Here is a 56071-nt window from a genome sequence, read left to right on the forward strand (position 1 = left end):
CGTCAGGCTCATAACCTGAAGGTCGCAGGTTCAAATCCTGCTCCCGCAACCAATATAAAGACCCATCCCATCCTTCCCCCAATTCCCGCAAACCGCGGCAGGGCCCAGCCCGGATCCGCTGATCGCCCCGAAGCCCATGCTTACGGGGCCGCTGGCGCGTCTGCATCAAGCCCAATACGATGACTAGCGGGCGGGTTGCCCAGCACATGATCGATAAGAGCCGTTGCCAGATCGGCGGCGCGCCAGGTGTGGACATCAAACCCTTGGTGAGCCTGCTATTGCTGCCGAGACGGCAAGGCGATTTCATCGCGACCTGCTCGAACTTCCAGTCAGCATCGCAGGCGTGTCCAAGTTGGGGCAGCTCCGGCAGCCGGGCAATCGAACGACCGTGCCAGCCAGACCCTCGATCAGGACGCCGCGAAACGCGATTTGATCGTCCCAATTCTGCCCATTTCCCGATCGTTACATGTCAAATCGCGTCAAATTGACGTTGATTACGTCAACGATCGAGGTAACCAGTGTCTCGAAAACGGACATATTGTAAAATCCGGCCAAATTCATGGTACCCATTCGGGATTCCCGGCTGCTGGTTGAGCCCCTGCCCACCCTACAGATTAACTATCGCAGAGCGCGGGAAAGCTGGGCTTTGCTGAGTCCCAAGCCATTGCAACTCCATGCGAACGCGTCTGAATAGCCTCAGTTTGGGGATATCCTATAATCTATTTGCACTATTTTACACTCCGTTAATCGCTCCTAAGGTCCCGTTAACAAAATTCGAGTCGCAAGAATTTTATGCCGTTCGAGAGGCAAAAGCTTCCGGGGGCGAGCTGCAGGAGATGAGTTGTGCACTCGTACAAGCGTGCGGTCAGGGCCTTGACGGCGGCCTGGCTGGGAGTGGTCGGTATTGCCATGCCACTCGGAAGTGAGGCCGTTGCACAGGACATCGTCTACCAGCCTGTCAATCCCAGTTTCGGCGGAAACCCGTTCAATTCCAATCACCTGCTGGGCATCGCCAATGCCCAGAACGATTTCACCAATCCGGCGTCGAGCTCGAGCAGCTCGCAGGCGGACATCTTCGCCCGCCAGCTCCAGTCGCGTTTGCTGTCCGCTCTTTCCTCGCAAATTGTTACCGCGATTTTCGGTGACAACCCCCAGGAAAGCGGCACGATCAGTTTTGGCGGTCAGACTGTCAGATTCATCCGCTCGCTGACCGAGGTGACGATCACGATCATCAATGACGATACCGGCGAAGAGACCGTGATCGTCGTTCCGACCTTTGTGGATGTCGACTGAGCCATGCGTCTTCCGATCCTTCCAGGCCTGGCAGCCCTTTCGATTGCCCTGATGGCAAGCGGCTGCACCACCGTTGGTGGCAGCGGCAAGGCGTTTCTGCCCGAAACGACCAGCTATGCCTATCTGCCCAACGCGACCCAGACCCAGCTGCTGCTGCGCGGCATTCCCAAGCCGTCGCGCCAGGTTGCGGTGGCGGTCTACAGCTTCACCGACCAGACCGGCCAGTTCAAGCCCAGCGCGACCGGCCAGACGCTGTCGCGCGCAGTCAGCCAGGGCGGAGCCTCGGTGCTGGTCAAGGCGCTGCAGGACGTGGGCGATCGCAGCTGGTTCACCATCGTCGAGCGCGAGAACCTGAAGAACCTGCTCAACGAGCGCCAGATCATTCGCGAGATGCGCGAACGCTATCTGGGCGAGCGCGTGGTCAATCCCGATGCGCTGCCCGCACTGCTGTTTGCCGGCGTGCTGCTCGAAGGCGGGATCATCGGTTATGATACCAATACGCTGACCGGCGGCGCAGGCGCAGCCTTTCTGGGCATCGGCGGCCGCACCGAATATCGCCAGGACACGGTCACGGTCTATCTGCGCGCGGTATCGGTGCGCACCGGCGAAGTGCTGACCACGGTCACCGCATCGAAGACCATCGCCTCGCAGGCGTTTGGCGCGAGCGCGTTCAAGTTCGTTGCCTTCCGCGAACTGCTCGAGGCCGAGGCCGGGTTCACCACCAACGAGCCCGACCAGCTGGCGCTGCAGCAGGCGATCGAAAAGGCGGTCTATGCGCTGGTCATGGAAGGCGTCGAGCTGCGCCTCTGGGATTTCGCCGACCGCGATGCCGGCATGGCCAAGCTGCTGCAATACCAGCAGGAACGCGATGGAAAATTCACGCCGGGGCAGGTTCAGCGCGCAGAAGAACGCGCGCGCCAGCTTGCCCCGATGAAGGTGAAGGACAGGAAAACGAACGGGAAGAAAAGCGAGGTAAGCTCGGAGACTAATTGACCAGCTATGTCCTGCATCACAGCTAGCGGCGTGGATGCAGGCGCAAGACAGGATCGGGAAAGTCCCGAATGGGGCCCCCACCGATCCAGGATCGCGGACGAGAGCCGAAGCCAGTCAGGCGGCATTCGGAACTGACATAAGGGCCTGACAAAACTCGCGCACCGGAGCTGCAACTCCGATGCGCGAGCATGACAACAATGAGTGCGTGTGAAACAATCATGCTGACCCCGGCGGCAATGCTGCTTCCGGAGCAGCATGGTTATGACCCTTGAACAGAGGATTATCAACCATGAAGACCTCCATTTACACTTCGGTCTCGGCGCTCGCGCTGATGATCGGCATGCCGGCGGTGGCGCAGACCAACACGTCGACGGTCGATCAGACGGGCGCGGCTGCCGCAGCGACGGTCAACCAGACCGGATCGAACAACAATTCGGACATCGACCAGAACGGCAACGGCCTGACCTTCACCTCGGGTCCGAACTCGGGTCGTAGCGTCGTCGCCGATGTCGAACAGACCGGCAGCAACGGGTTCAGCAAGATCACCCAGCAGGGTGGCCGTGCCAGCGCCACGCTCGATCAGGGCGGCACGGGCATGCGCTCGACCATCACCCAGGGCAATGCTGCAGGCGATCTGGGCAACACCGCAACCGTGATCCAGAACGGCACCGGCGGCGGCGTCGGCACCGGATCGACCATCACCCAGACGGGCGGCACCGGCCAGGCCTATGTCAACCAGGGTGCGGCGACCAATGCTGCGATCAGCACCATCACGCAGACCGGCAACAACCAGCGTGCCAGCGTGTTCCAGACCAGCGGTGCGGCCGATTCGAGCGTCACCCAGTCGGGCGGCGCGGCCAATGTGTTCGTTTCGCAGGACGGCAGCAGCGAATCCGACATCCTTCAAACCGGTGGCAACAGCGAAGCGTCGGTGCGTCAGATCGGTGACGGCAACAAGTCGCTGGTCGAACAGACCGGCCTCAACGGCGATGTGGGCGATCCGGACAACAACCTGACCAACCAGGACACCAATATCGGTGTCTCGCAGGACGGTGACGGCAACAGCTCGACGGTGCGCCAGACCGGCAACGACCAGGTCGCCGACGTGATCCAGACCGGCGATTTCAACACCGCATCGATCACGCAGGACGGCAATTTCGCCGATGCCAGCGTGACCCAGACCGGCAACAACAACACTGGCACGATCATCCGTCAGGATGGCGACGGTTCGGGCGACAACAGCCCGCCAACCTCGCCGGTCGTTCCTGCGATCAACGCTACCGCCGACATCACCCAAACCGGTGATTTCAACGAGGCGTCGATCAGCCAGGCAGCGGTTCCCGTCGTCGCAACGATCAACCAGACCGGTGACTTCAACGAATCGACCATCACCCAGTCGTCGACTTCGGCCAATGCATCGGCTACCAGCACGCAGAACAGCGACAACAACTTCTCGACCATCAACCAGAACGCTGGCGCCCGCGCCAACGTCACCCAGGGTGGCGGTGTCAATACCCTTGGTCCGCGCAACTGGGACGGCGACACGCTGCCCCCGTCGTCGGCTGGTACGTCGTACAGCAACAACGTTTCGCTGGTGAATCAGAATGTCGGTGCCAATGGCGCTCAGGCTGACCTCATCCAGGACGGCACGCTGAACCGTTCGGCAATCACGCAGAGTGCGGCTGCCACCGCCAATGTCACGCAGAGCGGTGTCTACAACACCTCGGTGGTGACCCAGACCGGCGCGTCGAGCGCAACGGTCGACCAGGGCAGCGTCGCTCCGGGCAGCTTCGGCCGCAACGCTTCGCGCGTTACGCAGTCGGGCGCAGCGTCGACGGCGACGGTGACGCAGCGGTCGCAGGACCTCACCAGCACCTTCGCGCCGAGCAACACCTCGACTGTGCTGCAGGAAGCCAGCAACGCTTCTGCCATCGTGTCGCAGACGGGTGATGAAAACACCTCGTCGGTGTCGCAGACGGCCGTTAGCGGTGGTGCTGCAACCGTCACGCAGGAAGGTGTGTTCAACAGCTCGATCGTGAACCAGCTGGCGGGTGCAACTGCCACGGTCGATCAGGATGGTGAAAACAACGATTCGGACGTGCAGCAGCTGGCTACTTCGGCTGGTGCCAAGGCCGATGTGTCGCAGACCGGCGACAACAACGCTTCGGTCGTGACCCAGTCCGCTGGTGCCGAGGCGATCGTGAACCAGAATGGCGACGGCAACGTCTCGACCATCACGCAGAGCGCAGTTGCCTTTGCCGATGTGGGCCAGAACGGCGCTGACAATGACAGCACGATCACCCAGTCTGGCACCAATGCACGCGCCACCGTCACCCAGACCGCCATCGAATCGGGCAATGGTCCGCGCGTCCGTGATGCCGACGGCTTCGACAACCCGGCTGGCGATGTCATCCGCAGCAACTTCTCGAACGTCAACCAGACCGGTGCTGACACGACTGCCAACATCACCCAGACGGGCGATCTCAACCGTTCGGGCCTGGTGCAGTCGGGCAACGGAGCTTCGGCTACGCTGATCCAGAGCGGCATTTTCAACAACTCGCAGATCGACCAGAGCGGTGATGCGACGGCGAATGTCACTCAGGGCGGAACCTATGGCGACAACCGCTCGAACCTGACCCAGACGGCTGACGGTGCCACCGCAACGGTCAACCAGCTCGGCAACACCACGACGACCGGTCCCGACTATCCGACCAATACCTCGCTGATCACGCAGAACAGCGCGGCTTCGGCAGAAGTCACCCAGACCGGAAGCCAGAACACGTCGACGGTTAACCAGAATGTGGGTGCCGACGGTGCTGTGGCGGTCGTCATTCAGACCACCACGCCTGCCGCGATCGGTGCGTTCGACGACGACAACAGCTCGCTGATCACGCAGTCGGCCGACACCAGCGCGTTCGTCCAGCAGATCGGCCAGAGCAACAGCTCGACCGTGCTGCAGAGCGCGAGCAACGCTGTGCCGGGTAACGGTCTCAGCTATGCGGTGGAAGTCCGTCAGCTGGGTCAGGACGGCCTGTCCTATGTCGAGCAGAGCGGTGCCAACAACGAAGCGACCGTCACGCAGTCGGCCGGTTCGGTTGCTGCGGACTCGTCGGTCATCCAGTCGGGTGCCGAAAACTTCGCTGACGTGACGCAGGGCGGCACGGGCAACGTCTCGGACATCCTGCAGAGCGGCAACAACAACGTGGCCGATGTCACGCAGTCGTCGAGCTCGAACGTGTCCGACATCATCCAGAGCGGCAACGGCAACACCGCCACTGTCGTTCAGGGCGGCGGCGTTCTTTAAGCGCAAAAGGCTTGCTGGCGCTCCGCACGGAGCGCCAGCACCACTCCAGATTTACGGATAAACGATCATGAAAAAGCTTCTTCTCGCTGGCGCATCGTCGCTGGCACTCTTCGCCGCACCGGCGCTCGCACAGAGCAACACCTCGAACGTGACGCAGTCCGGCAGCAATGGCGGCGCCACCGTCAGCCAGACCGGCAATCTCGGCAAGTCCACCATCACCCAGGGCGGCAACTCCAACGATGCCTCTCTGACCCAGACGGGCACCGAGAACGAGTCCGAAATCACGCAGGACAACGGCACCGGCAGCTCGGATGATGACAACACTGCCAATGTCACCCAGTCGGGCGTCGACAATTTCTCGAAGGTCAACCAGGTCAACGACTTCGGCACCGCAACTGTCGAGCAGGGCGGTACCGGCAATGATTCGGATGTGCTGCAGAGCGGCGATCTGGACATCGCCGATGTCGAGCAGACGGGCACGGACAACGAATCCGACGTGATCCAGTCTGGCAACCTCAACAGCGCTGCTGTCCTTCAGACCGGCGATCGCAACGTATCGACGGTAACCCAGAGCAGCGGCCTTAACCAGGCGCTGGTCGATCAGGGCGGTGACGAAAACGAGTCGAAGCTGGTCCAGACCGGCGTCGGCGCGAACATCGCCAATGTCGATCAGTCGGGCGATGACAACCTGTCGGACATCATCCAGGGTGGCGCAGGCAACGGCGTCGGCAGCAATGCCGCAGCCGGCGTGGTCCAGCTGAGCGCTGGCAACGATGCCATCATCCGCCAGGCTGGCGGTCTGCATGAAGCTTTCGTGCAGCAGGAAGAAGGCAATGACAACTATGCCTCGATCGATCAGGGCGCCAATCTGAGCTCCGATCACACCGCATCGGTGCGTCAGGCCGGATTCGAGAACAGCGCGACGATCACCCAGCGCGGCTTCAACGAGAATGCCGATGTGCGCCAGACCGGTGACGAAAACACCGCAACGGTCGATCAGGGCGGTGGTGCAGGCCGCGATCACAACACGCTGGTCATCCAGTCGGGCAATGACAACACTGCCGATATCGCCCAGCGTGGTGAGAACCAGACGGCCAATGTCACCCAAGGCGGCGACGGCAACGATGCCGATGTCGATCAGGGACGCGACCGTCTTTCGGGCCTCGCCGGACTGTTCGATGGCAATTTTGGTGAAGACCAGACGGCCACGATCGACCAGAGCGGCAACGACAATACCGCCAGCACCCTCCAGCGCGGTGAGAACCAGCGTGCGACGATCGAGCAGGTCGGTAGCGACAATACCGGCTCGGTCGGTTATGCCTTTGGTGCCCAGATCATCCAGGGCGGCGATACCGGACGCGACAACGAAGCGACCATTCGCCAGGTCTCGGATGAGAACAGCGCACGGATCAACCAGCAGGGCATCAGCCTGGCGGCCCGGGTCGTTCAGGGTGGCGACGGCAACAATGTCAGCCTTGTCGATCAGACCGGCAATGGCGGTGCGGTGGCGCTGAACGCCAACGTTCTGCAGGAAGGTTCGGACAACACCTCGTCTATCCTCCAGGGCGGTACGGGCCAGACGGCCAACGTCACTCAGCTGGGTGAAGGCAACGAATCGTTCATCACGCAGACGGGCACCGGCCATATCGCCAACGTGACCCAGAACTCGGATCTCAACGACTCGTTCATCAACCAGAGCGGCACCGGTCACATCGCCAACGTGACCCAGGGCGCTGTGGGTGCACCGAACTGACACCCGATGACCTGAGGGGCGGCTCCGCATCGCGCGGGGCTGCCCCAAGGGCAGTACAGGAGAGTTTCCATGCGCACACATTCTGCCAGGCTGGCCATCGCCGCAATGATGGTACTGGGGGCACAGACGGTGCAGGCGCAAACCGCTCCGAGCGATCCTTGCGCAGGGGGCTCTGCGGGAGCCTGCACGGCGGGCACGCTTTCGGAACCGATCGAGCTGATGCGGCCCGTGCCGCTGCGCACCAGCGCCTTCATCGCGCAGATCGGCGACAACAACACCGCCACCATCAGCCAGAATGGCAGCCAGCAGTTCGCGCGCATCGGGCAGGATGGTGACAACGGCACGGCCCGCGTGACCCAGGAGGGTGCGGGCACCGCCTATCTCGAAATCGACCAGGCGGGTCTGCTCAACAGCTTCATTTCCAAGCAGAATGCAAGCGATGGCGGCGGCAATATCGCGGTCGCTGCCCAGCAGGGCGAGAGCAACGCGATCCTGCTTGATCAATCTGCAACTGCAGGTAGTGTGAACACCGCGATGCTTGCCCAACAGGGTTCGGGCAACCAGATGCAACTGGGACAGAACGGGTCGGACAACCGCGCCGAACTGGTCCAGCTGGGTGACAACAACGCCATGACCGCGACGCAGAACGGAACCGCCAACCAGCTTCGCTGGGTGCAGAATGGCAGCGGCCTGTCTGATCTCCAGATCGTGCAGAGCGGCAACCAGACCATGTCGATCACCCAGTCGAACGGGGGCAGCTGAGATGCCCCGGCCGCCCCTGCTGCGTTCGCTGCCAACGCTTCGTCTGCCCAGCGGCGAAGAGATGGTGCGCTATGCGGTGCTGGGGCTCCTCGTTCTGGCAGCGGTCGCATCGACCCAGTTGCTCCCCCATGCATCGGCGCAGGAGGCCGGCGCCGTGGATGCGCAGAGCGACGAGAGCGATGCTGCCGATCGCAGCGCGGCCGTCGTGACCGATCAGGCCTCGTCCCCCGACCGGTCGCTGGCAGTGCCCTCGATCGGCACCAGCCAGACGGACAGCGCCGCTCTGCCGACCGAATTCCAGCTGTCCTCGCCCTCGGGCAACGCGGTGCCGCAGCGCCAGCTGAGCGCTGCCGGCCAGGATGGCGGCCAGCTCGGCACCCAGCGCCTGGAAGGCGCGGATGCGTGCGATGAGGCCAAGCCCGGCGCCGGCCCCGATATCTGCGCACGTCCGATCGAAACCCGGGCCGGCGAATTTGCCGGGCGCCGCCAGCCGCAGCTTTCCGCCGAACAGAGGCTGCTCGCGCAGCAGGCCGCGACCGGTGCCGTGGCCGACGCGCCCGACGCCGCCGCGCGCAGGCTGGGCAGCGGCCGCAGCGCCGATTTCAGCAATGACGATCTCGCCATTGCAGCAGCGGTGACGTCCGGTCAGGCAGGACAGGCGCCGCCCACCGAAGAAGAGACCAGTGACATTCCGGCCGATGCCACCAATGCGATCGATGCAATTCTGGGAGCGATCGTCAATGCCCCACCACCGCGGTGATGCCCGATGGCTCACCCCCATTCTTCTGGCCGCGGCCATCTCCGCCGCGCCGCCTGCAGCTGCAGCGTATGATGCCATGACTGCAGGCGTCGCACAGGACCAGCCGATCACGCTGGTCGTCAGCAAGGATGGCGCGCTGGTCGATGCCAGGGTGATGGCCGCAGCCCCATGCCGCTGCGCCGGCCGGTTCCGCATCGAATCGCGCTCGGGCAGCTCCAACAATTCGGTGAACACCAGCAGCTTCGGCACGATCGAAGAGCCTGGCCGCGTGCTTAGCCATGTACGCTTCGGCGGGTCGGACGACTGGAGCATCCGCTTGACGGTCTCGATCGACGGGCGCGACGATTACGTCATCACGCGGTCTTCCGGCACTGGCACATGACCGGCTCATGATCCTTCTTTCCAACCGGTTCGACAGGCTGGATGAGTTGATTGCTGATGCTGCGTTGGGCCATTGCACATGGTCCGATGCGCTCACGCGCATGCTGCCGCTGGCCGGGGCTGACGCCATGTTGATAGGCGTGATCTTCGGCGACAATCGCATGATCCGGCCTTTGGGCACCGCCAATATCGACCAGGCCGTCGTCGATGCCTATGCAGAGCATTTCTACCGGATCGGGCCGCGCGCGCGCCATGGGATGCCGCCGGCGGATCATGGCATCATCCTGCATGACGAATTGCGGCGTCCCGATGATATCGACGAGCAGGACGAATTCTGGGCGTGGTACGATTCGCACAACCCGCCGAGCGATGCCTCCATGCTGATCATGCCCTGTATCGGCGATGCCCGGATCGGCCTCGTGATCCTGCGACGCGGCGCTCAGGCTTCGCAGGCGGATATCGCCGAATTCTACCAGCGCTTTTACGACAAGTTCAGCGCGATCAACCTCTCGCTCCGCCGCAAGGTCGAACCGGAGCAGGCGGCAACGGCCATGGTGGCGCAGCTTCAGCAGATCGACACGTTTTCGCTGATCGTCGATGAGGACATGCAGGTGGCCGCCGACGAGCTTTCGCCGATGATCCGCTATACCTTGCCGCTGACCGGCCTGGCGCGGCTGGACGAGGACGGGAGGCTTGGCACTATACTGCCCGACTTCCAGTCGGCGCTGACGGCGATGATCCAGAACCCCGGTCCTGGCCAGGTCATGGACCTGACGCTCAAGACCGGCCTTGCCGACACCATGGTGCGCGTGGTGTCGCTGCCGCAATCGACGGCGCTCCGCAGCGTCAAGGTCGACGTGACCTATATGAAGCACGCGCAGGACCCGGTGAAGGTGTTCATGGGCGCACTGGGCCTGACCAAGCGCCAGGCGGAACTGCTCGACGTCCTGCGCCGGGTCGATGCGCTCGACGAGGCTGCCGCGCTGATGGCGATCAGCCGCAACACGGCGCGGGTCTTTCTTGCGCAGATCTTCGAACGCACCGGCGTCCGGCGCAAGGCCGATCTGCTTCGGCTGGCGGGCAGCTTCGCCTTAGCCGGGCTCAGCGCTCGCCGGCGAGTGCGATCACGTCGATCTCGACCATCAGCTCGGGCAGCGCCAGTGCGCGCACCTCGACGATCGTGTCGGCGGGCCAGGGCGGGGTGAAATAGCGCCGCCGCGCCTCGACGATCGCGGGGAAATTTGCCATGTCGGTGAGATAGATCGTCACCTTGACGATGCGGCTGCGGTCGCTGCCGCCTGCGGCGAGCACGCGGTCGATATTCGCGAAGGTCGCTTCCAGCTGCGCGTCGAAATCGCCCGCGCCGACGATCGCGCCGTTTGCGTCGATCGCCGCCTGGCCCGACAGGAAGAGCAGTCCGCCCGCTCTCCAGCCCGGCGAGATCGCATAGGGTGCCAGCGGATCGGGATCGAGCGTGATGACTTCGGCAGGGACGGGCATGACATATGGCCTTTCGTGACGTACCATCGGGCGTGGATTTGCGCATCGACTGTAACCTTGTGGGCCTGGATTGCGAATGACCGACATGATCGCCGCTCTCGACCCTGCCGAGCCGATGCCGGAGCCTCTGGCCGCGCCCGAAATTGCGCCCCCGGTCAGCGAGCCCGATCACAGCCATGCACTGACCACGCGGATCTGGCACTGGGTCAATCTCGTTTCGCTGATCACATTGTTCATGAGCGGTCTCATGATCTTCAACGCGCACCCCCGGCTCTACTGGGGCGAATATGGCAATCGCGACGAGCCCGCCTGGCTCGAGATCGGGCAGCAGGGCAGCCGTGGCTATCTCGGCATCGGTAGCACCCGGATCGATACGACCGGCGTGCTCGGCGTCTATCGCGATGGCGAAGGGCAGATGCGCAGCCGCGCCTTTCCCGGATGGTTGACGATCCCCAGCGACTACAGCCTCGCCGATGGGCGCCACTGGCATTTCTTCTTCGCCTGGTTCTTCGCCTTCGGCCTGCTGTTCTTCATGATTTTCAGCCTGTTCAACGGGCATATCCGATCGATGATCGCGATGCGCGCGGCCGAATGGCACCCGCGCGCGCTGTGGCGCACAATTCGAGACCATGCGAGGTTCGATTTCCACACCGCGCCCGGCGAGGCGTACAACCCGCTGCAAAAATTGAGCTATATCGCGGTGATCTTCGTGATGCTGCCGCTGATGATCGTCACCGGGCTTGCCATGTCGCCGGGCACCGATGCCGCGCTGCATTTCCCCAGCATGATGTTCGGCGGACGCCAGACCGCGCGCTCGATCCATTTCATCATCGCCTGGTCGCTGATCGGCTTCATGGTGCTGCACGTCGCCCTGGTGATCGTGCACAAGCCGCTCACGCTGCTGCGCGGCATGACGATCGGACACCGGCGATGAGCGAGACGAAGAGCCCCCTGATCGTCACGCGCCGCGCGCTGGTCGGCTCGCTCGCGGTTGCCTCGGGCGGTCTGCTCAGCGGCTGCGATGCGCTCAACGCCAACCAGGGCTGGCGCGATACACTGCTGCTGGCGGAAAAGGGCAATATGGCGTTGCAGCGCGCGATCCAGGGGCGCGAGCGGATGGCGCGCGAATATTCGCCGCGCGATATCGGGCGCTCGGTCCCCGCCAACGGAACGCGTGCGCCGACCGATGCCGATTATCTCAAACAGGCCGCGACCGGCTTTTCCGACTGGACGCTCGCCATCGACGGGCTGGTCGAAAGGCCGATGCGGTTCGCGTTGGGTCAGATTCGGTCGATGCCAAAGCAGACGCAGATCACCCGGCACGACTGTGTCGAGGGCTGGAGCGCGATCGGCAAATGGACGGGGGTCAACCTCGCGCACCTGCTCGACAAGGTGCAGGTCAAGGACAGCGCGCGCTATCTGGTGTTTCACTGCGCCGATACGCTGCGCGCCGGGCCCTATTACGAGAGCATCGACATGGAAGATGCGCGCCATCCGCAGACGATGATGGCCTGGGCGCTCAACGACGAATTGCTGCCGATCGGCAATGGTGCGCCGCTGCGCCTGCGGGTCGAACGGCATCTCGGTTACAAGCACGCCAAATATGTCCGGCGTATAGAGGCAGTCGCCGACTATCGCCTCGCTTATGGTGGGGGCGGCGGTTACTGGGAGGATGCGGCTGGATATGAATGGTATGCTGGCATCTGACTTTGGCTGCACTATCTAGGTCATCATGAGCCTTATCGACCGTTTCCTGAACCGGATCATCCGCCACGGCACGCTCGAGCTGACCGACCATCAGGGTCGTACCCGCAGTTTCGGAACGGCAGCGCCCGGCTTTCCCGATGTCGCGATCCGGCTCGCCGACAAGGACGTGGCGAGCTTCATCGCGCTCCACCCGCGCCTGGGGGCGGGCGAGGCCTATATGGACGGGCGGCTGATCATCGAGCGCGGCGACATCATGGAGCTGATCCAGCTCGTTCGCGCCAACGCGCCCTGGGACAGGGGCGGCGATCTCAAGCCGCGTGGTCCCCTTCGCAGACTGGTAAAGGCGATTGGCGGACGCATCGACCAGATCAATCCGGCGGGCCGCTCGCAGCGCAATGTGGCGCATCATTACGATCTCGACGACCGGCTCTACGATCTCTTTCTCGATGCCGACAAGCAATATAGCTGCGCCTATTTCACCGATCCCGCCAATTCGCTCGAGCAGGCGCAGGACGACAAGAAGGCGCATATCGCCGCGAAGCTTGCCCTGAGACCGGGACTGAAAGTGCTCGATATCGGCTGCGGCTGGGGCGGCATGGCGCTGTATCTGAACCGCATTGCCGATGTCGACGTGCTCGGCATCACCCTGTCGCAGGAGCAGCTCAAGGTCGCGCGCCGCCGCGCCGAGGAGGCGGGCGTTGCCGAACGGGTGAAGTTCGAGCTGATCGACTATCGCGCGCTCACCGGCAGGTTCGACCGGATCGTTTCGGTCGGCATGTTCGAGCATGTCGGCGTGCCGCAATACGAGACCTTCTTCCGCCAGTGCCGCAAGCTGCTTGCGCATGACGGAGTGATGCTGCTGCACACCATCGGACGGATGGGCGGGCCAGGCTCTACCGATGCGTTCACCACCAAATATATCTTCCCCGGCGGCTATATCCCGGCGCTGAGCGAGATCGTGCGCGCGAGCGAACCGTCGCGGCTGATCGCCACCGATGTCGAGACGCTGCGGCTGCATTATGCGCACACGCTACGCCAATGGTATCAGCGCACGGTCGAGAAACAGGCGGAGATCGAGGCGATTTACGATGCGCGCTTCTTCCGCATGTGGACCTTCTATCTCGCCGGGGCCACCGCTGCGTTCGAACATGGCGGCATGTGCAACTATCAGGTGCAGTTCGCGCGCAGCCGCCACGCGCTGCCGATTACCCGCGACTATATGGCCGAAGCCGAAGCGCAATACCGCTCGGGCTGAAGCTCAGGCCGACTGCGTTCAGGCGGAAAACCAGGCGACGCCGTCGCGCACGATGCAGGTCGCGCGCCCGGCATATTCCAGATAGCGCAGATGCGCCATCGCTTCGCCGGTGGCAATGCCATAGACGCTGTCGTCGACCTTGCGCGCGAACAGGATGCCGAACGTGTCGACCGCGCGCATCTCGCGCTCCTTGAGCGCCGCCTCGAGTGCATCGAGGCGGTCGTGATGGCCCTCGGCCAGCGCATCAAGCCGCGCATGCACCCCGGTGAAGGGAAAACCGTGCGCGGGCAGGATCAGCTCGTCACCGGTCAGCGCGGCACGGAACTTCGCGATGCTGTCGAGCCATTCGCGCAAGGGGTCGGCGGTCGGCTCGCTCGCCATGATCGAGACATTGCTGGTGATGCGCGGCAAGATCTGGTCGCCCGCGATAACCACCTGGCCCAGTTTGTCGACAAGGCACGCATGTTCGGGCGTGTGCCCGCCGCCGGTCATCACCGTCCAGCACCGCTCGCCGATCTGCACCTCGCCGCCGTCTTCCATGCGGACATGGCCGATCGGCAGCGGGGCTACCATGCGCGCGAAATTGCCCCAGCCACGCGCGCGCATCTCGTCGAGGCGCTTGTCGTCCCACCCCGCCAGGCGCATCTGGTCGATGGCTTCCTCGGGAGGCTGTTCGCGCACATCGGCGGTCAGCATCCGCGCCATCAGCCATTCGGTGCGGTTCATCCACAGGCGAACGCCGAAGCGGCGGCACAGCCAGCCGGCCGCGCCTACGTGATCAGGATGGAAATGGGTGACCAGCACGCGGGTGATCCGCCTGCCCTGCAGCCCTTCGGCAAACAGCTTTTTCCACGCATCGGTCGAGGCGGGCATATACAGGCCGGTATCGACGATCGCGACGCCTTCGCCCTCGTCGTCGGTGTCGTCGAGCAGCCAGATATTGATATGGTCAAGCGATCCGGGGACCGGCAGCCGGGTCCAGCCGAGCCCCGGCGCAATGGCGAAATATTCGCCATAGCCGGGCGCATGATCGCCCAGCGGATAGGTCAGCCCGCGAAATTCCTTGGGCTCGAGCCCGTGATCGGCGAGCGAGGCATCATAAGCGGGCGGCCCCGAGCGCGTTGCCGCTTCTTCGGGGACCGCAGCCTCGGTCATCAGTCTTCGCTGCTCTCGCTTTCGGGCGCGTCACCGCCGAGCAGCGACGATTCGATCGCGGCCTCGCGCGCGGCTTCCTCGGCGGCGCGGTGCTGGGCATCGCGTTCGGCGCGCAGTTCCTCGATCAGCGCCTCGCGGTCGCCGCCCAGACGCGTGTCGGTCGGCGCCTGGTCGGTGATCCCGGCCTTCTTCGCGGCCTTGCTGACGATGGCGTCGAGCTCGCGCTGCGAGCACAGGCCGAGCGTCACCGGATCCTTGGGCTGGATGTTCGAGATGTTCCAGTGGCTGCGATCGCGGATCGCGGCGATGGTGTTGCGGGTGGTGCCGATCAGCTTGCCGATCTGCGCATCCGAGATTTCGGGATGGTTGCGCAGGATCCAGGCGATGCCGTCGGGCTTGTCCTGGCGCTTCGACACCGGGGTGTAGCGCGGGCCCTTGGTGCGGCGCACCTGCGCGGGCCCAGCGATGATCTTCAGCCGATAGTCGGGATCGGCCTGGCCCTTCTCGATCTCGGCCATGGTCAGCTCGCCCGCGCGCACCGGATCGCGGCCCGTGTACTTGCTGCTGGCAAGGTCATCGGCCATCGCCTGGACTTCCAGGATGTGCAGGCCGCAGAAATCGGCAATCTGTTCGAAGCTGAGCCCGGTATTGTCGACCATCCAGGATGCGGTCGCGTGCGGCATCAGCGGTTGGGGGTTGGCAGACATGCGCGTTTCTCCAAAAAATATGGCCACCCCTCGCGGGGTGGCCGAATGCTGCGCACGGCTATAGGCGAACGCGGTGCTTTGGGCAAGGAAAAGGGTCCGGGGGCAAGGAAAGGGGCTGGCGCGGCCCGAAATGTGGTGAACGTCCCCTCGACCGGTGGCTTCAGGGCTTCAGCCCATAGCGCGCATATTGCCGCTCCAGCGATGGCGAGAGCTGCCGCGCGACCGCCAGATCGGCCGCCGCATCGGCTTCGCGGCCCAGCTTGCGATAGACGATCGATCGCAGGTACCGGCTTTCGGCGAGGCTGGGTGCCTGCAGCAGCGCGGCGTCGAGATCGGCCAGCGCCTCTTCGAGCCGCCCCATGCGCAGCCAGACCAGCGCGCGGCTGTCGAGAATGCCTGCGGTGCTGTCGCTGAGCTCCAGCGCGCCGGTACAGTCCTTCAGCGCCGATTCGGTCTGGACCATCCGCGTGCCCTTGATCCAGCAGCGCATGTTGAGCAGCGACGGATCGCCGGGCTTGGTGGCCATCACCTGGTCGAGTTCGGTCAGCGCTTGCGTGGCGTCGCCATACATCCCCAGCAGATCGGCGCGGATCACTCGCAAGTCGGTCAGCGTCTTGCCGCCCAGCGCAATGCGTTCATCGACCAGCGCCAGCGCAGCGTCCAGATCGCCGAGCTCCGCCTTCAGCCCCGCGACCTGTCCAATATAGCCGATATCAGCTGGATCAAGCAAACGCGCCGCCTCGGCATCCGCCAGTGCGCCTTTCAGATCGCCCAGCTGCGCGCGCACCGACGCCCGGTCGCTATAGGCTTCGGCTGAAGGCAGCAGCGCGATCTGCCGATCGAGCACGCCTGCCGCCCCCTTGAAATCGCCGATGCCACGATACAGAGACAGGCTGCTGACCAGCGCGGTCGTGTCTTCCTCGTCGGCCTTCTGCACCTCCTTGTCATAGATCGCGCGGATTGCCCTGATCTGCGAATCCGACGGCGCACCGGCCAGCGACCAGCGCCGCCGCGCATCGGCCGGAGCGACCAGCCTGGGCGATCGCGCCAGCAGCGTCGCCATGCGATCGCGTTCGCGCGCCACATCGCTCGCCGCGATCTCGCCGCCCAGCGATGTCAGGTCTTCCTCGATCATCACCTCGCCGTTCGCCATCGTCAGCGACCGGCGGATCGCGGTGCCGCCGACCGTCATGTCGACCGACGGGTCACCTTCGATCGTGTAGCCGCGTCCGCCATCGGCCAGCCGGATCGTCATCTTGTAACGGCTGCGCAGCGGTCCGGCGGTCGCGACCGGGATCGCGGCCCAGGCTGGTCTTGCCCGGTCCGGCTTGAAATCGAGCAGATCCGGCACGCGCGAAAGCCAGCGCTCCATGCGCCGCTCCTGCATCTTCCAGCCGGTGTTGAACGCGCCCCGGCCGCGAATGGTGACAGTGCCCGCATCCGGATCGGGCACGGCCTCGAGTTGTTCGAACTGCGCCTCGCCGACAAATTCCTGGAGGACCGACTGCACGCCGTCGCGCAGCTCGGGTTCGGGCATCTGTGCGGTCATCAGCGTCAGCAGGCTGGCCAGCTCGCCGCGCACGACCATCTTGAGATCGATGACCGAAGGCAGGTCGATGCTGGTGCTTTCATCCGCCGTCATCTCCAGGTCGATCATCGGGCGTCCGGGCGCGCGCAGGTCCACTTGCATCAGATCGGCACCGTCTGCGCGCAATGGCAGCACATGGCCCAGACGCGGCGTGTCGCGCATGTCGGCCAGCCTGGTGCCCATCGCGGTGCCATCCAGCCACAGCGATTCCGATCCGATCGTCGCCCTGACCAGCACATGGTCGAACGCCGCCGCGCTTGGAATACGCTCGGGCACCAGTTCGCCCAGCCGCACGCCGGCCAGCACCGGCTCTGCCTCTATCCCCATCGCATGCAGCATGGCGAGCAGCAGCAGCGTCTTCGCCTTGCAGTCGCCATAGCGCGCGTCCCAGGTCTTTTGCGGTGACTGGGGCATGTAATTGCCGCCATCCATTCCCACGGCGAGATAGCGGATCTTGTCCTGCACCATCTGCAGCGCCCTGGCGGCGCGCTCCATGGGATCGCTGGTCGCCTGCATGATCGCGGCGATCTCGGCGGCGATAGGGCTGTCCGGCGCGACGGTGCCTTGCGTGGCATAGAGCGGCGCCATCACCTTCGACACGTCGGCCCAACTGGCAAAGGTGGAGGCCTCGATCATCGGCAGCAGGCGATATCGGCCCGGCGCATCGTCGGGCATCTCGGCCAGCTTGGCGAGCGGTGCCGCGACCTCGAGGCGCATGAAATCGCCATCGCGCACCGGCTTCACGTCGAGCCTGCCCGCCAGCGACTTCCACTGCACCGGCTGATCCTTGCGCCAGGCCAGGCTGTAACCCGCCGAGGGGATGCGTGCGGGGGCGGCGGGCAGCCATTGCACGATCTGCGACCGTCCGCCCAGCGCGGCATCCTTGCGGGTGACCGAGGCGCGCAGGCGCAACCTGTCGCCGACGCGCAGCCCCTCGACCGCGAGGGTGGCAGACAGGATGCCGGAAAGCTCGCTCTTTTCGAGCTGCTCCTCGCGGCGCAGCACGGTGAATTTCTGCCCAGCCGCCAGCACGTCGATCGTCTGCCCGTCACGCAGGATCGAAAGCTGGTGGATGATGAGATCGCCCTTGTCCGGGCTCCAGGGCAAGGTGATGATGTTGCTCTGCGTCAGGCTTTCGGGCGAATCCAGCCGCCGGATCGTGTCGCTATACTGCCAGACGGTGGGGCCATCGATGCGGTGCTGGAAATCGAGCAGCATCACCCCGCCGGCCCCGCTGGGCTGCTTGTCATCGGGCAGGGCAGCCGGTTTCACCCATTCGGGGGCGGGAGCATAAAGGGGCTGATCGCCCGCAAAGGCCGGAGAGGCCAGAATCAGTCCAATGCAGCCTGCAACCCATAGCCCCCGCTTCACGCCTCGCTCCCCTGCCAGAATAGGCGGCGAGCTTGCAGACAGCCCGAGGACAAGGCAACTTGATTAAACTTCAATCTGAGGAGAGCGGGGTCGTGCGGCGAAACTCTGCCGCCTTTCGGGTGAGGCCGCTCGCATCGTAGATGGCGGCGGCGGTAGAATACAGATCGGGGGTGCGCCAGCGGGAGGCAAGGACGGTGTCGATCAGGGCGCGTGCCTCATCGATCCGGCTGTTCGCGAGCAGGGCAGCGGCGAGCTTGATCTTCGCTTCGCCATAGGGGCGTGCCTGATGATTGGCCTCCGCAAGCCTGAGCGCGCAGGACCAGTCCCGCTTCGCCATGCAATGGTCGATTGCATGACCATAGGTCGCTTCCGGGAACAGCTTCAGCCGCTCGGCCCAGATGGTCGACGAGCGGGCGTAGAGCCGCTGCGCTTGGGCCTTGTCGCCGCGCGCCTCGACGATCGCGGCCAGCGCATCGATGAACTCGGGATGGCCGGTGCGCCGGACGATATCGCGATACAGCTTTTCCGCCTGACCGGTCTTGCCCTGCAGCGCAAGCACCTCGGCGATATGCTCTTCGATCAGCCAGCGGCCGGGGAACAGCCGGTCGGCCTCGCGGAAATGCACCATGGCCTCATTGAGCCGACCCTGGTCGAGATCGAGAATGCCGCGCTGGAGCTGCATGTACGATCGGGTCTGCGGTGTGGGTGAGCGATAGGCCTTTTCCGCCTCGGTCAGATAGGCGTCGGCCAGATCGACCTTGCCGGTGCGCGCGGCAAAGATCGCGCGGCGGAAGTTGGCCGAACCCGGCACCAGCCGGTCGGCCGCGTCATACAGCGCCCAGGCCCTGTCATAATCACCGCGATAGAAGGCGATGTCGCCGCGCATCGCTTCGATCTCGGCGCGGTCGCCCGCATCGGGCGGAACCGCATAGGCATCGGTGGCCGCCAGCTGCGCTTCGGCGGCGGCCAGGCGATGCATGCTGAAATCGAGCGCGGCGCGCATCATGTGCGGTCCGCTGCCTTTCACCGCGACCGCAAAGGCCTTGTCGAGCGCAGCCTGGGCAGCGGCATAGTCGCGATAATCGCCCGAAAGCTGGGCGCGCGCCATCAGCTCGCTGGCATGGATTTCATGCATCAGCCACTGGTCCGCGCCCGCCTCGGCCGCCTTGCGGGCATTGGCGATCGCTGTCCGGCTGCGCCGCATCGCCTCGGCATAGCTCAGCGGCGGGCCGCTGCCCGAATAGGGCGAAGCTTGCCACGCGATCGGCTCTGGCAGGGGCTTGGCGTCATTCCAGGCGTCGATCGTCCAGACGCCTGCCAGGACCAGCAGCGCCATGATCCACCATTTCCAGGGTGCCAGCCGTGCTGCCAGGCCGACCTCGCCCACCGCACCTGCCTCAGCCATTGGGTCGCGCGCAGATGCTCAGGCCCAGCCGACCGAAATCGTCGGCCAGCGCATTGGTCAGGATGGTCAGCGTGCTGCTGAGTTCAGGCACCCATTTGCCGGTCGCGTCGATCGCGGGGGTGTCGTCGTTATACTCGTTCTTGAACGGGTTGCCGGAGACGAGCGCGGTCGCCACCGCTGGCATGCCGGCACGATCGACCCGCCGATAGGCCGAGGGCAGATCGCTGCGGAAGGTGAAGTTCGTCCCCGCACCGCCCGATGTCGGCGGGCTGCCGAGCGGCGCGGCCAGAAACGGGAAGCTGGTGGGCAGCGGCTGGTCGAGCGTGTTGGGGTTGACCGGCAGCGCGGCAAAGGTGGTCGCGGGGTGCCGGGCGAGATCGAGGAAAATGACCGCGAGGGTCACATCGACCACCGGATCCTCGAACCGGCGGCCGTTGGGGAAGCCTGCCGGCTGGTTGAGATCGAGCCGGAGCAGATCGGGGACCACCAGATTCGCCACGGTCCGGCCGGGAACGACGGTCTGGTTGAGGCAGGGGCCGACATCGAAGCTGGTCGGCGGCGGCGGGGTCGGCGCGGGCGCGGGGGCGACCGCGACCGGCGGGATCACGATCGTATTGGTCTGCGGCTCGTTGCTGCCGCAGCCCGCAAGCAACGCAGATATGGCAAGGGCAGAAGCGAGCGCGCGCGGTGTGCGGTTCCGGGTCATGGTTTCAGCTCCTGATCCGGGCCGAGGTCGACCAGATATCGAGCGGCTGGCCCTGATCGAGCAGCCTGCGCGGGATCGAGATGACGACGAAGGTGGTGTTGAGATTGGCGAAGCGATTGCGCGCGTTGTTGAACGACAAGTTCCCCGTCGCGCGCGAATCGCGCAGCCCCTGCGGATCGAAGTTGAACGGATCGTCGAACAGCCCGGCGCGCACGGTTATGCCGTTGGGGGTGGTCAGGTTGCGTTCGACCGGACCGCGAACCAGGCTGGCCCCGGGCAGATTGCGGACCTCGATCCCCGGATTGGCCCCGTCGCGCCCGAAGCGGATCTCGATCGGAAACTCCACATCGGTGCGCGATCCGGCATTGGATATGTTGATCATGTACAGGACATCGGGATCGTAGAAGCCCGGCAGGTTGGTCGCCGACGGGCCACCGAAGCCGATCGACAGATAGACATTGTTGGCGTCGTGAAAGGCGTAGAGATCGGCAATGTCGGCGGCGACGTCGAATCCCACCGTGTTGGTGTCCGATCCCGTTCGAGCAGGCGGATCGAAATGGTCTGCGGCATCGAGCGCCTGGTGGCCTGTGAACATCACGCCGCCCAACGCAAGCGCGCACGGCAGTATCACCCGGAAGAACGTGGCTGTTTGCATATCACCCCTGCATGCTGAACTGACTGTCTGGGGCGACCCGGATGTTGCATACTATACTATTTGAGGAAATGCGAGCGATCGTCAGGCCGCCATGGCGAGACGCGCGGTGATCGGTACCAGGGCGTTCAGGAACTGGCGGGTGCTGGCATCCCAGGTGAAGCTGCGCCCCGCGGCCAGGCAATCGGCGCGGTTCAGGCTGAGCGCGGCGGCGATCGCGGTGTCGAGATCGGCGTGCATCGCGCCCGCGCCCGGCGACAGCACGTCGAGCGGGCCGGAAACGGGGAAGGCTGCCACCGGGGTACCGCAGGCGAGCGCCTCGATCATCACCAGCCCGAAGGTGTCGGTGCGGCTGGGGAAGACGAACACGTCCGCGCCCGCATAATAGCCCGCCAGCGCCGCGCCCGATTGCGCGCCGACGAAATGCGCGTCTGGATACGCCCGTGCCAGCGCCTCGCGCGCGGGGCCATCGCCCACCACCACCTTCGATCCCGGATGGCGGCTCGACAGGAACGCCTCGATATTCTTCTCGACCGCGACGCGGCCGACATAGAGCTGGATGGGCCCCGCAAGCTCGGCATAGAGCGCGGGCCGGGGGGCGTCAGGCCCGAAGCAGGTAAGGTCGACGCCGCGGCCCCAGTGCACCACCTGGCCCAGCCCCTGACCGCGCAGCTGCGCCCGCACCGTCTCGGTCGATACCAGGATCGCATGGGCGGGGGCGTGGAACCAGCGGATGAACGGCCAGAACATCGCCGCAGGCAGCCGGGTGCGCTGCGCGAGATAGTCGGGAAACTGGGTATGATAGGCGGTGGTGAAGGGATAGCCGTGATCGAGGCAGAAGCGCCGCGCGGCGATGCCCAGCGGTCCTTCGGTGGCGATGTGCACCGCATCGGGCGCAAACTCGCTCAGCCGCGCGCCGATGCCGAAGCGCGTGGTCAGCGCCAGGCGGATTTCGGGATAGGACGGGCAGGGGATCGAGGCATATTGATCGGGCGAGATGACCAGCAGCTCGTGGCCCAGCGCGCGCAGCCGCTCGGTCACTGCGGTCAGCGTGCGTACCACGCCGTTGACCTGCGGCGCCCAGGCATCGGTGATGATCGCGATCTTCATGCCGGCCTGCATGTCGTCCTCCGCTGTCGCACCACCCTGGATCAGGCCGCGACGGGTTCGAGATTCTGCCGCATGCGCGCTTCGGCCTCGGCCGTCTGGCGTTCCTTCATGATCTCGGCCCAGTGGAGCACTTCCATGCGTCCGTCGAAATGCTCGACCAAAGCGGTGCAGCCTTCGACCCAGTCGCCGTCATTATAATAGGCGACGCCGCCGATCTCGCGGATTTCGGCGGTGTGGATATGCCCGCAGACCACGCCGTCGACACCGCGCTCGGCTGCGGCGCGCGCGACCAGTTGCTCGAAGCGCGAGATGAACTCGACCGCGTTCTTGACCTTGTGCTTGGCCATCTTGGAGAGCGACCAATAGGACAGGCCGAAGCGCTGGCGCACCCAGTTGACGCCGATGTTCAGGCTCATCAGCAGATGGTAGAGCGTGTCACCGACGAACGCGAGCCAGCGGTGCGCGAGCATGATCGTGTCGAACTCGTCGCCGTGCAGCACCATGAGCCGGCGGCCGTCGGCGGTCTCGTGAAACGCGGCGCGGCGGATTTCGACCCCGCCGAAATTGAGCCCGCTGAACTGGCGGAACATCTCGTCATGATTGCCGGGGATATAGACGATGCGCGTGCCGCGCTTGGCGCGCTTCAATATGCGCCAGACGATGTCGTTATGTGCGGGCGGCCAGTAGAATTTCTTCTTCAGCCGCCAGCCGTCGATGATGTCGCCGACCAGATACATGGTGTCGCTGTCGACATGGTCGAGAAAGTCGATGAGCATTTGCGCGTTGCAGCCGCGGGTGCCGAGGTGCACGTCGGAAATCCACACGGTGCGATAGCGGCGGCGCGCATCGCTGGGGGGCTCGGGGATATAGGGCTGACCGCCGGGAAAGCCGGTGACGTTGGAGAAACCGTCCGCAGTGAAATCGCCCGAATGCGCTGCGCCTGCCAGAAGCGCGCTGAGGGGGTCGCTGAAATCGTCGAGGGCCATGTGGCGCTTGCTCCCTTGCGGATATTGCATCCTCGGGACCACGCCAATGGCGGTTTAATGTGACAACTGGAATCGCCTAGCGATGACGGGTTGATGACAATCGGCGGACTATTCGCCGATCTCCAGCACGATCTTGCCGATGAGATCGCCCGATTCCATCTGCGCGTGCGCCTTCGCCGCCTCGTGCAGCGGGTAGCGGCTGTGGATGATCGGCGACAGCTCGCCGGTCGCGACCAGCGGCCAGACCTCGCGCGCAATCTCGTCGGCGAGCAGCGCCTTGAAGCCGTTCGAGCGCGGGCGCAGCGTCGAACCGGTCAGCGTCAGGCGGCGGCGCATGATCTCGAGCACCGAAATTTCCGCCTTCATGCCGCCCTGCACCGCGATGGTGACATTGCGGCCATCATCGGCCAGGCACGCCATGTTGCGCGGCAAATAGCTGCCGCCCACCATATCGAGCACGATCTCGACGCCCTTGCCGTCGGTGAGGCGCTGGACCTCCTCGACGAAATCATGGCTCTTGTAATTGATCGCGTGCGTCGCGCCGATATCGAGCGCTGCGGCGCATTTGTCGTCGCTGCCGCAGGTGACGATGGTCTTGAGGTCGAACAGCTTGCACAGCTTGATCGCCATCGTGCCGATGCCGCTGGTACCGCCATGGACCAGTACCGTCTCGCCGTCGCGGGCATAGGCGCGCTGGAACAGGTTGTGCCACACGGTGAACAGCGTTTCGGGCAGCGCGGCCGCCTCGACCATCGATATGCCCGAGGGCACGACCAGGCAGTGGTCCGCGCGGGCGAGGCAATATTCGGCATAGCCGCCGCCTGCGACCAGCGCGCAGACCGGCTGGCCGATCAGCGCATCGTCGGTATCGGGGCCAGCGGCCACCACCGTTCCGGCAATCTCCAGTCCGGGGATGTGCGGAGCACCCGGCGGCGGCGGATAGAAGCCCTGGCGCTGGATGACATCGGGCCGGTTCACGCCGGCGGCGGCGACGCGGATCAATAGCTCGCCAGCTGCTGGCACCGGAACTTGTGTCTCGCCGGCCACCAGTACTTCCGGCCCGCCCGGCTCGGCATAATCGACGGCACGCATGGTCGCCGGAATTACTTTCGCCATTTCCAGGGTCGTCATGACCTGGTGCTCCCCCCGTTCACGGACCAAACCGTCAACATCTGTAAACCCCATATTGACAGCTAAGGCACCGGGGTCAACAATAAGTCCCATGGAGCCCGACGAAAGCCTCGCGCGGTTGCGCGCAGATGCTGCCCAGAAACTGGGCGGCGAGGATATCGATGCCTATTCGCTGGACGAACTGGACGCGCGGATTGCGCTGTGCCGGGCCGAGATCGCCCGGTGCGAAGCGCGCAAGGCCTTTGCCGCGCAGCACCGGCTGAGCGCGGAAGCGCTGTTTCGCAAGAGCTGAGCACCGCCTGCAGGCTTTGAGCCCGAACGGCGCATCCGACATTCACGCAGGTGCCGTTCATCTGGCACGGCTCTTGCTGCGATTATTCGCGACGAGTGGCTTTGAGCCTGCTGGATTTGCCCGAATGCCGTCCTATATTGGTGCACGTGGAGCGCCCCGGAGTGGATAGGGGCAATGGCAAAGAGGCGCTTGACGATAAGGGGCCCGGCCCTTTTTTCCGGGCGAATTGAATAAGAAGGCGGGTATCTCGCCCGCTGCGGAGTATCGCAATATGCCATCCTTTGCCGAATCGCTGGAAAAGACGCTGCATCAGGCGCTGCACAATGCCGCCGATCGCCGTCACGAATATGCCACGCTCGAACATCTGCTGCTCGCACTGATCGACGATGCCGATGCCGCGCAGGTGATGCAGGCCTGCGGCGTGGACCTCGGCGAACTGGGCGATGCCGTCACCCATTATCTCGACAATGAGCTCGACTCGCTCAAGGTCGCCGAAAAGACCGACCCTGCGCCGACCTCCGGCTTCCAGCGCGTGGTCCAGCGTGCGATCCTGCACGTCCAGTCCTCGGGCAAGGATGTCGTCACCGGCGCGAACGTGCTGGTCGCATTGTTCTCCGAGCGCGAAAGCTATGCCGTCTATTTCCTGCAGCAGCAGGACATGAGCCGTCTCGATGCGGTGAGCTATATCAGCCACGGCATCGGCAAGGGCGGTCAGCCGGTCGAACAGCGTAGCGTGCGCGGGGCCGAGGAACCGCAGGAAGAGAAGCAGGACGCTGCCGCCAAGCAGAAGAAGGACAGCGCGCTCGACCAATTCACGGTCAATCTGAACGCGCGCGCCCAGGCCGGCAAGATCGATCCGCTGATCGGACGCGGGCCCGAGGTCGACCGCACCATCCAGATCCTGTGCCGCCGTTCGAAGAACAATCCGCTCTATGTCGGTGATCCCGGCGTCGGCAAGACGGCGATCGCCGAAGGTCTGGCGCGCAAGATCGTCGAGGGCGACGTTCCCGAAGTGCTGCAGAAGGCGGTGATCTATTCGCTCGACATGGGCGCGCTGCTCGCCGGCACGCGCTATCGCGGCGATTTCGAGGAGCGGCTGAAGCAGGTCGTCTCCGAGCTCGAGAAAATGCCGCACGCGGTGCTGTTCATCGACGAGATCCACACCGTGATCGGTGCAGGGGCCACCAGCGGCGGCGCGATGGACGCGTCGAACCTGCTCAAGCCTGCGCTGTCCAGCGGCACGATCCGCTGCATCGGATCGACCACCTACAAGGAGTTCCGCAATCATTTCGAAAAGGACCGCGCACTGCTGCGCCGGTTCCAGAAGATCGACGTGAACGAGCCGACGATCGAGGACACGATCAAGATCCTGAAGGGTCTGCGCACCGCGTTCGAGGATCATCACAAGGTCAAGTACACGCCCGATGCGATCAAGACCGCGGTCGAGCTGTCGGCGCGCTACATCAACGACCGCAAGCTGCCCGACAAGGCGATCGACGTGATCGACGAGGTCGGCGCGATGCAGATGCTGGTGCCGCCCGCCAAAAGGCGCAAGATCATCACCGCGCGCGAGATCGAGAGCGTGATCGCGACGATGGCGCGCATCCCGCCCAAGTCGGTGTCGAAGGACGACAAGAAGGTGCTCGAGCATCTCGAGCGCGACCTGAAGCGCGTCGTGTTCGGCCAGAACAAGGCGATCGAGGTGCTGTCGAGCGCGATCAAGCTCAGCCGCGCGGGCCTGCGCGATCCCGACAAGCCGATCGGCAACTATCTGTTCTCCGGCCCGACCGGCGTCGGCAAGACCGAGGTTGCCCGGCAGCTCGCGAACATCATGGGCATTCCGCTGCAGCGGTTCGACATGTCCGAATATATGGAACGCCATTCGGTCAGCCGGCTGATCGGCGCGCCTCCGGGCTATGTCGGCTATGATCAGGGCGGCCTGCTCACCGATGCGATCGACCAGCAGCCGCATTGCGTCCTGCTGCTCGACGAGATCGAGAAGGCGCACCCCGATCTGTTCAACATCCTGTTGCAGGTGATGGACAACGGCAAGCTGACCGACCATCACGGCAAGACCGTCGATTTCCGCAATGTCGTGCTGATCATGACGACCAATGCGGGCGCGGCGGACATGGCGCGCGAGGGCATCGGCTTTGGCGATGTCAGCCGCGAGGATGCGTCGGACGAGGCGGTGAAGAAGATGTTCACGCCCGAATTCCGCAACCGTCTCGATGCCATCGTGCCGTTCGGCTATCTGGGAACCGAGGTGGTCGCCCGCGTGGTCGACAAGTTCATCCTGCAGCTCGAACTGCAGCTCGCCGACCAGAACGTGCATATCCGGCTCGACCAGGAAGCGCGCGACTGGCTGTGCGAGCGTGGCTATGACCGGCTCTACGGGGCACGTCCGATGGCGCGGCTCATCCAGGAGAAGATCAAGCAGCCGCTGGCGGAAGAGTTGCTGTTCGGCAAGCTGGTCCAGGGCGGCGAGGTCAACGTCCATATGAAGGACGGCGCGATGGCCTTCGAGATCGTCCCCGCACCGCCCAAGGCGGCCAAGCCCAAGAAGGCGCGCGGTTCGGCGAAGAAGGAAAGCGATACCAACGCGGATTGAACGAAGGGCCCGGCTGGCGAGATGTCAGCCGGGCCTTTTCGTCCCGAGCCCTCCGGCGTGCCAGCCAGCCGAAGGGCCGGGACAAACGGCGATGGGAGCGTTAAGGCAGCCCCATGACCACCTTCTCCCTCCCCTTTACCGCCGCACCTGAGCACATCGACGAGCTCGGTCATGTCAACAATGCCGTCTGGGTGCAGTGGCTGCAGGAACTGTCGGTCGCGCATTGGAATGCGGCGGCGGACCCGGCGCATGTGGCCGCATATTTCTGGGTGATCGTGCGGCACGAGATCGATTACCGCGGCAATATCGGTTTGGGCGAGACGGCAATCGGCCGGACCTGGGTGCCCGGAACGCCCAAGGGCGCGCGCTTTGCCCGCCATGCCGCGTTCGCCGATGCGAACGGGCGCGACATCGTGACGGCCATCTCGACATGGGCGATGCTCGACAAGGCGACCGGACGCCCGGCGCGGGTCACGGCGGATATCGTGGCCGCCTTCCAGCCCTGATGCGTCAGCCGCGCAGCGGGAAGGCGGCGATCGTCTCGTAGACGCTGCCGTCATTCCCCAGATGGCTCTGCATCAGCCGCAGTTCGTCAAAGCCGAACAGGTCGCCGGGCAGGGGTGGCTGCGATGCCATCCAGGCGGCGACCCCTGCCGGATCGGGCGCGGTGCTGCGCGCGAAACGGGCGATCGTGACATGCGGCACATATTTGCGCGCTTCGGGCTCGAAGCCGGCGCGCACGCACAGCCGATCGAGCCGCGCGTGCAATGCCGCCAGCGGATCGCGCGGGGCGAGGCCAGCCCAGAGCTGATCGACCCGGCCCTTGCGGTCGAACCAGCCGAAACCGCTGAGCCCTGCCTCGATTCGCGCGAACCGTTCTGCGGCGAGCGCCATCATCAGCGCGTCTGCCCCGTGCCGGTCGGTCTCGCCGATGAAGCGCATCGTGGCATGCAACTGCGCGTCGCCTTGCCAGCGTGCCGCGCCCAGCCCCTGCATCCGGTCGAGCAGCAGCGCGCGAATGGCAATCGGAGGCACAAGGGCAAGGAACAATCGCATGGTAAGGATTGTATCGTAGCAAGGCGCGACGAACGGAAAACCGGTTTCGCTTGAAAATTCTGCCTTCAGGGGCGATATTGTGGCTATCCGGCAACAATGCCGGGCAAAGGAGACTCTTTCGATGGCTGACCGTTTTGATCCTCGCACGGCGGAGCGCATGCGCGCCGGTTCGATCAATGCGCCCGGCGGTGTTAGCGCGGCCCGGGACGAGGGCCTGCGCAAGTACATGCTGTCCATCTACAATTACATGACCAGCGGCATCCTGCTGACCGGCATCGTCGCGCTGCTGTTCGCCCAGTCGGGCATGGCCGCAGACATCATGTTCGGCCCGGGCCTGCTCAAGTACGTCATCATCTTCTCGCCGCTCGTGATCGTCCTGGCGATGAGCTTCGGCATGAACCGCTTCTCGACGCCCGCACTCCAGGCGATGTTCTGGGGCTTTGCCACGCTGATGGGCCTCAGCATGTCGACGATCTTCCTGGTCTATACCGGTGAGAGCATCGCGCTGGCCTTCTTCTCGACCGCTGCGGCGTTTGCGGGTCTGAGCCTGTTCGGCTATACCACCAAGAAGGACCTGACCGGCTGGGGCAGCTTCCTGATCATGGGCGTCGTCGGCCTGATCGTGGCGAGCGTGCTCAACATTTTCCTCAAGTCGTCGGTCATGGGCCTGGTCATCAGCTATGCCGCCGTCCTGATCTTCGCTGGCCTGACCGCCTATGATACCCAGAAGCTCAAGAGCCTGTACTGGCAGGTGGCGGGCAGCGACATGATGGGCAAGGTCGTGATCATGGGCGCGCTCAACCTGTATCTCGATTTCATCAATATGTTCCAGGCGCTGCTGAGCATCATGGGCAGTCGCGACTGATCTGTCCGGAAAAGCACTGGAACCCTGACAGCCCGGCGGATCCCCTTCCGCCGGGCTTTTCTTTTGCGCTTAAAAGGTTCACTCGGCTCGCCGCTCGAGCGACTCCGCTCATCCCGGCTTTTGGGTGGCTGTCGTCACCCAGCCTTTAACGGTTCACCGTTTTGGTGTTGAGATCGGCGCTTGGCGGGCATAAACCATGCCCATGAGAACGCGTGCGAGAGAGCCAAGGCCCCGCGCGTGCACCGGGAGACACTGAACATGGCACGTATGGCCCCCAGCCGTGCACTTCTGCTGGCCGTTACGGTCAGCCTTACCACCCTGATTTCGGCCTGTGGCGGCGCCAAGCCCGCCCCCGTCGCCGTCGCACCGCCGCCGCCCCCGGTTCCGGTCGCGCCGCCGCGCATGCCGACCCCGCCATCGAATGCCGTCACCGCCATGGCGATCCCGGGGCTGCGCGCCGACGGCCTGCGCGACACGCCGATGCGCGACATCGATGACAATGAAAAGCTCTGGTATTTCCGCGCCGCGTTCAACGTCGCCGCGCTCAATTGCCAGAACGCCGAGCATTTCCGGATCGCGGACGATTACAACCAGTTCCTCAAGACGCACAAGCGCGAGCTCGACCGGATCAACAGGACCGTCGAGGAGAAATATCGCAAGCGCTACGGCACCGGCTATGCGCGCATCCGCGATACCGAGAACACCCAGGTGTACAATTTCTTCGCCTTTCCCCCAGTCAAGAGCGATTTCTGCAATGCCGCGCTGATCCTGGGCCAGGAAGCGGTGGCACTGCCGTCGAAGGATCTGGTCGCCTTTTCGGTTCGCGCGCTGCCGACGCTCGAGGGCGTGTTCGACCGCTTCTATGCAAGCTACGAGAGCTACCAGAGCGACCTGCAGAAATGGATCGCGCTCTATGGCAGCCCCGAGATGCGGGCCGCCCAGGCCGCGCAGATGGGGCAGGCCCAGCCTGCCATCCAGCCGGCCTTGAACACCGCTCCTGGTGCTGCAACCCCGGCCAGCAACCCGCCGGTGCTGCCGACGATATTGCCGAGCAGCGGCGACTGATTTTTCCTCTGGATAGGCGCGGGGCGAACCATTATAGCCTCGCGTCACCGGATATGGGGCCGTAGCTCAGTTGGGAGAGCGCGTCGTTCGCAATGACGAGGTCAGGGGTTCGATTCCCCTCGGCTCCACCAGGTCCGATGGCGCTTGAGTGCACAGGCTTGCGTTACCGACACCGTGGCGTGCGGTTTGTTAACCACTTCCGGAATAGGACAGACTAGCTTTTTCCCCGGAGCTAGGCCCTTGTTCGATATCCTTTTCTGCATCCGCGACGATCATGACATCCGCTTTGTCGGACTGGCCGCCGCGATCTGCCTGCTGTCCACGATCACGGCGGTGCTGATGATCCGGCAGGCCCGGTCCGCTTCGGCGCGGGCGCGGCTGGGCTGGGCGGTGGCGGGCGGGTTCGCCACGGGCTTCGGCATCTGGTCGACGCATTTCGTCGCGATGCTCGGCTATGACCCGGGCATCATTGTCGGCTACGAGATCGCGCGGACCGCAGGGTCGCTGCTCGTGGTCCTGGCGACGACCATTGCCGCGATGCTCATCGCAACGCGCGGGCAGGGGGCAAGGGCGCTGGCCGCCGCGAGCGTGCTCGCCGGATCGGGCTTTGCCGCGATGCACTATGTCGGCATGGCCGCGCTCGAAATGCCCGCGCTCATCCGCTGGAACATGGGCTATCTGGCGCTGTCGGTCGCTCTTGCCATCGTGCCGCTCTATCCGGCGCTGGCGCTCGCGCGCCGCCGCACCAGCCTGGCTTCGGGCCTTTCTGCGGCGCTGATCATGACCGGCGCGATCGTGGGCTTGCATTTTTCGGGCATGACCGCGATCGATCTGGTGCCTTCGCGCATCGAGGGTTCGCGCGCGCTGCTCTCGCCGACGACCATGTCGATCCTCATCACGCTGGCCTCTGCCTGCCTGCTGATGCTGTGCCTTAGCGGCCTCGTCATCGCGCGGCGGACCCGGGCGGCGATCCGCGCGAGCGAGATGCAGTTCGGCGCGCTGATCAAGGGCATTTCGGACTGTGCGATCTACATGCTCGATGCCGAAGGTCGGGTCGCCAACTGGAATGCCGGTGCGCAGCGGCTCAAGGGCTATCGGCCGGAAGAGATTGTCGGCAAGCCGCTTTCGAGCTTTTACCTGCCCGAGGAACGCGCAGATGGCGTGCCCGAACGGGCGCTCGTCACCGCGCGCGAGACGGGCAAGTTCAGCGGCGAAGGCTGGCGCGTGCGCAAGGACGGAACGCGCTTCTGGGCGCAAGTGACGATCGAGCGCTTCTGCGACGAATCGGGCAGGCTGCTCGGCTTTGCCAAGATCACCCGCGACATCACCCGGCTGAAGGAAGACCAGGACCGCATCGCCGAAGCCCGTCGCCACCGCGATGCTGCGCTCGACCATATGCACCAGGGGCTGTGCCTGTTCGACGCCAGGGGACGGCTGGTGCTGGCCAACCGGCGCTTTGCCGAAATGTGGGGCCTGGGCAACGACCAATGCCCGCCCGGAACCGGCGCGCTCGACGTTCTGCGCACCGCGCTGGCCGCGCGCACCGGCGAGGCGACCGCCGAATCGCAGCTGGCCAGGATCTGGGCGCGGCTGGAAGATTCGCTGCGCGACCCCAGCCTGCCGCCCTTCGTGCTCGAGCTCGACGAGGACCTGATCGTCGCGATGTCGAGCCGCAGCATGGCCGATGGCGGCTGGGTGACCACGATCGAGGACATTACCGCACGGCGGCGTTCCGAAGAGCAGATCGTGCACATGGCGCTGCACGACGGGCTGACCGGACTGCCCAACCGCACCAGCTTCAACCAGTGGCTCGATGGCGAACTGGCCCAGGCCGCGGTGCAGCGGGGACAGGTGGCGGTGATCGCGATCGATCTCGACCGGTTCAAGGAGATCAACGACACCCATGGCCATGCCGCAGGGGACCGGGTGCTGCAGCAGATCGGCACCGGTCTGGCCGAGGTGCTCGAGCGCGGCGAGATTGCCGCACGCGTCGGCGGCGACGAATTCGCCGTGGCCAAGCATTATACCGATCCGGCAGAGCTCGAGGGCTTCGTCGCGCGGATCAGCGCGTCGCTCGCGCCGGGCGAGGGGGAGGCCGCGAGTGTCGGCGCGAGCTTCGGCATCGCCACCTATCCGGGCGATGCGCAGGGCCGCGAATCGCTGCTCAACAATGCCGACCTCGCGATGTACCGCGCCAAGGCCAGCCCCGGCGAGACGATCTGCTATTATCAGGCAGGCATGGACGAGGACGCGCGGCATCGCCGCCAGATCGCCAACGAACTGCGCCACGCGCTGGCGCGCGACGAGTTCCGGCTGCTCTATCAGCCGCAGCGCTCGCTGCGCACGCACCAGATCAGCGGTTACGAGGCGCTGCTGCGCTGGAAGCATCCGCGGCTGGGCCATATCTCGCCGATGGAGTTCATTCCCATCGCCGAACAGACCGGCGAGATCATCAAGATCGGCGAATGGGTGCTGCGCGAGGCCTGCCGGGAGGCGGCGAGCTGGACCAGCCAGGACAAGGTGGCGGTGAACCTCTCACCCGTGCAGCTGCTCCAGCCCGACCTGCCCGAAATGGTCACGTCGATCCTGATGGAAACCGGCCTGGCACCGCGCCGGCTAGAGCTGGAGATCACCGAGACCGCGCTGATCACCGAAAAGACGCGCGCGCTGCACAGCCTCAGGCGGATCAAGGCGCTGGGCGTTTCGGTCGCGATGGACGATTTCGGCACCGGCTATTCGTCGCTCGATACGCTGCATTCCTTCCCGTTCGACAAGATCAAGATCGACAAGTCCTTCCTGCTGCAATCCGGCGAGAGCCCGCAGGCTCAGGCGATCATCCGCGCGGTGCTGGCGCTCGGGCGCTCGCTCGGCATTCCGGTGCTCGCCGAAGGGGTCGAAACGCTCGACCAGCTCAAGCTGCTGGTCGATGAAGGTTGCGACGAGGCGCAGGGCTATCTGTTCGGTCGCCCGGCAGCGATGCAGTCCGCGTCCGAGGAACAGACCGCGCTGCGCGCGTGATGGAGGCGGCGGGCCCGAAGCCCCGCCACCGCCCCGTCACTTCATCGCGACCTTCTTCGACATCAGCGCCTTGTCCTCGTTGGCGCGGGCGATGACATACTGGCGGATGCTGTCGATCTCGCCCTTCGACATGACCGGCGCGAAGCTGACCATGCCATTGTCCTTGAGCGCACCGTCATGGACGATCATCTGCCAGTTTTCGGCGCTGGAGAGCGTGCCCGAATAGCGAAGGTCCGGGATGATGCCGCCCCGGCCCGAGGCCTGGACCGCCGCATCGCCATGACAGACGGTGCAATAGCGGCCATAGAGCTGCGCACCGCCCTGCACGACATCGGCCGCAGCCGTCAGACCCGGCGGATCGAGCGGCAGCGCGTCGGCGGCGGGCATCGCGGGCAGCTTGCCCTTGCCGCCCAGCTTGAACACCAGCAGCCGCGAGATGTTGCGCACCGGGCCCGACATGTCGCTGAGCACGCCGGCGGTGATCGGCCACGCGCCGCCCCATCCGGCGAGCACCGCGACATATTGCTCGCCGTCGATGCTGTAGGTCATCGGCGCTGCGACCACGCCGGTCTGCGCCTCGAAGCTCCACAGGTTCTTGCCGCTCGCCGAATCATAGGCGACGAAATTGCCCATGGCATTGCCCTGGAACACGAGGCCGCCCGCCGTCGCCAGCACGCCGCCGTTCCACGGACCGCCCAGTGTCACGCGCCAGCGCTCCTTCTGCGCCACCGGATCCCAGGCGATCAGCACGCCCTTGGTGGCCTTTTTCGCGGCCTCGCGCACCGCATTGTCAGCAGGCATCGCGTTGTTCGCGGTGTCCATGCCGACATTGAAGCCGATCTTGGAGGGCTTCCAGCCGGCGGCCGGGATATAGGGATAGCTGGTGATCTGCGCCGGGATGAAGACGAGCTTCTGCTTCGCGTCATAGGCCATCGGGTGCCAGTTGTGCGCGCCCAGCGGGCCGGGCGAGACGATGAAGGGCTTGCCGGTCTTGTCGACGCGCGCCGCCGGGTTCTCGATCGGGCGGCCGGTTTTCTGATCGATCCCCGTCGCCCAATTGACCGGCACGAAATTGTTGGCGGAGATGAACTCGCCGGTCGTGCGGTCGATCACGTAGAAAAACCCGTTCTTCGGCGCCTGCATCAGCACCTTGCGCGTCTTGCCGTCGATTTCCAGGTCGGCGAGCATGATATGCTGCGTGGCGGTATAGTCCCAGGTCTCGCCCGGCGTGGTCTGGTAGTGCCAGGCATATTCGCCGGTCTTCACCTTGATCGCGACGATCGAGGACAGGTACAGATTGTCGCCGCCGCCGGGCGACCGATAGGCCTGGTTCCAGGGGCTGCCGTTGCCGACGCCGACATAGAGCAGCCCGAGCTCCGGATCATAGGCCATCGCGTCCCACACGGTTCCGCCGCCGCCGATATTCCAGTATTCGCCCTTCCAGCTGGTCTCGGCGGCTTTCAGATACTCCGCCTCGTTGGCGCCGGGCCGGTCGGGCACGGTGTAGAATTTCCACAGCTGCTTGCCGGTCGCGGCATCATAGGCGGCGACGAAACCGCGCACGCCGAATTCCGCGCCGCCATTGCCGATGATGACCATGCCGTCGATCACGCGCGGCGCGCCGGTGATGGTGTACGACTTGTCCTGATCGACCGTGACCTTGCTCCAGATCTCGCGGCCCGTGCCGCGATCGAGCGCGATCAGCCGGCCGTCGAGGGTGCCGAGGAACAGCATGTTGCCCCAGGCGGCGAGGCCGCGATTGACGACGTCGCAGCACGCCTTGACCCCGGTTTCGCCGGGCACCTTGGGGTCATAGTCCCAGAGCGGCTTGCCGGTGGTGGCGTCGAACGCCTTGACCTTGGACCAGGCCGTCGTGACGTAGATCTTGCCGTCGATCACCAGCGGCGTCGCCTCCTGGCCGCGCGCGGTGTCAAGATCGGCATACCAGGCCAGGCCCAGCTCGCCGACATTGCCGGTATTGATCTGGTCGAGCGGGCTGAAGCGCTGCTCGTCATAGGTGCGGCCATAGCTCAGCCATTCGCCGCCATCGGCCTTGATGATCCTTGCGCCGTCGATTCCCGTGGTGTCGGTCGCCCTGTTGTCGTCCGCCCCGCCCGAACAGGATGCCACCAGCAGCGCCAGCGCCGCTCCCACAGCCGCTTTCAGCCTCATCGCCTCGATCCTCTCTCCATGCGCCCAGCCGCTTTTGTCTTGACCTTTGGCGGCCAATGGCTGTCTTTCTCGCAACCGGATATTGACGGGGGCCAGACGGCTTGTCCATGGTGATTTAACCACTCGGTTAAGAGCTGGCCGATCAACAACAGGAGAGTTCCATGTTTTCACACGTCATGCTGGGCGCGGACGATATTGACGCGTCCAAGGCGTTCTACGATGCGACCATGGCTGCGCTGGGCGGCAAGCCCGGAATGGTCGACCCCAAGGGCCGCGTCATCTACATGAACAATGGCGGGCTGTTCCTGCTGACCAAGCCGATCGACGGCCAGCCGGCGAGCTGCGGCAATGGCAGCACCATCGGCTTTGCGGCCAGCTCCACCGAAGCCTGCGATGCATGGCACGCGGCCGGCCTGGCGCATGGCGGTACCGCGATCGAAGACCCGCCGGGCGTGCGCGAAGGCGCAGGGATGAAGCTGTATCTCGCCTATCTGCGCGATCCCGCCGGCAACAAGATCTGCGCGATGCACCGGCTCTGATCGGATCATGGCCACCTGGCGGGATTCTGTGCCTTGCAATTGGCGCAGAATCCCGCTAGGCGCGCACGCCTCCGAATAAGCGGGCTGGCTGGTTATGGGCTGCCATGTTCGCTTGATGCGGATTTCCAAAAAGGAGACCAAAATGCCCAAGCTGAAGACCAAGAGCGGCGTCAAGAAGCGCTTCAAGCTCACCGCCACCGGCAAGGTGAAGCACGGCGTCGCTGGCAAGCGCCACCGGCTGATCAGCCACAATGCCAAGTATATCCGCCAGAATCGCGGCACCAGCGTCATTTCGGACGCCGATGCCAAGACCATCAAGAAATGGGCGCCCTACGGCCTGGGTTGATCCCGCCGGACCCCTTCTCTCGATTTTCACAAGGATATAACTCATGGCACGCATCAAACGGGGTGTTACCACCCGCGCCAAGCACAAGCGCATTCTCGCCCAGGCGAAGGGCTATTATGGCCGTCGCAAGAACACCATCCGCATCGCCCGTCAGGCCGTCGAAAAGGCAGGTCAGTATGCCTATCGCGACCGCAAGGCCAAGAAGCGCAATTTCCGCGCTCTGTGGATCCAGCGCATCAACGCCGCGACCCGCATGGAAGGCCTGACCTATGGCCGCTTCATGCACGGCCTGAAGCTCGCCGGTATCGAACTCGACCGCAAGGTCCTTGCCGATCTCGCGATGAACGAGGGCGAAGTGTTCAAGGGTCTCGTCAAGCAGGCACAGGCAGCTCTGCCCGCCGCCTGATCCGGCACCTTTATCGGTTCAACGCAATAAGCGCCGAAGTCCTCGCGATTTCGGCGCTTTTTGCTTGCGCAGGCGCGGCCTACCCCCACAAGGCCGCAAGATGACCCCCGCAGCACCGCCACCGCGCACGCGCTCCCGCTGGACGTTGGTGCTGCGCCTGCTGGCGCTGGTGATGCTGGTCGCGGTCTTTCTGGCGATCGATGGAAAGCCGCTGGTCGGCCCGCCGGTCCCGCCCGATGCGCGCAGCATCGCTCTGGCGCGCGGCATCGCCAAGCAGGTCGCGGGGCAGAATGCCGTCGCGGGCGCGCGCGAGACGATCGTCCTGGGACAGCGCGAGCTCGACGGCTTTTCGGCCATGGCGAGCCAGGTGATCGCGCCGAGCCGGGCCGAGGCACGGCTGATCGCACCCCCGGGACGCGCCGCTGCGCCGCCCGGACTCGTGCTGCGGCTGAGCCGCAGCCTGCCGCTGGGCGCGTGGCTGAACATCGAGGCGAGGGCGCACAGCACCGGCGCAGGCCGGGGGCTGCCGACCGTGCGCGCCAGCATAGGCCATCTGCCGGTTCCGGCCTGGCTGATGCGATGGCTGATCGGTCAGGCCTGGTCGATCGCCCAGCCCGACATGCCCGATCCGCCGACGCTCGAGGAGACATTGCTGCAGGTGCAGATCGCGCCGAAAGCCGTGCGTGTCGTGCTGATCAATCCCGGGCGCAACGCGGCGCTCGCGGGCCTCGCGCAACTGGGCGGCACGGCCAGCGATCCGCGCTGGGTGGCGCGCGCCTATTGCGCGCTGTCGCGCCATGCCGATCCCGATCTGGCCGTCATCGTCCGCCGCGCCTGGCAGCTGGAGCGTCCGGCGGAGCTCGGCCCGGCCGAACAGAATCGCGGTCTGCTCCTTGCGGTCGCGATGCGGACGGTGCCCGAATATCGCGATCGTCTCGCCGGGGCGTCGCTGCCGCTGGTGAGCGGATGCTCCCCGCCCGACGACCCGGTCGCGCTGGCAGGGCGCGCCGATCTCGCCAAGCACTGGGCGCTCTCCGCCGCGCTGGGGGCGAGCCTGGGCGGTCAGGCGGCGCAGTCGCTGGGTGTGTTCAAGGAACTGTCGGATAGCCTCAAGGGCGGATCGGGCTTTTCGTTTGTCGATCTCGCTGCCGACCGTTCGGGCGAACGCTTCGCCCGCGCCGCGACCAATGCGCAGCTTGCCCGCTTCCTCCAGACCCGGCTGGCGGCAGTGACCGACGATCAGCTGCTACCGGGCGAGGCGCTGGACAGGCCCGAGGGCCTGGATGCCGGGCTGTTCGAGCGCACCTATAGCAGCATCGATTCGCCCGAATATGCGGCGGCTGTGGCCGCAATCGATCAGCTGCTCGACAATATCGGCGTGCCCAAGCCCTAGCTCTTGGTGTCCTGGCCCTTTTTCAACGCCTGCAGCGCCGCGAAAGGCCCGCTCGCTTCGGGCGTGGAGAGGCCGTATTCGGCGCGCGCGGCATCGGCATTCGGCCCTTCGGCATAAGGATCGATCTCGAGCGCCAGCGTCTGCGCGATCGCCTCGCCCAGATCGATGCTGCTGCCCGAATAGGCGATGGTATCGAGATCGTCGCTGCTGAGCTCGATCTCCTCTCCGGCATCGGCGAGGGCTGCTTCATATTCGGCTTCGGGCACGAAGCGCAGCCGATAGTCCGAAGCAATGCGCACCGGGAAATCCTCGCCCGAAATCGCGCAGGACTGGACCAGCGCCGCCTCGATCCGTCCCGAGACATCGACACCCGAGGCGCGCTCCTCGATGCTGGCGGTCGCGCTGAGCGAAGCGATCGAGACGATATCGAACCGGCGCGCGAGCGCAGCACGCTCCGCCTCATCGGCGCTCAGCTCGACGATCTGCCGGGGAATGGCGCGCAGATCGACGGGGCGCGAAAATTCGGTCGGCTCCTGCATCAGAAGCTCCCCTGCATGATCGTAGTCGCCGGAAGGGCGCGAAGCCGCGCATAAAGCTGCGCCAGATGATCGGCCGTGGCGGTGACGGCGGCGTCGTCGACCGGGGCATCGCGATAGAGGTTGCGGCGCAGCGCCTGGGCGAGCTGGTCGCCATTGCCGCTGGCCAGCGCCTCGCGATAGGCCCCCAGCCGTCCGCCCAGCGCGCTCATCATCTTGCCGATATGCTTGCCGACGACGAGATCGCCGACGCCGTTCTGGCGCAGTTGCCCGTCCATATCGTCGACGAACAGTTCGGCAAGGAACACCGAGAACTGGCGAACCTGCGGGTCGGTATCGTCCTGCTCCAGCCGCAGCAGCACGGCGGCGAGCACCATGGTCACCGCTTCGAACCGGCCGTCGACGCTGTCCTCGACCTTTCCGTCCAGATACCAATAGGGGTCGCGGCCCATGGCGATGATGCGGTCATAGGCTGCGCGCGCGATCTCGCGCGGGTCCTTGCGGCTGAACAGGCGGGAGAGGACGGACATGGGGCGTGTGATATCCTGCAGGGAAATCGCGGCGTTAAGCCACAATTCATTGGCCACTTGTGATGCAGCGGCTTAGTGCATATTGAGGCGCCAACGGCAAGTTGCAAGACATGCGGCATGGCTTGCGCCTGACAGCATCGCGCCGCAGACATCGCGGATAGACCGCCAAGGAATGATGATGACCAGCAAAGCTCCGACCTCTCGCGCGACCCGGTTTTCGCGCCCCCGCGCTGCTTTGCTGGTGGCGATGGCAGCGCTGCCGCTGCTGGCGGGATGCGGCCAGCTGCGCGGGCATCAGGGTTTCATCTATGACCAGACGCTGGCGGGCCAGATCCTGCCGGGCGTCGACAACCGCCAGTCGGTCGAACGCACGCTGGGCCGCCCGACCTTTACCGGCCAGTTCAGCGACAGCGAGTGGTATTATTTCGCGCGCGACACGCGCCAGCTCGCCTTTGCCAATCCGCGTCCGACCGCGCAGCAGGTGATGCGCGTCAAGTTCGATGCCGCCGGCAATGTCGCGGCGGTCGATTTCACCGGGCTCGATCAGGTTGCGAAGATCGATCCCGAAGGCGAAAAGACGCCGACGCTCGGCCGCAAGCGCACTTTCTTCCAGGATCTGTTCGGCAATATCGGCGCGGTGGGTGCGCCGGGCGCGGGCGCAGGCGCACCGCAATAAGCGCGTCGCCGCCGGTCAGTCGCTTTCGGCGATCCGGCTGACCAGCAGCTTGTCGACCTTGCGATTGTCCATGTCGACAATCTCGAACCGCCAGCCCTGATCGTTGAACACCTCGCCCTCCTTGGGCAGGTGGCGCAGGCAGTGCAGCACATGGCCGGCCGTTGTCGCGTAATCGCGGTCTTCGGGCAGCGAGATGCCGAGGCGTTCGGCCATGGCGTCGGCGGGCAGCGCGCCCGAGATCAGCAGGCTGCCGTCGGCGCGTTCGACCACCATCGGCGAATCACCCTCGCCCTGATCCGACGCGAAATCGCCGACCAGTGCCTGCAGCAGGTCGGCGGGCGTCACCAGCCCTTCGAAATGGCCATATTCGTCATGGACGAGCGCCATCGGCACCTCGCCCTTTTGCAGCACTTTCAGCGCATCCATCGCATCAACGCGGTCGGGGACGATTGGAGCAGGTCGCGCGAGCGCGGCCAGATCGAGCGGCGCGCCCTCGATGATCGCGGTCAGCAGGTCGCGCACGGTGACGATGCCGATAATCGCGTCGACCGAACCATTGGCGACGGGCAGGCGGCTGTGCGGCGAATCCGCCATGATCCGGCGCAGATCGTCAAGCCCGGCATCGGCGGGCAGCCAGTCGACCTCGGTGCGCGGTGTCATCACCTCGCGCACCGGACGGTCGGCGAGGCGGACCACGCCCGAGATGATCGCGCGTTCGGATTCCTCGATCACGCCTGATTTGGTCGCCTCGGCGAAGATCATCTGCAGCTCTTCGGCGGTGACGATATTTTCCGATTCGCGGTTCAGCCCGAGCAGGCGGAAGATCAGCGCGCTCGATCGGTCGAGCACCCAGACCAGCGGGGCCGCGCCGCGCGCCATCAGGTCCATCGGGATCGCCATGATGACCGCCAGTTCCTCGGCCTTGCGCAGCGCGAACTGCTTGGGCACCAGCTCGCCGATCACCAGCGACAGATAGGTGGTCACGCCGATGACCAGCGCAAAGCCGACGCTGTCGGCAATATCGGCGGGCACTCCGACCAGCGCCAGCCGCTCACCGACCGGAGCGCCGAGGCTCGCGCCCGAATAGGCCCCCGCCAGAATGCCGATCAGGGTGATGCCAATCTGCACGGTGGAAAGGAACTTGCCCGGATCGGACCCCAGCTTGAGCGCAGTGCGCGCGCCGTTGCTGCCGTCGCGCGCCATCGCTTCCAGCTTGGCGTTGCGCGCCGAGACGATCGCAAGCTCGGACATAGCGAAAACGCCATTGAGCACGATCAGCGCCAGGATGATGACGACATCGAGCCAGGGAAAGGGGGGAAGAGGGTCCATCGGGCCTTACAGGGTTAAGCGTGCACCCTATATCGTGCGCGCGCGCGGTGTCACGTGCTTTCGCACCTGCAACCAGACCCGCAAACGGGCTGGGCGTTCCCGGAAATTAAACGATGTTACATTCAGGTTCGGGAACCATTCAGCCGCGAAACCGAATAAGCGGATGAGACGCAGCGACGCGTCTGCACGATGAAAGACTTTTCGCGGGAGCTTATGATGAACAGCAAGACCATCCGTATCGCGGCCTTTGCGGGCCTGGCCAGCCTGGCACTCGGTGCCTGCGTGACCGATCCGGAGACCGGCCAGCAGCGCATCAGCAAGTCCGCGATCGGCGGCATCGGCGGCGCGCTCGGCGGCTATCTGCTGGGCGATATCGTCGGTGGTCGCCGCGACCGGACCGAAAAGATCGTGGGCGCGGGCATCGGCGCGGTGGCCGGTGCAGGCATCGGCTATTATCTCGACCAGCAGGAGCGCGAACTGCGCCAGAAGACCGCTGGCACCGGCATCGACGTCGTCCGCGACGGCGACAGCCTGCTGCTCAACATGCCGAGCCAGGTGACCTTCGATGTCGACAGCTCGGCGGTGAAGCCCGAGTTCCGCAACACGCTGAACGATGTCGCGTCGACCCTGGTCCAGTACGAGAGCACCTATATCGACGTGTACGGCCATACCGATTCGACCGGCAGCGACTCATATAACCAGACGCTGTCCGAACGCCGTGCACAGTCGGTCGCAAGCTATCTGTCTACCCGCGGCGTCCAGTCGGCGCGCCTGGCGACGCGCGGCTTTGGCGAATCGCAGCCGGTTGCATCGAATACCACCGAGGATGGCCGCGCCCAGAACCGCCGCGTCGAGATCCGCATCGTCCCGGTGACCCAGGCCGATGTGAACGGCTGATAGCCAACTCCATTCCCGCAAGAGGGGCGCGCGCTGCACCAGCGGCCGCACCCCTTTTTGCGTTTACCCCGCAAAGAAATTGAGCTCGAGCAATACCCCGTTCGGGTCGAGCGTGAACAGCTGCTTGAGGCCGATCGCCTCGACTTCGTTGACCCGAAAGTCCGCGCCGCGCGCCTCCAGCCGGGCGACCATCGCGGGATAATCCCGGCAGCGGAAGGCGACATGGTGGATCGATCCGGTCGGCCCGGGGGTGACCGCGCGGTCATAGGTGCGCGGGCAGTCGGTGCTGTTGATATGCACCACCGCGTTGCCCGCAGCGTCATGCGCCCAGCGGGCATTGTCGGGCGTCAGCGGCGGCGGCGCGAGGCGGATCTCGAGCTCGAGCAGCTCGGCATAGAAGCGTGCGGTGCCCATGAGATCATCGGTGATGATGTTGACATGGTCGAGCCGCTCGATCGTCATCGGCTCATTCCCAGACCGCTTCGGGCGGCAGGCTCATCAGGATGGCGTCGATATTGCCGCCGGTCTTGAGGCCGAACAACGTGCCGCGATCGTGGATCAGGTTGAATTCGGCATAGCGGCCGCGCCAGACCAGCTGCTGGTGCTTTTCGGCCGGCGAAAAATCCTGGCCCATCCGCCGGCGCACCAGCGCGGGGAAAATGTCCAGAAACGCGCGGCCAACATCCTGGGTGAAGGCGAAATTCGCGTCGAACGCGGCTTCGTCCGGGCATTCGAGATGATCGTAGAAGATGCCGCCGACGCCGCGGTGCACGCCTCTGTGGGGGATATAGAAATAGTCGTCGGCCCAGGCCTTGAACTTCGCATGATAGTCGGGATTGTGCTTGTCGCACGCTGCCTGCATCCGGGCGTGAAAATCGTCCGTATCTTGCGCGTAAGGCAGCGGCGGGTTGAGATCGGCTCCACCGCCGAACCATGCCTTGGTGGTCACAAGAAAACGGGTGTTCATATGCACCGCAGGCACGTGCGGATTCGACATATGGGCGACCAGGCTTATTCCGGTCGCAAAGAAGCGCGGGTCCTCGCCCGCGCCGTGGATCGATTTGGCGAATTCCTCGCTGAACCGGCCCTCGACAGTCGACACGTTGACGCCGGCCTTTTCGAACACCTTGCCCTTGATCAGCCCGCGAACCCCGCCGCCGCCGGGCGTTCCGTCCGCCTCGGTGCGTTCCCAGGGGGTATATTCGAAGCTCGCGTCGCTGCCTGCCTCACGTTCGATCGCGGTGAATTCGGCGCAGATCGCGTCGCGCAGGCTTTCAAACCACGCGCGGGCCTTGGGCTTCTGTTCGGTCCAGTCAGTCATCGCGCTCCCCTAGTTGGTGATGGCCGATCATGCCTCACCCAGTCTTCGTGTCTGCCGCAGCGCCTCGCCCAGCGCAATCCCGGTCGCGACCGATATGTTCAGCGATCGGACACCCGCGGTCATCGGAATGGTGGTCTGCAGGTCGCAGGCGTCGCGCACATGATCCGGAACGCCTGCGCTTTCCGAGCCCATCAGCAGGATGTCATTGTCCTGGAACGCGGTGCGGTAGATGCTTGTGCTGGCCTTGCTGCTCATCAGCACGAGCCGCGCGCCGCTGTCGCGCGCGAACGCCTGGAAGCTCGGCCAGTCGGCATGGCGGGTCATCTCGGCCAGGGGGCCGTAATCCATCGCCGCGCGCCTCAGCCGCTTGTCGTCGAACACGAAGCCGCAAGGCTCGATGATCTCCACCGGCACCGCCAGGCAAGCGGCCAGGCGGAGAATGGCTCCCACATTTCCGGCGATTTCGGGTTGGTACAGGGCAATGCGCATCGCCCCTTCATAGCGCGCGCGGCGCGGCTGTCACCTGTCCTGCTCGGTCCGGCGCGTGCACGGCACGGCATAACGGCGCAGAATCGGCGCTATGATGCTGCGGCGCGCCAATTTCCCTGTTGGCAAGATGACGATTTTGCGTCTATCAGGCCCGCAATCATGCGGACGGGCCAGGGGCGAAGCCGTGCCATGCCGCTTCCTATATCGATAAAAAACGTATCCTTTTCAATAACTTGAGGGTCAGGTTAGCGACATGGCAGAACAAGTCACGATGAATCAAGATGGCACCGCTGCCGTCGAATCCGATGGCGTGCGTCGCCGCGATTTCATCAACATCGCCGCGGTCAGCTTTGCTGGCGTCGGTGGCGCATCGGTGCTGATCCCGCTGATCACGCAGATGGCGCCCAGCAAGGACGTGCTGGCGCAGGCCTCGACCGAGGTCGATGTCTCGGCGGTGCAGCCGGGCCAGGCGATCAAGACCGTGTGGCGAAAACAGCCCATGTTCATCCGCAACCTGACGCCGGAAGAAATCGCCGCAGCCGACAAGGTCGACGTGGCGTCGCTGCGCGATCCGCAGTCGCTCGCCGACCGCACGCTGCCGGGCAAGACCAACTGGCTGGTGACGCTGGGCGTCTGCACGCATCTCGGCTGCGTGCCGCTGGGCGCGGCCGCCGGTGAGGTGAAGGGCGAATTCGGCGGCTATTTCTGCCCGTGCCATGGTTCGCATTATGATACCGCCGCGCGCATCCGCAAGGGTCCGGCGCCGAAGAACCTTGAAGTGCCGGAATATGAATTCCTGTCAGACACTGTCATCAAGATCGGTTGAGGAGCATAGATCATGAGCTTTTCCTGGGCCAAGCACTACGAACCCAAGTCCGATCTGACCAAATGGCTGGATGAGCGCCTGCCGCTCCCCCGTCTGGTCTATGGTGCGATCGGCGGCGGCTATCCCGTGCCGCGCAATCTCAATTATTTCTGGAATTTCGGCGTGCTCGCCGGCATCGCGCTGGTCATCCAGATCGTGACCGGCATCATCATGGCGATGCACTATGCGCCCAACGCGCTGGTCGCCTTCGATTCGACCGAACATATCATGCGCGACGTGAACTGGGGCTGGATGCTGCGCTATGCGCACGCCAACGGCGCCAGCTTCTTCTTCATCGTCGTCTATATCCATATCTTCCGCGGCCTCTATTTCAGCTCGTACAAGGCGCCGCGCGAAATGATCTGGCTGCTCGGCCTGGTCATCTTCCTGCTGATGATGGCGACCGCCTTCATGGGCTATGTGCTTCCCTGGGGCCAGATGAGCTTCTGGGGTGCCAAGGTGATCACCGGCCTGTTCGGCGCCATTCCGCTGGTCGGCGAACCGATCCAGACATGGCTGCTTGGTGGCTTCGCCCCCGATAACGCCGCGCTGAACCGCTTCTTCTCGCTGCACTATCTGCTGCCGTTCGTCATCGCCGGTGTCGTCATCCTGCACATCTGGGCGCTGCACATTCCGGGTTCGTCGAACCCGACCGGCGTGGAAGTGAAGTCGGAATCGGACACCGTGCCGTTCCATCCCTATTACACCGCGAAGGACGGTTTCGGCCTGGGCGTGTTCCTGATCCTGTTCTGCTCGGTGCTGTTCTTTGCGCCGAACGCACTGGGTCACCCGGACAACTACATCCCGGCCAACCCGCTCTCGACCCCGGCGCACATCGTCCCCGAATGGTATTTCTGGCCGTTCTACGCGATCCTGCGCGCCTTCACCTTCGACTTCTTCATCGTGCCGGCCAAGCTGCTCGGCGTGCTGGCGATGTTCGCATCGATCCTGCTGCTGTTCTTTCTGCCCTGGCTCGATCGCTCGCCCGTCCGTTCGGGCAACTATCGCCCGCTGTTCCGCACCTTCTTCATCATTCTGGTGCTGGACGTGCTGCTGCTCGGCTATCTCGGCGGTGCACCGGCTGAAGAACCCTATGTGATGCTCAGCCAGCTGGCTTCGGCTTATTATTTCGCACACTTCCTGATCATCCTGCCGATCATCTCGAAGATCGAAAAGCCCAAGCCGCTGCCCTTCTCGATCACCGAAGCGGTGCTCGGCAAGGACAGCTCCGGCACGGTTGGCGGCCCTGCGCTGCAGCCGGCCGAATAAGCCCTGACGCTAAAAGGAAAGTCATTCGACATGATTCGCATTGGTGCATTTTTGGTCGGGCTGTTCTTCAGCGGCTGGCTGCTGGTGTCCTTCGGAGTTGGCGCGGCCGCCTATATCAGCGAGCCGCCCCAGCCGACGGCAGAACATGAATTCCACCTCCACCCCAAGAAGCTGGCGCTGAGCAGCGATGGCCCGATGGGCAAGTTCGACCGCCAGCAGCTGCAGCGCGGTTTCCAGGTCTACAAGGAAGTCTGCTCGGCCTGTCACTCGATGCGTCTGGTCGCGTTCCGCAACCTGACCGAGCTCGGTTACACTGAGGACGAGGTGAAGGCGATTGCGGCCAACTGGGCAACCCAGACCCCGTCGATCGATCCGGCCACGGGCGAGCCGACCACGCGCAAGCCGTTGCCGCAGGACTATATCCCTTCGCCGCACGCCAACGAGACGGCAGCCCGTGCCGCCAACAACAACGCTCTGCCGCCTGATCTTTCGCTGATCACCAAGGCGCGTCACGGCGGTGCAGCCTATGTCTATTCGCTGCTGACCGGCTATCAGGATCCGCCGGCGGAACTCGCCAAGAAGTTCCCCGACGCGATGCCGGGACCGGGCCTCAACTATAACCCCTATTTCGCGAACCTGAACATCGCGATGGCCAACCCCCTGGGCAGCGACGGCATCGTCACCTATTCGGACGGCACCAACGCCACCCGCGAACAGATGGCCAAGGACGTCGCCGCATTCCTGGTGTGGACCGCAGAGCCCACGCTGGAAAAGCGCCACCAGACCGGCTGGGCCGTGCTGATCTTCCTGATCATCGCGACGGGCCTCGGCTATATGGCCTATCGCAACGTCTGGGCGGGCGTGAAGCACTGAGCTTCTGACACGCTGATAGACTGACAACCGATCCGGCCCGGCAGCGCAAGCTTCCGGGCCGGATTGCGTTTGCGGGGAGCGGGAACGCGCCACTCTCCCCTCTCCCCCACGAGGGTTGGACAGAGGCAAGTGGCTCTGTCCACGGTTGCGAAGCCTTCTGAGCGCAGCGAATTAGGCGAAGCTGGGAGAGGGGGTCACGCACGCACGCGGCCGTAATAGCGGGGCCTTCGACAGGCTCAGGCTGAGCGGAGGTGGGAGGGGCGGCGTTCAAGCTGTCCTCGAACAAACCGGCCGTTCGGAAAACGACCCCGTTTCTGTCTCTACCGGCTGATCGCAAGCTTGCCCTTCCCGGACGCTCGCTCGCTAGCTTGTAACGGTGGCACCGAGTTGAAGCCCAGTCCCTCAACCTTGGCTCCAAGCAACATCCCACACACCGCTTGCGAGAGCAGGTCGATTCAGAGAAAGATGCCTCATGGCATTCCTCGCTCTGTTCTTTGCTCTCGTTACGGTGGCCACGGTCGATACCCAAAGTGAGGCCGCACCAGCTAGTGATGAGGTGCGACCATCAAGTGCTTGTCGCTATGATTTGGCGGTCCGCACCAGTAATGCTGCTCGCTCATGGAACGACTTTGAGTTTGATACCCAGAAGCTTGGCGGGCCCATGTGGTACAACTCTCGAGGGTGTTATGTCCAAGCCGTTGAGGCTGCCCGCGATTATCTCGCCACAGGGCCGCTGCTGACAACCCGCCAGCACGCGATCACGACCTTCCACATGTCTCGCAATCTCGCGCGTTCCGGAGCAGATTCTGGTACGCGCGCAGCCGCAGCGTTGCTGGCGGCTGCATCCCGACGAGCGGATCAGCCTCCAGATGCCGCGCTTGATTGGAACACATATGTAACTGGGTTTACCGCCTACCTAACGGGCGATCGCGCTACTCTGGAACGCGCGCGAGATGCGTTGATAGCAGCAGGTGGCGAGGGCAACATGATAAATGCAGCAGTCTTGGCGCGAGCAGCCCGTTGCATCGAGCGCCCGTTTCTGGATGTCGAGACAAGCGAGGAATGCAGCGCGCAGCAGCCGGATCGCGAGATACGGCCGTCACCCGAAAGCTCCTATTCGCCTGCCCACCCTTCAGCAGCCACTACCGTCACCAACGCTCGCCGCTGAAACCGGACGCGCGTCGCCCCATCCTACTGCCCTTCATCCTCATCGCGCAACCTCGGCGCCACCCGATCCTCCTGCGGGTTCGGCGGAGGCCTGCGCACCGGGGGCCTGGGTTCGGCCTGGCGGACCTGCGGGCGTTGCGGTGGCGTGTCCCGGCCCAGCGCGCGGTCGATGAAATTCTCGTCGAGCCGTTCGGGCTGTTGCGCTTCGCCGGGGATGCCGCCGCCGGTCTGGGGCGGGCTGATGCCTTCGCCCTGGCCCACCGGATTGCCGTTCTCGTCGATGAAGATCACGTCGTCGGGTGAGCCGAAATAGGCCTCGTCATCGGGTTCCAGTTCGGATTCGGGCAGGGTGAGTTCGGTCTCGAACGGCTCGATCTTGCGCTTGGCGACCGCAACTTTCATGAACGCGGCAAAGGCGCGCGCGGGCGCGGTGCCGCCCTGCAGGCCGCCGACGGGTCTTGCATCGTCGCGGCCCATCCACACGCCGGTGGTGATCCCGCTCGAAAAGCCCAGGAACCAGCCATCCTTGTTGCTGTTAGTCGTGCCGGTCTTGCCCGCGACCGGCCGCCCGATCTGCGCCGCGCGGCCGGTGCCGACATTGACGGCGGTCTGCAGCAGATCGGTCATGCCCGCAGTGACATAGGGGGGCACGAGCACCTGGCTCATGTCCGCCTCGTGCTGGTAAAGCAGCTCGCCCTTGCCCGTCGTGACCTTGGTGATGCCATAGGGCGCGATCGCGACGCCGCCCGAGCTCACCCCGGCAAAGGCGCGCACCATGTCGATCACGCGCACTTCGGACGATCCCAGCACCATCGAGGGCAGCGTCGTGATCGGCGTGGTGATGCCGAAGCGGCGCGCCATGTTGGCGATCGTGCTGGTGCCGACATCCTCGCCGATGCGCGCGGCGACGGTGTTCTTCGAATAGGCAAAGGCGGTGCGCAGCGAGATGTCGCCGGCATAGCTGCCGCCGCTGTTGCGCGGGGTCCAGCCGCCGATGGTGATCGGCGCGTCGGTGACGATGTCCTCGGGCTTGTAGCCTGCCTCGAGCGCGGCCATGTAGACGAACAGCTTCCAGGCCGATCCCGGCTGGCGCAGCGCGCTGACCGCGCGGTTGTAATTGGAGGTGACGTAATCGGTGCCACCGACCATCGCGCGGACCGCGCCGTCGCGGTCGAGCGCGACCAGCGCACCCTGCGCGCCGCCGGGGACATAGGCTTGGATCGCGTTGGTGCCCGCGCGCTGCATATTGAGGTCGAGCGTCGTCCACACGACGATCGGCTCGTCATTGTCCTCGATCAGCGTATCGAGCTGCGGCAGCGCCCAGTCGGTGAAATAGCGCACCGAATTCTGGCCCTTTTCCGGCGCGAACTTCACCGCGTCCAGATCGGCCTCGGCGGCTTGCGCGGGCGTGATCGTGCCGACATCCTGCATCACCTGCAGCACCACGCCGGCGCGGCCGATCGCGGCCTCGCTGTCGGCGGTGGGCGAATAGCGCGACGGCGCCTTCACAAGACCTGCGATGATCGCCGCCTCGGCGAGCGACAGCGTGGTCGCATCATGGTTGAAGAACTTGCGCGAGGCGGAATCGACGCCATAGGCGCCGCCGCCGAAATAGACCTTGTTGAGATAGAGCTCGAGAATCTGGTCCTTGCTGAACTTCTGCTCGAGCGCGAGCGCGAGTATGCCCTCGCGAATCTTGCGGGTGTACGAGCGGCTGTTGCTGAGGAAGATGTTGCGCGCCAGCTGCTGCGTGATCGTCGATGTCGCACGCAGCCGTCCGCCGCCGCTCGCAGTCGTGAAGATCGCGCGGCCGATGCCGATCACGTCGACGCCGGGATGATAGGCGAAGCGCCGGTCCTCGACCGAGATCATCGCATCCTTCATCACCTGCGGGATGTCTTCGATGTCGAGCCATTCGCCGAAGCTGGGGCCGAGCTGCATGATCTCGGTCCCGTCGGCGGCCTTGACCAGGATCATCTGGCCATTGGGCGAGGATTTGAGATCGTTGAAGCTGGGCAGCGAGCCCATCACCGTCGCCACCGCGACGACCAGCGCGATCAGCCCGAAAAAGCTGGTCGCGGCACCGATCTTGACGATGCGCCAGAACCAGAGGCGGGCCCCGCTTCTGGGTGCGGCCGTGCCGCCCTTGTCTTTCACCGCCATGCCAGATTGGCCCCTGTGTTCCCTGCTGCGTGCCGCGTCGCGTGTCGGCGGCAAAGCGCCGCTCTATATGGTTTTCGGCTTTCGCTATGCTGAATATCGCGTTGACCCGGCCTCGCCAAGCCGTTTCCCACGCGCATCGAGCGCATGGCGGCGCGCGATTTCAAGCTCTTGCGGCGTATTGACGTTCATCAGGGCACCAGCGTCGGGAAAGCATACCGCGCGCATGCAGATGGTCTCGCCCAGCCGCTGCAGCGACCAGCGTTCGCCGCAGCGCTCGGGCGGCAACGCCTGCAGCACCGCGCGCGCGCTCCACAGCGCGAACACCGGCTGCAGCGCGCCATCCGCTTCGACCATGGCGAGCGGAGCCTCGACCATCAGCCGCGCGGCCAGATCATCGGGGACGAACGGCGCATCGACCGGGCAGGTGACGAACGCGTCGCCGCCCAGGCCTGCCAGCGCCGAAGCGACCGACCGGATGGCACCGACCGGCCCGGCGGGAGCCTCCGGGTCATCGCGAATGACGGGCAGGGCGGTACCGTAATCCCGCGCGGCCGACAGCCAGAGCGTGCCTGCCTGGGGTGCAAGCCGCGCCAGCACCCGGTCGATCATGCGCTGACCATCGATCTCGGCGAGCGCCTTGTCCTGACCCTGCATGCGCCTCGACTGCCCGCCTGCGAGCAGCACGATCACGGGGTCTTGCAATGGTTCGGGCATCGGACAGGCCTCAGCCTGCGGGCGGGGCCAGCGGCGAGGGCTGCTCGATCGGCTGACCGACGGCGTCGCGCAGGCCGCGCGGCTCCAGGATCGCGGCGCTCTCGATGATGTCGAGCGCGCGCCGTGCCTCGGCATAGCTGCGCGCCTTGGCGATCCAGTCCGCAGCCTTGGCGCGACCGGGAAGCTTCTCGATCTCGCCGAGAGCGGCCTCGACCCGGCCCGCCTCGAGATAGCGCCGCGCGCGCTGCACGCGCTGGGTCGGGGTCTGCGATTCCTTGCCCGCCTGTTCGATCACGAACAGTTCGCTCGCCTCGCGATGCAGAGCCGCCCAGAAGCTCTCATTGGCAGCGCGGCCCGATCCCAGCGAGGGGCCGATCTCGTCGAGCTGCGCGCGCAGCTGGTCCATCGTCACCGGGTTTTTCGAGGCGCGGATGATCGTGGCCACGGCATTGGGCTGCGCCGTGCCGAAGCGCAGCTGTAACTGGCCTTCCAGATAGCCCAGCGCCGATGCCCGGTCGAGCGCGCGGCGCGCGGCAAACGCGATCAGCAACCCTTCGGCGCGCCCGGCATTGCCCGACGCCGCCTGGGCCTGAACGTTGATCAGCGACAGCCGGTTTTCCAGCTCCGCCACGCGCTGGTCGAGCGCGCCGGGCGGCACGGGGCCGCTGAGCATGCCGGTCGCCATCGATGGCGGAATCGGCGCAGGTGCCGGGCTGGCCGGAGCGGCGGTGATCACATTGCGGTCGACCGCAGCCTGGGGCGGGGCCTGCGTGTCGAACCAGCCCGACCGGGTGATGATCCAGCCGGAGAGCACCGCTCCACCGACAAAGGCGAGCAGCAGCAGGATCAGCAGCGAGCGCCCGCTCGACCCTTGCCCCTGGCTGGGGCTTGCCTGGCTCGGGCTTCCCTGGCGGGGTGTATCCACGTTCATTCGGTCTCCGGCTTTTTCGCCTGTTGGCGTCCCGCCTCATGCTGGCACAGCATGGGCAGCACGTCCAGCAAGGCGCGGTCATCTGCGGCAGCCGCGATGCGCACCGCGGCCCAGCCGTCGCCTGCCGCATCGACCAGCGCCGGGGCGAACAGCGCGAGGCTGATATGGCCACGGTCGATCCCAGCGCTGTCGACCAGCGTGCCAAAATGCTGTGCCGCGCGCGCCGAATGGAGCAGCACGATCGCAGGTCCCGTCAGCGCCTTGCGAAGGGCATCGGGCATTGGCAGCGCGCGCGAGCGATACACGATGCGCGTATCGATCGCGAGGCGCGACGCGGGGAGATCGACCCGGTCCTCGCCCGCCAGCCGCAGAACGTGCAGATGTCCGTCCTCGACCAGCATCGGCAGCATCGCGGCAAGACCGCCACTGCCCTGGCCGCGCACGCGAAAGCCCAGATCAGTCGCCATGCGCGCGGTCTTGCCGCCCACGGCATAGACCGGCAGACCCTTGAGGTCGGCAAGCGCCGGGCCGCCATGGCGGAACACATTGGCGCTGCCGACGAGCAAAGCGTCATAGGCTTCCGGGTCGGCGGGCGTCCAGGCGACCGGTTCGATCGCGAACAGCGGCGTGACGACAGGGTCGTAACCGGCGTTGCGCAGCGCCTGTGCGGTGGCGGTCGCGCCGGGCTGCGGGCGCAGCACGATGATGCGCGGGCTCGCCATCACGCGGGGGTGAACAGCCGGGTGATCGTCTCGGGGGCGCGGGCGAGCAGTTCGGCGGCAAGACCTGCCGGGCCTTGTGCATCGCCGGCGGCAAAGCGCGCTTCGCCCGCGACACGATCGGCACCGTCCTCCGAATAAAGCATGGCGCGCAGGTGCACGCTCTCGCCCTCCATCCGCGCGAGCGCCGCCACCGCCGAGTGGCAATCGCCGCCCAGCGCGAACAGCAGCGCGCGTTCGGCGCGCACGCAGATCGAGGTGGGCTTGTCGTCGATGCCGCCGATCAGCGCGCGCATCGGTGCGTCATCGGCGCGCACCTCGACGCCCACCGCGCCCTGCGACGGCGCAGGCAGCCAGGTGTCGCTATCGAGCCGCGCCGAGACCATGCCGTCCAATGTCTCGCCCAGCCGGTCGAGCCCGGCGGCGGCGAGCAGCGTCGCATCGGCCTCGCCCGCCTGCAGCTTGCCGATGCGCGTGGCGACATTGCCGCGGAACAGCACGGTGGTGATATCGGGGCGGATCGAGCGGATCTGCGCGGCGCGGCGCGGCGAGCTGGTGCCGAAGCGTGCACCTTCGGGCAGCGCCTCAATGCTCGTGGCACCCAGCAGCACATCGCGAACATCGGCGCGCGGCAGCATCGCGGCGATATGGAAGGCGTCAGGCCGCACGGTCTCGACATCCTTCATCGAATGCACCGAAAGGTCGATCGCGCCGCCGCCCAATGACCAGTCGAGCTCGCGCGTCCACAAGGCCTTGCCGCCGACATCGGCAAGCGGGCGGTCGGTGATGCGGTCGCCGCTCGCCACCACGGGCGACAGTTCGACCTGATCCTCGGCCAGGCTCCAGCGCTCCCGCAGCGCGGCGGCGGTCATCCGCGCCTGCGCCATGGCCAGCGGCGAGGCGCGCGTGCCCAGCCGGATCGGCCTTTGTTCCAGAATTTCCGCTATCCCCTCGGGCAGGCCCGCTCGTGTCTCATTACCCATGCCCTTGTGCTAGCGGCGTATGCCGATAAGGGGAAGCCTTATGGCAATCATCCTGGGCATCGAATCGAGCTGCGACGAGAGCGCGGCGGCGCTGATCGGGTCGGACCGGACCGTGCTGGCGCACCGGCTGGCGGGGCAGGAGGATGCGCACAAGCCCTATGGCGGCGTAGTGCCCGAGATTGCGGCGCGCGCGCATGTGCAGGTGCTCACCCCGCTGATCGACGCGGCGCTGATGGATGCGGGGCTGGGGCTGGACGATGTCGATGCCATTGCCGCGACCGCAGGCCCCGGGCTGATCGGCGGGGTGATGGTGGGGCTTGTCACCGCCAAGGCGTTGGCGATGGCGGCGGGCAAGCCGCTGATCGCGGTCAACCATCTGGAGGGCCATGCGCTCTCGCCGCGTCTTGCCGATGCTGCGCTTGAATTCCCCTACATGCTGCTGCTTGTTTCGGGCGGGCATTGCCAGATTTTGCGCGTCGACGGGGTCGGCCAGTATCGCAGGCTGGCAACCACGATCGACGATGCGGCGGGCGAGGCATTCGACAAGACCGCCAAGATTCTGGGTCTGGGCTATCCCGGCGGGCCGCGCGTCGAGGCGCTGGCCAAGACCGGCAATTCGAAGGCGGTGCCGCTGCCAAGGCCGCTGCTGGGCAGCGCCGAGCCGCATTTCTCTTTCGCGGGCCTCAAGAGCGCGGTGCTGCGCGCGGCGCAGAGCGGGGCGCACCGGCCCGAGGATATCGCGGCGGCGTTCCAGCAGGCGGTGGTGGATTGTGTAGTGGATCGGCTGGAGAAGGCGCTCGCTGCATCAGATGGCACTGGCGGCAAACCCAAAACCCTGGTCGTCGCAGGCGGTGTCGCCGCCAATGGCGCGATCCGCTCGGCGCTCGAGGCGCTCGCCGCCCGGCACGATATGGGCTTTGTCGCCCCGCCGCTCTGGCTGTGCACCGACAATGCCGCGATGATCGGCTGGGCGGGGGCCGAGCGGTTTGCTCTGGGCCTCACCGATCCGCTCGACATGCCTGCACGCCCGCGCTGGCCGCTCGATCCTGAAGCCGAAGCGGCGCGCGGGGCGGGGGTGAAGGCATGAGCAGCCAAACCCTCGGCGTGATCGGCGGCGGGGCCTGGGGCACCGCGCTCGCACAGATGCTGGCAAGCGATGGCAGCAAAGTGCGGCTCTGGGCGTTCGAGCCTCCGGTGGTGGAGGAGATCAACCGCCATCATCGCAACAGCGCCTATCTCAAGGGCATCGATCTCAACGCGGGTATCCGCGCGACGAGCGATCTGAGCGAACTGGCCGATCTGCCGTTGCTGCTGGTGGTCACGCCCGCGCAGCATATGCGCCGCGTGCTGGCGTCGCTGCCCGAAGGTCCCGGCGACCTCGTGCTGTGCTGCAAGGGCATCGAGGAGGCGAGCGGCGAGCTGATGGTCGATGCCGCGCGCGCCGCTGCGCCGGGCAGGCCGCTCGCCGTGCTTTCCGGCCCGACCTTCGCGCACGAAGTGGCAAACGGTCAGCCGACCGCCGTGACGCTCGCCTGCGAAACCCGGGCGCAATGGGACCGGATCGCGCCGCTGATCTGGCGTCCGGCCTTCCGCCCCTATTTCAGCACCGACATCATTGGCGCGGAAATCGGCGGCGCGGTCAAGAACGTGCTCGCCATCGCGTGTGGTGTCGTCGAGGGGCTGGGCCTGGGCCAGAACGCCCGCGCGGCGCTGATCGCGCGCGGCTTTGCCGAGATGACGCGCTTCGGCCTCGCCTGCGGGGCGCAGGCCGAGACGCTGTCGGGCCTTTCGGGCCTGGGCGATCTGGTGCTGACCTGCTCGTCGATGAGCTCGCGCAATTTCTCGCTCGGCAAGGCGCTGGGCGAGGGGCGCAAGGCGGGTGATGTGCTCGCCGACCGCGCCACCGTGGCCGAGGGCGCGTTCACCGCGCCGGTGCTCCAGCGCGTCGCCAAGGCGCGCGGTGTCGCGATGCCGATCGTCGATACCGTCTGCGCGCTGCTCGCGGGTGATGTGGCCGCAGGCGATGCCGTCGCCGCGCTGCTCGCCCGCCCGCTGACTGCCGAGTAACGCTCAGGGCGTCACCACCGCGAAGGCCGGGTCGAATGGCGGGTGCAGCATCAGCCAGCGCAGGAACAGCCCCGAATCGCCCTCGATCTTCATTGCGCCCGATTTCATCAGCGTCGGGAAATCGGTCTCGCCGATGACGATCGCATCGAAATCCTTGCGGTTCAGTGTCACCGTCGCATTGGCATCGGCGAGCGTTGCGCCATAGCGCGGCACCTCGACATCGCCATTGACCATGATCCCCAGCGTTTCCCTGGTATCGG

The 56071-nt window shown here is 65.2% G+C and carries 53 protein-coding genes and 1 tRNA gene (1 of these 54 cut by a window edge); 30 read left to right on the forward strand and 24 right to left on the reverse strand.

Translation table 11 applies throughout. From position 1 onward, the window contains the following. Nucleotides 1–843 precede the first annotated feature (843 nt). The 8 genes from AX725_RS12825 to AX725_RS12860 all read left to right on the forward strand — a co-directional run bounded on the left by AX725_RS12825 (nt 844) and on the right by AX725_RS12860 (nt 10451). Nucleotides 844–1293, forward strand: coding sequence for a curli assembly protein CsgF (locus tag AX725_RS12825; protein ID WP_231729252.1), 450 nt, complete (start codon nt 844–846; stop codon nt 1291–1293). A 3-nt stretch (nt 1294–1296) separates the two neighbouring features. Continuing rightward, nucleotides 1297–2286, forward strand: coding sequence for a CsgG/HfaB family protein (locus AX725_RS12830; protein ID WP_066044051.1), 990 nt, complete (start codon nt 1297–1299; stop codon nt 2284–2286). Between the two features lie 289 nt (nt 2287–2575). Continuing rightward, entirely contained in the window at nt 2576–5590 is a 3015-nt protein-coding gene (locus AX725_RS12835; RefSeq protein ID WP_066044050.1) for a beta strand repeat-containing protein, read from the forward strand. Between the two features lie 67 nt (nt 5591–5657). Beyond that, nucleotides 5658–7343, forward strand: coding sequence for a beta strand repeat-containing protein (locus AX725_RS12840; protein WP_066044046.1), 1686 nt, complete (start codon nt 5658–5660; stop codon nt 7341–7343). 69 nt (nt 7344–7412) lie between these two features. Beyond that, nucleotides 7413–8105, forward strand: a complete 693-nt coding sequence (locus AX725_RS12845) for a hypothetical protein (RefSeq protein ID WP_066117324.1) — start codon at nt 7413–7415, stop codon at nt 8103–8105. Nucleotide 8106: 1 nt separating this feature from the next. Continuing rightward, nucleotides 8107–8865 (forward strand): hypothetical protein, encoded by a 759-nt coding sequence (locus AX725_RS12850; RefSeq protein WP_066044041.1) that lies wholly within the window; start codon nt 8107–8109, stop codon nt 8863–8865. A gap of 76 nt (nt 8866–8941) precedes the next feature. Continuing rightward, nucleotides 8942–9247: a hypothetical protein gene (locus AX725_RS12855; protein WP_155646015.1), complete on the forward strand. Its 306-nt coding sequence runs from the start codon at nt 8942–8944 to the stop codon at nt 9245–9247. A 7-nt stretch (nt 9248–9254) separates the two neighbouring features. Then, on the forward strand, nt 9255–10451 hold the full coding sequence (locus tag AX725_RS12860; protein WP_066114721.1) for a helix-turn-helix transcriptional regulator: 1197 nt from the start codon (nt 9255–9257) through the stop codon (nt 10449–10451). Here the strand turns inward: AX725_RS12860 and AX725_RS12865 are convergent. After that, on the reverse strand, nt 10348–10746 hold the full coding sequence (locus AX725_RS12865) for a RidA family protein (RefSeq protein WP_066044026.1): 399 nt from the start codon (nt 10744–10746) through the stop codon (nt 10348–10350). The two genes, AX725_RS12860 and AX725_RS12865, sit on opposite strands and share 104 nt — an antisense overlap. Before the next feature lie 76 nt (nt 10747–10822). Here AX725_RS12865 and AX725_RS12870 point away from each other — a divergent pair, with 76 nt between their 5' ends. From AX725_RS12870 to AX725_RS12880, 3 genes are read left to right on the forward strand one after another with little or no spacing between them, the layout of a single operon-like run. Next, nucleotides 10823–11680, forward strand: coding sequence for a cytochrome b/b6 domain-containing protein (locus AX725_RS12870; protein ID WP_081097159.1), 858 nt, complete (start codon nt 10823–10825; stop codon nt 11678–11680). After that, nucleotides 11677–12453, forward strand: coding sequence for a molybdopterin-dependent oxidoreductase (locus AX725_RS12875; RefSeq protein ID WP_066044021.1), 777 nt, complete (start codon nt 11677–11679; stop codon nt 12451–12453). Before AX725_RS12870 ends, AX725_RS12875 begins: the two co-directional genes overlap by 4 nt. Before the next feature lie 25 nt (nt 12454–12478). Continuing rightward, nucleotides 12479–13708, forward strand: coding sequence for an SAM-dependent methyltransferase (locus AX725_RS12880; protein WP_066044020.1), 1230 nt, complete (start codon nt 12479–12481; stop codon nt 13706–13708). 18 nt (nt 13709–13726) lie between these two features. On the opposite strand, the gene AX725_RS12885 is transcribed toward AX725_RS12880, so the two are convergent. The 9 genes from AX725_RS12885 to AX725_RS12925 all read right to left on the reverse strand — a co-directional run bounded on the left by AX725_RS12885 (nt 13727) and on the right by AX725_RS12925 (nt 24519). Next, nucleotides 13727–14863, reverse strand: a complete 1137-nt coding sequence (locus AX725_RS12885; protein WP_066044018.1) for an MBL fold metallo-hydrolase — start codon at nt 14861–14863, stop codon at nt 13727–13729. Continuing rightward, nucleotides 14863–15570, reverse strand: a complete 708-nt coding sequence (locus tag AX725_RS12890; protein ID WP_066044015.1) for a DUF1013 domain-containing protein — start codon at nt 15568–15570, stop codon at nt 14863–14865. Before AX725_RS12890 ends, AX725_RS12885 begins: the two co-directional genes overlap by 1 nt. A gap of 160 nt (nt 15571–15730) precedes the next feature. Beyond that, the gene (locus AX725_RS12895; protein ID WP_230962343.1) at nt 15731–18529 is read right to left on the reverse strand and encodes a DUF3857 domain-containing protein; all 2799 of its coding nucleotides are present in this window, start codon (nt 18527–18529) and stop codon (nt 15731–15733) included. 70 nt (nt 18530–18599) lie between these two features. After that, the gene (locus AX725_RS12900) at nt 18600–19934 is read right to left on the reverse strand and encodes a tetratricopeptide repeat protein (RefSeq protein ID WP_231725717.1); all 1335 of its coding nucleotides are present in this window, start codon (nt 19932–19934) and stop codon (nt 18600–18602) included. Then, complete coding sequence (locus AX725_RS12905) at nt 19927–20640, reverse strand: DUF4331 family protein (protein ID WP_066044010.1); 714 nt, start codon at nt 20638–20640, stop codon at nt 19927–19929. Before AX725_RS12905 ends, AX725_RS12900 begins: the two co-directional genes overlap by 8 nt. 4 nt (nt 20641–20644) lie before the next feature. Beyond that, a complete protein-coding gene (locus tag AX725_RS12910) occupies nt 20645–21295 on the reverse strand; it encodes a hypothetical protein (RefSeq protein ID WP_066044006.1) in 651 nt (216 codons plus the stop codon). Between the two features lie 81 nt (nt 21296–21376). Continuing rightward, nucleotides 21377–22402, reverse strand: a complete 1026-nt coding sequence (locus AX725_RS12915) for a glycosyltransferase family 4 protein (RefSeq protein ID WP_066044063.1) — start codon at nt 22400–22402, stop codon at nt 21377–21379. Nucleotides 22403–22443: 41 nt separating this feature from the next. Continuing rightward, complete coding sequence (locus AX725_RS12920; RefSeq protein ID WP_081097102.1) at nt 22444–23388, reverse strand: UDP-2,3-diacylglucosamine diphosphatase; 945 nt, start codon at nt 23386–23388, stop codon at nt 22444–22446. 108 nt (nt 23389–23496) lie between these two features. Further along, a complete protein-coding gene (locus AX725_RS12925; protein WP_066044002.1) occupies nt 23497–24519 on the reverse strand; it encodes an NAD(P)H-quinone oxidoreductase in 1023 nt (340 codons plus the stop codon). A 91-nt stretch (nt 24520–24610) separates the two neighbouring features. Between AX725_RS12925 and AX725_RS12930 the strand changes: the two genes are divergently transcribed. The 3 genes from AX725_RS12930 to AX725_RS12940 all read left to right on the forward strand — a co-directional run bounded on the left by AX725_RS12930 (nt 24611) and on the right by AX725_RS12940 (nt 27928). After that, nucleotides 24611–24811, forward strand: coding sequence for a DUF1192 domain-containing protein (locus AX725_RS12930; RefSeq protein WP_066043999.1), 201 nt, complete (start codon nt 24611–24613; stop codon nt 24809–24811). A 271-nt stretch (nt 24812–25082) separates the two neighbouring features. After that, on the forward strand, nt 25083–27422 hold the full coding sequence (gene clpA / locus AX725_RS12935) for an ATP-dependent Clp protease ATP-binding subunit ClpA (protein WP_060979262.1): 2340 nt from the start codon (nt 25083–25085) through the stop codon (nt 27420–27422). A gap of 113 nt (nt 27423–27535) precedes the next feature. Then, the gene (locus AX725_RS12940) at nt 27536–27928 is read left to right on the forward strand and encodes an acyl-CoA thioesterase (protein WP_060979257.1); all 393 of its coding nucleotides are present in this window, start codon (nt 27536–27538) and stop codon (nt 27926–27928) included. Nucleotides 27929–27932: 4 nt separating this feature from the next. Here AX725_RS12940 and thpR read toward each other — a convergent pair whose 3' ends face one another. Then, the gene (thpR, locus tag AX725_RS12945; RefSeq protein WP_060979256.1) at nt 27933–28478 is read right to left on the reverse strand and encodes an RNA 2',3'-cyclic phosphodiesterase; all 546 of its coding nucleotides are present in this window, start codon (nt 28476–28478) and stop codon (nt 27933–27935) included. 121 nt (nt 28479–28599) lie between these two features. Here thpR and AX725_RS12950 point away from each other — a divergent pair, with 121 nt between their 5' ends. The 4 genes from AX725_RS12950 to AX725_RS12965 all read left to right on the forward strand — a co-directional run bounded on the left by AX725_RS12950 (nt 28600) and on the right by AX725_RS12965 (nt 33426). After that, on the forward strand, nt 28600–29343 hold the full coding sequence (locus AX725_RS12950) for a Bax inhibitor-1/YccA family protein (protein ID WP_060979255.1): 744 nt from the start codon (nt 28600–28602) through the stop codon (nt 29341–29343). A 258-nt stretch (nt 29344–29601) separates the two neighbouring features. Further along, the gene (locus AX725_RS12955) at nt 29602–30408 is read left to right on the forward strand and encodes a hypothetical protein (RefSeq protein ID WP_156439006.1); all 807 of its coding nucleotides are present in this window, start codon (nt 29602–29604) and stop codon (nt 30406–30408) included. A 55-nt stretch (nt 30409–30463) separates the two neighbouring features. Then, nucleotides 30464–30539, forward strand: a tRNA-Ala gene (locus tag AX725_RS12960). 109 nt (nt 30540–30648) lie between these two features. Next, a complete protein-coding gene (locus AX725_RS12965) occupies nt 30649–33426 on the forward strand; it encodes a bifunctional diguanylate cyclase/phosphodiesterase (protein ID WP_060979253.1) in 2778 nt (925 codons plus the stop codon). A gap of 36 nt (nt 33427–33462) precedes the next feature. Here the strand turns inward: AX725_RS12965 and AX725_RS12970 are convergent, their stop codons facing one another. After that, nucleotides 33463–35598: a PQQ-dependent dehydrogenase, methanol/ethanol family gene (locus tag AX725_RS12970; protein WP_060979252.1), complete on the reverse strand. Its 2136-nt coding sequence runs from the start codon at nt 35596–35598 to the stop codon at nt 33463–33465. 161 nt (nt 35599–35759) lie between these two features. Here AX725_RS12970 and AX725_RS12975 point away from each other — a divergent pair, with 161 nt between their 5' ends. The 4 genes from AX725_RS12975 (at nt 35760) to AX725_RS12990 (ending at nt 38282) form a co-directional block, all read left to right on the forward strand. Continuing rightward, nucleotides 35760–36137 (forward strand): VOC family protein, encoded by a 378-nt coding sequence (locus tag AX725_RS12975; protein WP_060979251.1) that lies wholly within the window; start codon nt 35760–35762, stop codon nt 36135–36137. A gap of 142 nt (nt 36138–36279) precedes the next feature. Beyond that, a complete protein-coding gene (rpmI, locus tag AX725_RS12980; RefSeq protein ID WP_023837522.1) occupies nt 36280–36483 on the forward strand; it encodes a 50S ribosomal protein L35 in 204 nt (67 codons plus the stop codon). Between the two features lie 43 nt (nt 36484–36526). Further along, the gene (gene rplT / locus AX725_RS12985) at nt 36527–36889 is read left to right on the forward strand and encodes a 50S ribosomal protein L20 (protein WP_023837523.1); all 363 of its coding nucleotides are present in this window, start codon (nt 36527–36529) and stop codon (nt 36887–36889) included. A 100-nt stretch (nt 36890–36989) separates the two neighbouring features. After that, a complete protein-coding gene (locus tag AX725_RS12990; RefSeq protein WP_060979250.1) occupies nt 36990–38282 on the forward strand; it encodes a YfiM family lipoprotein in 1293 nt (430 codons plus the stop codon). On the opposite strand, the gene AX725_RS12995 is transcribed toward AX725_RS12990, so the two are convergent. Together AX725_RS12995 and AX725_RS13000 are read right to left on the reverse strand one after the other, a co-directional pair. Continuing rightward, the gene (locus AX725_RS12995) at nt 38279–38821 is read right to left on the reverse strand and encodes a YceD family protein (protein WP_060979249.1); all 543 of its coding nucleotides are present in this window, start codon (nt 38819–38821) and stop codon (nt 38279–38281) included. The genes AX725_RS12990 and AX725_RS12995 overlap by 4 nt on opposite strands. Then, nucleotides 38821–39348: a ubiquinol-cytochrome C chaperone family protein gene (locus AX725_RS13000; protein WP_060979248.1), complete on the reverse strand. Its 528-nt coding sequence runs from the start codon at nt 39346–39348 to the stop codon at nt 38821–38823. Before AX725_RS13000 ends, AX725_RS12995 begins: the two co-directional genes overlap by 1 nt. Before the next feature lie 175 nt (nt 39349–39523). On the opposite strand from AX725_RS13000, the gene AX725_RS13005 reads away from it, so the two are divergent. Next, nucleotides 39524–40024 (forward strand): outer membrane protein assembly factor BamE, encoded by a 501-nt coding sequence (locus AX725_RS13005; RefSeq protein ID WP_060979261.1) that lies wholly within the window; start codon nt 39524–39526, stop codon nt 40022–40024. A gap of 15 nt (nt 40025–40039) precedes the next feature. Here AX725_RS13005 and AX725_RS13010 read toward each other — a convergent pair whose 3' ends face one another. Next, the gene (locus tag AX725_RS13010) at nt 40040–41353 is read right to left on the reverse strand and encodes a hemolysin family protein (RefSeq protein ID WP_060979247.1); all 1314 of its coding nucleotides are present in this window, start codon (nt 41351–41353) and stop codon (nt 40040–40042) included. Nucleotides 41354–41569: 216 nt separating this feature from the next. On the opposite strand from AX725_RS13010, the gene AX725_RS13015 reads away from it, so the two are divergent. Continuing rightward, the gene (locus tag AX725_RS13015; protein WP_099046536.1) at nt 41570–42250 is read left to right on the forward strand and encodes a YiaD family glycine zipper/OmpA-like lipoprotein; all 681 of its coding nucleotides are present in this window, start codon (nt 41570–41572) and stop codon (nt 42248–42250) included. 63 nt (nt 42251–42313) lie between these two features. On the opposite strand, the gene AX725_RS13020 is transcribed toward AX725_RS13015, so the two are convergent. The 3 genes from AX725_RS13020 to AX725_RS13030 are packed head-to-tail and all read right to left on the reverse strand — an operon-like array spanning nt 42314 to nt 44060. Beyond that, on the reverse strand, nt 42314–42712 hold the full coding sequence (locus AX725_RS13020; protein WP_060979245.1) for a glyoxalase/bleomycin resistance/extradiol dioxygenase family protein: 399 nt from the start codon (nt 42710–42712) through the stop codon (nt 42314–42316). 4 nt (nt 42713–42716) lie between these two features. Further along, the gene (hemF, locus tag AX725_RS13025; protein WP_060979244.1) at nt 42717–43571 is read right to left on the reverse strand and encodes an oxygen-dependent coproporphyrinogen oxidase; all 855 of its coding nucleotides are present in this window, start codon (nt 43569–43571) and stop codon (nt 42717–42719) included. Nucleotides 43572–43598: 27 nt separating this feature from the next. After that, nucleotides 43599–44060 (reverse strand): tRNA (cytidine(34)-2'-O)-methyltransferase, encoded by a 462-nt coding sequence (locus AX725_RS13030; RefSeq protein ID WP_060979243.1) that lies wholly within the window; start codon nt 44058–44060, stop codon nt 43599–43601. A gap of 271 nt (nt 44061–44331) precedes the next feature. Here AX725_RS13030 and petA point away from each other — a divergent pair, with 271 nt between their 5' ends. From petA to AX725_RS20955, 4 genes are all read left to right on the forward strand, one after another. Beyond that, nucleotides 44332–44886, forward strand: coding sequence for a ubiquinol-cytochrome c reductase iron-sulfur subunit (petA, locus tag AX725_RS13035; RefSeq protein WP_208598002.1), 555 nt, complete (start codon nt 44332–44334; stop codon nt 44884–44886). Nucleotides 44887–44898: 12 nt separating this feature from the next. Further along, nucleotides 44899–46194: a cytochrome b gene (locus AX725_RS13040; protein WP_060979241.1), complete on the forward strand. Its 1296-nt coding sequence runs from the start codon at nt 44899–44901 to the stop codon at nt 46192–46194. A 30-nt stretch (nt 46195–46224) separates the two neighbouring features. Continuing rightward, complete coding sequence (locus AX725_RS13045) at nt 46225–47067, forward strand: cytochrome c1 (RefSeq protein WP_060979240.1); 843 nt, start codon at nt 46225–46227, stop codon at nt 47065–47067. Between the two features lie 472 nt (nt 47068–47539). Beyond that, on the forward strand, nt 47540–48235 hold the full coding sequence (locus tag AX725_RS20955; protein ID WP_155645774.1) for a hypothetical protein: 696 nt from the start codon (nt 47540–47542) through the stop codon (nt 48233–48235). Between the two features lie 23 nt (nt 48236–48258). Here AX725_RS20955 and AX725_RS13050 read toward each other — a convergent pair whose 3' ends face one another. From AX725_RS13050 to hemC, 5 genes are all read right to left on the reverse strand, one after another. Beyond that, nucleotides 48259–50397 carry a transglycosylase domain-containing protein gene (locus tag AX725_RS13050; protein ID WP_060979239.1) on the reverse strand — a complete coding sequence of 713 codons (2139 nt, stop codon included), beginning with the start codon at nt 50395–50397 and terminating at the stop codon, nt 48259–48261. Between the two features lie 84 nt (nt 50398–50481). Next, nucleotides 50482–51111: a molybdenum cofactor guanylyltransferase gene (mobA, locus tag AX725_RS13055; RefSeq protein ID WP_067512143.1), complete on the reverse strand. Its 630-nt coding sequence runs from the start codon at nt 51109–51111 to the stop codon at nt 50482–50484. A gap of 10 nt (nt 51112–51121) precedes the next feature. Next, entirely contained in the window at nt 51122–52042 is a 921-nt protein-coding gene (locus tag AX725_RS13060; protein ID WP_060979237.1) for a mitofilin family membrane protein, read from the reverse strand. Next, nucleotides 52039–52764, reverse strand: coding sequence for a uroporphyrinogen-III synthase (locus tag AX725_RS13065; RefSeq protein WP_060979236.1), 726 nt, complete (start codon nt 52762–52764; stop codon nt 52039–52041). Before AX725_RS13065 ends, AX725_RS13060 begins: the two co-directional genes overlap by 4 nt. Next, nucleotides 52764–53744, reverse strand: a complete 981-nt coding sequence (gene hemC, locus AX725_RS13070; protein WP_081096869.1) for a hydroxymethylbilane synthase — start codon at nt 53742–53744, stop codon at nt 52764–52766. Before hemC ends, AX725_RS13065 begins: the two co-directional genes overlap by 1 nt. Nucleotides 53745–53784: 40 nt before the next feature. Between hemC and tsaD the strand changes: the two genes are divergently transcribed. Next, nucleotides 53785–54831 (forward strand): tRNA (adenosine(37)-N6)-threonylcarbamoyltransferase complex transferase subunit TsaD, encoded by a 1047-nt coding sequence (gene tsaD, locus AX725_RS13075; protein ID WP_060979235.1) that lies wholly within the window; start codon nt 53785–53787, stop codon nt 54829–54831. Further along, nucleotides 54828–55811 (forward strand): NAD(P)H-dependent glycerol-3-phosphate dehydrogenase, encoded by a 984-nt coding sequence (locus AX725_RS13080; RefSeq protein WP_060979234.1) that lies wholly within the window; start codon nt 54828–54830, stop codon nt 55809–55811. The genes tsaD and AX725_RS13080 overlap by 4 nt, the downstream gene beginning before the upstream one ends. A 3-nt stretch (nt 55812–55814) precedes the next feature. Here AX725_RS13080 and AX725_RS13085 read toward each other — a convergent pair whose 3' ends face one another. Continuing rightward, on the reverse strand, nt 55815–56071 hold the 3' end of the coding sequence (locus AX725_RS13085; RefSeq protein ID WP_066114722.1) for an alkyl/aryl-sulfatase. It continues 1687 nt past the right edge of the window; only the last 257 of its 1944 coding nucleotides appear in the window; its start codon lies off the right edge, out of view — the gene reads right to left on this strand; its stop codon occupies nt 55815–55817.

It is taken from the genome of Blastomonas sp. CCH9-A1 (assembly GCF_001557175.1).
Taxonomy (GTDB): domain Bacteria; phylum Pseudomonadota; class Alphaproteobacteria; order Sphingomonadales; family Sphingomonadaceae; genus Blastomonas; species Blastomonas delafieldii_A.

Excerpts from the sequence above, each read along its gene's own strand:
- AX725_RS12855 (WP_155646015.1), top strand. The coding sequence starts at position 8,942 with ATGACTGCAGGCGTCGCACAGGACCAGCCGATCACGCTGGTCGTCAGC.
- AX725_RS12845 (WP_066117324.1), top strand. The coding sequence starts at position 7,413 with ATGCGCACACATTCTGCCAGGCTGGCCATCGCCGCAATGATGGTACTG.
- AX725_RS12835 (WP_066044050.1), top strand. The coding sequence starts at position 2,576 with ATGAAGACCTCCATTTACACTTCGGTCTCGGCGCTCGCGCTGATGATC.
- AX725_RS12940 (WP_060979257.1), top strand. The coding sequence starts at position 27,536 with ATGACCACCTTCTCCCTCCCCTTTACCGCCGCACCTGAGCACATCGAC.
- hemF (WP_060979244.1), bottom strand. The coding sequence starts at position 43,571 with ATGACTGACTGGACCGAACAGAAGCCCAAGGCCCGCGCGTGGTTTGAA.
- AX725_RS13000 (WP_060979248.1), bottom strand. The coding sequence starts at position 39,348 with ATGTCCGTCCTCTCCCGCCTGTTCAGCCGCAAGGACCCGCGCGAGATC.
- thpR (WP_060979256.1), bottom strand. The coding sequence starts at position 28,478 with ATGCGATTGTTCCTTGCCCTTGTGCCTCCGATTGCCATTCGCGCGCTG.
- tsaD (WP_060979235.1), top strand. The coding sequence starts at position 53,785 with ATGGCAATCATCCTGGGCATCGAATCGAGCTGCGACGAGAGCGCGGCG.
- AX725_RS12955 (WP_156439006.1), top strand. The coding sequence starts at position 29,602 with ATGGCACGTATGGCCCCCAGCCGTGCACTTCTGCTGGCCGTTACGGTC.
- AX725_RS13065 (WP_060979236.1), bottom strand. The coding sequence starts at position 52,764 with ATGGCGAGCCCGCGCATCATCGTGCTGCGCCCGCAGCCCGGCGCGACC.
- AX725_RS13030 (WP_060979243.1), bottom strand. The coding sequence starts at position 44,060 with ATGCGCATTGCCCTGTACCAACCCGAAATCGCCGGAAATGTGGGAGCC.
- AX725_RS12900 (WP_231725717.1), bottom strand. The coding sequence starts at position 19,934 with ATGGCTGAGGCAGGTGCGGTGGGCGAGGTCGGCCTGGCAGCACGGCTG.
- AX725_RS12880 (WP_066044020.1), top strand. The coding sequence starts at position 12,479 with ATGAGCCTTATCGACCGTTTCCTGAACCGGATCATCCGCCACGGCACG.
- AX725_RS13015 (WP_099046536.1), top strand. The coding sequence starts at position 41,570 with ATGAACAGCAAGACCATCCGTATCGCGGCCTTTGCGGGCCTGGCCAGC.
- hemC (WP_081096869.1), bottom strand. The coding sequence starts at position 53,744 with ATGGGTAATGAGACACGAGCGGGCCTGCCCGAGGGGATAGCGGAAATT.
- AX725_RS13080 (WP_060979234.1), top strand. The coding sequence starts at position 54,828 with ATGAGCAGCCAAACCCTCGGCGTGATCGGCGGCGGGGCCTGGGGCACC.
- AX725_RS12930 (WP_066043999.1), top strand. The coding sequence starts at position 24,611 with ATGGAGCCCGACGAAAGCCTCGCGCGGTTGCGCGCAGATGCTGCCCAG.
- AX725_RS12860 (WP_066114721.1), top strand. The coding sequence starts at position 9,255 with ATGATCCTTCTTTCCAACCGGTTCGACAGGCTGGATGAGTTGATTGCT.
- AX725_RS12885 (WP_066044018.1), bottom strand. The coding sequence starts at position 14,863 with ATGACCGAGGCTGCGGTCCCCGAAGAAGCGGCAACGCGCTCGGGGCCG.
- rplT (WP_023837523.1), top strand. The coding sequence starts at position 36,527 with ATGGCACGCATCAAACGGGGTGTTACCACCCGCGCCAAGCACAAGCGC.
- AX725_RS13060 (WP_060979237.1), bottom strand. The coding sequence starts at position 52,042 with ATGAACGTGGATACACCCCGCCAGGGAAGCCCGAGCCAGGCAAGCCCC.
- AX725_RS20955 (WP_155645774.1), top strand. The coding sequence starts at position 47,540 with ATGGCATTCCTCGCTCTGTTCTTTGCTCTCGTTACGGTGGCCACGGTC.
- AX725_RS12950 (WP_060979255.1), top strand. The coding sequence starts at position 28,600 with ATGGCTGACCGTTTTGATCCTCGCACGGCGGAGCGCATGCGCGCCGGT.
- AX725_RS12850 (WP_066044041.1), top strand. The coding sequence starts at position 8,107 with ATGCCCCGGCCGCCCCTGCTGCGTTCGCTGCCAACGCTTCGTCTGCCC.
- AX725_RS12830 (WP_066044051.1), top strand. The coding sequence starts at position 1,297 with ATGCGTCTTCCGATCCTTCCAGGCCTGGCAGCCCTTTCGATTGCCCTG.
- rpmI (WP_023837522.1), top strand. The coding sequence starts at position 36,280 with ATGCCCAAGCTGAAGACCAAGAGCGGCGTCAAGAAGCGCTTCAAGCTC.
- AX725_RS12990 (WP_060979250.1), top strand. The coding sequence starts at position 36,990 with ATGACCCCCGCAGCACCGCCACCGCGCACGCGCTCCCGCTGGACGTTG.
- AX725_RS12910 (WP_066044006.1), bottom strand. The coding sequence starts at position 21,295 with ATGCAAACAGCCACGTTCTTCCGGGTGATACTGCCGTGCGCGCTTGCG.
- petA (WP_208598002.1), top strand. The coding sequence starts at position 44,332 with ATGAATCAAGATGGCACCGCTGCCGTCGAATCCGATGGCGTGCGTCGC.
- AX725_RS12905 (WP_066044010.1), bottom strand. The coding sequence starts at position 20,640 with ATGACCCGGAACCGCACACCGCGCGCGCTCGCTTCTGCCCTTGCCATA.
- mobA (WP_067512143.1), bottom strand. The coding sequence starts at position 51,111 with ATGCCCGAACCATTGCAAGACCCCGTGATCGTGCTGCTCGCAGGCGGG.
- AX725_RS12870 (WP_081097159.1), top strand. The coding sequence starts at position 10,823 with ATGACCGACATGATCGCCGCTCTCGACCCTGCCGAGCCGATGCCGGAG.
- AX725_RS12970 (WP_060979252.1), bottom strand. The coding sequence starts at position 35,598 with ATGAGGCTGAAAGCGGCTGTGGGAGCGGCGCTGGCGCTGCTGGTGGCA.
- AX725_RS13010 (WP_060979247.1), bottom strand. The coding sequence starts at position 41,353 with ATGGACCCTCTTCCCCCCTTTCCCTGGCTCGATGTCGTCATCATCCTG.
- AX725_RS12865 (WP_066044026.1), bottom strand. The coding sequence starts at position 10,746 with ATGCCCGTCCCTGCCGAAGTCATCACGCTCGATCCCGATCCGCTGGCA.
- AX725_RS13040 (WP_060979241.1), top strand. The coding sequence starts at position 44,899 with ATGAGCTTTTCCTGGGCCAAGCACTACGAACCCAAGTCCGATCTGACC.
- AX725_RS12875 (WP_066044021.1), top strand. The coding sequence starts at position 11,677 with ATGAGCGAGACGAAGAGCCCCCTGATCGTCACGCGCCGCGCGCTGGTC.
- AX725_RS13020 (WP_060979245.1), bottom strand. The coding sequence starts at position 42,712 with ATGACGATCGAGCGGCTCGACCATGTCAACATCATCACCGATGATCTC.
- AX725_RS13005 (WP_060979261.1), top strand. The coding sequence starts at position 39,524 with ATGATGACCAGCAAAGCTCCGACCTCTCGCGCGACCCGGTTTTCGCGC.
- AX725_RS12915 (WP_066044063.1), bottom strand. The coding sequence starts at position 22,402 with ATGAAGATCGCGATCATCACCGATGCCTGGGCGCCGCAGGTCAACGGC.
- AX725_RS12840 (WP_066044046.1), top strand. The coding sequence starts at position 5,658 with ATGAAAAAGCTTCTTCTCGCTGGCGCATCGTCGCTGGCACTCTTCGCC.
- AX725_RS12925 (WP_066044002.1), bottom strand. The coding sequence starts at position 24,519 with ATGACGACCCTGGAAATGGCGAAAGTAATTCCGGCGACCATGCGTGCC.
- clpA (WP_060979262.1), top strand. The coding sequence starts at position 25,083 with ATGCCATCCTTTGCCGAATCGCTGGAAAAGACGCTGCATCAGGCGCTG.
- AX725_RS13045 (WP_060979240.1), top strand. The coding sequence starts at position 46,225 with ATGATTCGCATTGGTGCATTTTTGGTCGGGCTGTTCTTCAGCGGCTGG.
- AX725_RS12975 (WP_060979251.1), top strand. The coding sequence starts at position 35,760 with ATGTTTTCACACGTCATGCTGGGCGCGGACGATATTGACGCGTCCAAG.
- AX725_RS12995 (WP_060979249.1), bottom strand. The coding sequence starts at position 38,821 with ATGCAGGAGCCGACCGAATTTTCGCGCCCCGTCGATCTGCGCGCCATT.
- AX725_RS12890 (WP_066044015.1), bottom strand. The coding sequence starts at position 15,570 with ATGTCTGCCAACCCCCAACCGCTGATGCCGCACGCGACCGCATCCTGG.
- AX725_RS13050 (WP_060979239.1), bottom strand. The coding sequence starts at position 50,397 with ATGGCGGTGAAAGACAAGGGCGGCACGGCCGCACCCAGAAGCGGGGCC.
- AX725_RS12920 (WP_081097102.1), bottom strand. The coding sequence starts at position 23,388 with ATGGCCCTCGACGATTTCAGCGACCCCCTCAGCGCGCTTCTGGCAGGC.